Raw genomic sequence first — 57,671 nt, forward strand, 5'->3', positions numbered from 1 at the left:
AAGCGGGAGAGGGGTTGGGGTGAGGGTAGCTTTTGGCCTCGGCCGGTAAAGCCCCTGCCGAGCATGGCTCGGCACTACCGCTTTAGCCCCTCTCCCGCAAGCGGGAGAGGGGTTGGGGTGAGGGTAGCTTTTGGCCTCGGCCGGTAAAGCCCCCTGCCGAGCATGGCTCGGCACTACAGCTCTAGCCCTTGCGCTCCACCACCACCAGATGCCGGTCACCAACCAGTCCCGGCACCTGCAGCGGGCGCACTTCCAGCACCTGCCAGCCGACGGGCAGTTGGGCGATCTCTTCGTGCGGGTACACACCCTTCATCGCCAGCAGCTGGCCACCCGGACGCAGCAGATGACCGCCAACCTCGATGATGCCGGCCAGGGTATCCATGGCACGGGCGGTGAGGTTGTCGTAAGCACCCGGCTCGTCCAGCGCTTCGGCGCGGGATTCGGCGACGCGGGCGTTGCTCAAACCGAGCTGACGCACGGCCTCACGCATGAAGCGGGCCTTCTTGCCATTGCTCTCGACCAGGGTCACCTGCAGCTGTGGATGGGTGATCGCCAACGGAATGCCGGGCAAACCAGGACCGGTGCCCAGATCGGCCAGGCTCCCGCTGCTGACATGCGCAGCCATGGCCAGCGAGTCGAGCAGATGCCGGGTGACCATTTCGCGCGGGTCGCGGATGGCGGTGAGATTGTAGGTGCGATTCCAGCGCACCAGCAGGGTCAGGTAAGCCAGCAGGGGCTTGGCCAAGGCGGCGTCCAGACCCATGGCCTTCAAGCCGTGGTCGAGGTCGCTGGCGACTTCGCGCGGGAGAATGGTGTCGTTCATGGCAGGGATTATCGCAAAGAGCAGAAACGAGTGAAGAGGAGTGAGGAAGGAGAGAGCAACAGCAGAAGCCGCGCCTTCTCGCTCCTTACTCCTCTTCACTCACTCCTGCTCAATGGGGTACCACGCCAGCGCAGCGCGGAAATCCTCCGTCGCCTGCCACTCATATAAATGCCAGCGCGCAGCATCGCCCAAGCCCGGGTCGCACCAGACCAGCTGCAAGGCCCCCGCCGCATCCGGCGCGAAGCGCAGCTTCTCCAGCCCGAATGAAATGCCATGCCCGTGCGCCTTCAGCAGCGCCTCCTTGGCGCACCACACGCGGAAGAACCAGTGCTCGCAGCCGCTGTCGTCCAGCGCATCCAGCCAGGCAATCTCCTGCGGGTGGAAGAAACGACGGATCACCTCGCGCATCTGCTTGCGTGGCCGCTGCCGCTCCAGGTCCACGCCCAGGCGTGCGCCCTCGCCCAGCGCCACCAGCAGGTGACCGCCGCTATGGCTCCAGCCGGTGCCGTAATGCGCCAACTCACCGATCAGCCACGGCCGGCTGCGCTCATCGCGGGTCAGCGGCAAGGCCTCGGGCGTGGTGTCGAAAACACCGGCCAGCACCTCGCGGGCCTGCGGCTCACCACGGGTTCCGGGGGTATGCGGTAACAGCCACACCTCCACCTGACCAAACTGCCAATGGCGACCAGCGGGGCTCATGCTGAACAGGCCCCTGCCCGGACAAACATGTTCTTAACGCCACTGCGCGTTGACTGTCGCCACCGCACCTTTCGGGGTGCTTCACGGCAGGGAGGTTCGCGCATGGGCATCATCATCTGGTTGATTATTGGTGGCGTCGTGGGTTGGCTGGCCAGCATCATCATGCGCCGCGATGCGCAGCAGGGCATCATCCTGAACATCGTGGTGGGCATCGTTGGCGCCATGATCGCCGGCTTCTTCTTCAGCGGCGGCAGCATCAATGGTGCGATCACCGTACGCTCCTTCCTGTTGTCACTGGTCGGCGCGGTGGTATTGCTGGCCATCGTCAATCTGTTCACACGCAAAAGCGTGCGTTAACCGCTCTGGCGCCGATTCGACCGAGGCCCGGCTGGCAACAGCCGGGCCTTGTTGTTTCAGCCCTGTGCCAATTGCACCCAGGCCGGCGCGTGATCACTGGGGCGTTCCCAGGTGCGCGGCTCGCGGTCGATGCCGGAAGCGGCAGCGCGCGGCTTGAGCGCCTCGGAGACCAGGGTCAGGTCGATGCGCAGGCCCAGGTCACGACGGAAACCGGCCGCACGGTAATCCCACCAGCTGAAGATGCCAGCTGCATCGTTGTGCAGGCGGAAGGCGTCGTGCAGGCCCAGATCCAGCAGCTTCTGCAGCGCGCCACGTTCGGCGGTGGAGGTCAGGATGTGGTCCCCGTTCCACACCGCCGGATCGTAGACATCACGGTCATCCGGGGCGATGTTGAAATCGCCCATCACCACCAGCTGCGGATGCTTCTGCAGCTCGGCCGCGACCCAGGCGTGCACCGCCTCCAGCCAGCGCAGCTTGTAGTCGTACTTGTCGGTGCCCACATCCTGGCCGTTGACCACGTACAGATTGATGATGCGCACGCCGTTGACGGTGCCGGCGATCACCCGCTTCTGCTCGTCCTCAAAACCGGGAATGCCGATCTGCACGTCATCGATCGGATGCCGCGACAACAGCGCCACGCCGTTATAGGTCTTCTGCCCGGCGAATACATTGCGGTAGCCGAGTTCCAGCAGCCGTGTGTCGGGGAACTTGTGGTCCTCCAGCTTGGTTTCCTGGATGCCGACCACGTCGGGGGCAAAGTCGGCCAGCCACTGTTCCAGGTGCGGCAGGCGGACATTGAGCGAATTGACGTTCCACGAAGCGATTTTCATGGGGGGATTCTAGCCGGGGCCGGAGCCAATGGCCCCTCCTCTCAGCTGAAGGCGGCAGCAACCAGCCCCCTCCCTTGCGCCAAAGGCGCAGGGGAGGGTTGGGGAGGGGTGCTCTGGCTCTGGCTTGTAGGCAGCAGCACGAACAAGATCAAAAGCCCCCTCCCGCGCAAACGGGAGAGGGAACCACCCATAGGCAAAGTCGCCTGCCCGGAGTAGTCGGAGCCTAGAAAGCGAGCAAAATTCGGCGAACCCGCGCCGATCGGCTCAACCGTGAGCCGAATAGCGCATTTATTCGGCTCATGGACGCAGCCAAGCCCGATGCCGCGCGGGAGTACCCTGAAGGCCGCCAATGCGTCATTCCCGGCTTCATCACCACCTAATTGTCGTTCAACCCATTCGGAGTGCGGCTATGCAGCCGCTCTTTCCACGTGCTCTCAATCTGCACAACGTCTTCAACCTGCATATCCGGCGACAAGCGCTGCAGGATGCTGAAAACAAACCCCTGGGGATCTCGTCCCCGTAACAAGCGGTTGCCACCGTCGCCGCTCGACGCATAGTTCTGCCAGCGGCCAAGCAGATTCTCGCCACCGCTGGCCGACCCCACGTATCCCAATCGCGACGTCCGGTCGAAGATGTAATAGATGCCGCGCCATTGCGCCAACGCCTGCCGCCAGCTGGTCGGCAACAGATTCAACTGACTCCACTCAAAGGTCAGCGTCTGCCAATCCGGCATAGCCTTCACCAGCAAGCTCTCGTCATGGACGGCACGAACGGGCAAACGATTTCGCGAGGCCCAGCGCCACCACGAGCGCTCGATGCCCGTCCAATCAATCACCAGCTTTCCTTTCCAATCGGACAGATGCAGAGTCGGCTGCAGATCGAACCAGAACGAATCGCGCTCGTCCTTGGGACCGCTGATCCCCAATACGCGCAATTCCGCGTTACCAGGCAGAGCCCAGAATCGATCAACGGATACAACCTCATATCTGGCAACTTCATACACACCCACAAACACCGCACGCCCTGCCTCATGCCCGATGAAGGACACCAGATAGCGCGCCTTGGATAGCGCTTTCTCCACCACTTCACTGTGATTGCACTGAAACGCGTTATAGACGGCAGGCCGCTCGGCCGCCAACCATGGCAGCACGGCCCGCAAGTCCTTTTCGGCCGGGCGGTGGCGCATCACCATCACCGTCGTCGGGTCGAGCCCGGACCTGGTGAGCAAGTCATTGAGTTCGATCATTGTCGGCGATGGCCGCAAGTATTGGACTCCATCATTCCAGACCCTGCTTGTCCATAACCTCGCTCTGCCCTGGGATTTGTGCTTCGGTGTTTCGAACCTTTTGATATACCGCCCGCATCAGGTGACTTGCAGCAATGCTTCTGAAGGCTTCGTCATTCATAAGCCGGACAAAAATTTCTTCGTTGCCTTCCATGCGCTCGATGAAGAGATTCTCAAGCTGCTTATTAAAAACGGGCTCGAAGTTCTCAATGCTGTTAGCCAATACCGCCTGACGTAGTTGTTCATTGGCCACTGCGGTTTCACGAACTTGATCGAAGAAGAGCTGATCCGCTGGCATGAACTCTGTGCCGAAACGCTCATTGAGCTTGCCAACCAAGGTCGAAAGCTGCACATCTTCGTCGGCCTGCCCGGTGCCAACGTCAGTTGGACCATAGAGTGCCTCCGGCTCGCCAACCATAAGATCAATTGCGCCTTCACTAATCTTCTGCAGGCGGTAATACTTGAGTTCAACTTCATCGTCAACCTGCACAATCCGGCTATCCGTCGTGCGTGGCAACTTGGTCAGCAGGAAACGGGCGTACGTGTACAACTTCTCATGGTCGGAGTCTTGGTAAGGCACGATTTGAGAAACAAAGCCATACAGATTTCGAAAGCCCACCAACTGGCTCTTGAACAAGTTCTGGTCCTCTTCCCCAAGCTTTTTGAATCGTTCAATCGCCAGATCAAGCAGGCCATTCAATTTCTTGTGCTCGCCGCCCGTGGGGTTCAGGCGATTGCGGAACCAGATTTCACACCAAGCACTAACTTCGGCTTCGGTATAAATTTTCCAGTTGGCAAGCGTGTGAGCCAGAGTGTTGAGCTGTTGTGGATCGGTATCGTCGCCCTTGTCTGTCGCTTCGTAATAGGGCCTGAAGGCGGTGTAAATGTCCGCAGGCTCGTTGACAAAATCGAGTACAAAGGTGTCCGTCTTGCCTCGTGTCGTTCGATTTAAGCGCGAGAGTGTCTGTACCGCCTGGATGCCAGACAAGCGCTTGTCGACGTACATGCTGTGCAACAGCGGCTGGTCAAAGCCCGTCTGATACTTCTCGGCCACCAGCAAGACTTGGTATTCCTCAGTGTTGAACTTCTCCGGCAACTCGGATTCCTTGATGCCGTTGTTCATGCTGACTTCGGTGAATTTTTTATCGGCGAACTCCTTGAGCGTGATTTCTCCGGAGAACGCCACCAGCGATTTCACGTCGGTATAGCCCTTGTCCTTGATGTACTTATCGAACCCCAGCTTGTAGCGCACTGCATGCTCACGCGCGCCAGTCACCACCATCGCTTTGGCTCGGCCGCCAATCTTGTGGCGGGTATGGGTGCGGAAGTGCTCCACGATCACTTCGACCTTCTGTGCGATCTCGTAGTCGTGAAACTCGACGAACCGCGCCAGTGCGCGGGCGGCCTTGCGGCGCGGCACCTCTGGATCAGCCTCCACCTTCTGGATCAGCTTGTAGTAGCGCTTGTAGCAGGTGTAGTGGGCCAGCACGTCGTGAATGAAGCCTTCCTCGATGGCCTGCCGCATGCTGTAGTGGTGGAAAGGCGCTTTGCCATTGGGACCAGGTTCATTGAAAACAGCCAGTGTCTTGAACTTGGGCGTAGCGGTGAAAGCAAAGAAACTCAAGTTGGGTTGTTTGGCGCGCTTGAGCTGTTCGCGCAGCAGCTCCTTCTTCGCCTCTTCGCACAAGGCATCGTCATCCATGTCCAACAAGTGCTCGGCAATCGCGGATTCAATGCCGTCCTTGTTCAGGATCTTGCGCAACTCCATTGCGGTTTCACCGCTTTGCGAGCTGTGCGCCTCGTCCACGATCACCGCGAAGCGCTTGCCCGCTGTCGATATGGCCACCCCTTTGCCGTTGGCCTCCATCGTGCGAATGGCTTGGGTGATGAACGGGAACTTCTGGATGGTGGAAATGATGATCGGCACGCCATCGGCCAGCGCCTTGGCCAACTGCTGCGTGTTTTCGTCGATCTTCTGCACTACGCCCAGCTTGTGCTCAAACTGGAAGATCGTGTCTTGCAGCTGTTGATCCAGCACGCGCCGGTCGGTGATCACCACCACCGAATGAAAGATCTTCTCGTTCTTGGCATCGTGCAGGCTGGAGAGGCGGTGCGCCAGCCACGCAATCGAGTTCGATTTGCCTGAGCCTGCGGAATGCTGGATCAAGTAGTTGTGCCCCGAACCATGCGCCTGAGCGTGGTCGGTCAGTGCGCGCACTGCATCCAGCTGGTGGTAGCGCGGGAAGATCATCGACTCTTTGCGGTGGCGCTTGCTGCCCTTTTCTGTGACGACCGTCTTTTCCTCGACATCTAAATGGATGAAACGAGCGAGTATGTCCATCAGGCTGTCACGGGTCAGCACCTTGTGCCACAGGTAGGTGGTGCGCACATCACCCGCTGCAGGCGGGTTGCCCGCGCCGTGGTCATGCCCTAGATTGAAGGGCAGGAAGAACGTGTCCTTACCCTCAAGCTTGGTGGTCATGAACACCAACTCAGTATCCACGGCGAAATGCACCAAGCACCGCTGCTTGAAGGCAAACAATAATTCCTTGGGGTCGCGCTCAAAGCGATACTGGTACTTCGCGTTCTCCACATTCCATCGCGTGGCGGACATCGGGTTCTTCAGCTCCAGCGTGGCCACGGGCAAGCCATTCACCGCCAACACCACATCGGGGATAGCCCCGCTCTTGGTGTTGACCTGCCGCACGATGGTCAAGCGGTTGTCGTCGTAACGTTCGGTGCTCGCGGGGTCCAGCCCGGTGTTGGGCGCAAAGTAGGCCAGCCGCACCGTCTTGCCCACGCACTTGAAACCCTCGCGCAAGATCGTCAGGGCGCCTTTGGCAGCAAGCTCCTTCACTAGGCTGTCCAGCAGCATCGCGGGCGCTTTGGCGGCGTCTAGCTGGGTCAGGCGCGTCCAGATCTTGGGCTGCGTCTTCTGCACAAAGGCAACGACATCTGCCGGAAACAGCGCGGCTTCCGGGTCGTAGGTGTTGGGATCACCCTTTTCGTAGCGGCCGCTGCTGATCAGTGCGTGCTCGATGTCGTTTTCAAAGTCGATTTCTTTGTGCATCTTTCTCACCCGTTAAATGCATTGGATTCGGCCTGTTAGCGAATCACCTCAATATTGCTGTTGTCCAAATCCGCCAGCGCCATGCTATTGAGATCGGCATAGCGGTAGTGGCGTATCGTGTGATCGCGCTGCAGGTACTTCCCATCTACGTCCAAATACGGCGCCGGGTCGGGATGGTTGCTCAGTACATACTTCGTCGCGTGAATGGCGCTGCGCTTGGTGGTGTACGCATTGATGGTGGCGTGCAGCGACTTGAGCCAATCCACACTGGCTTTCAACTGATCTGGTACGTCGTGCGGAATGCTCTCCGACTTGAACTCAAGGCAGTACACATACAGCTTGCCTTTGCGCAGGTTGAACACCACGAAGTCACAGCGCTTTGACCAGGGCTTGGCGGTATCGTCCAGAAAGTGAAACAGCGGCAATGATGAGCCATTCTTCTTGGTGTCCAGCTTAATCACCAAGGTCTCGCCGGTGGTCTGCAAGCTCACCTTGTACTCAATGGGCTTGGTACCTCTTTGGCCGAACACCTTTTCCTTCAGCACCACCTCACTGCTACCAGCCTGCGGTTCGCCGTAGTGATTGGTATTCAGGTAGGACTTCAGGCAGTTGAAGTAGCCCTGCGCATTCAACGCCATTTGGATCTGCCCCCATTCATGAGGCAATTCCTTCGGCAGATTGCGAAATCTCAAAACCGCGTACGTCAATTTTCCCAGTGACGGCGTTTGTAACCAATGCGGATCGATATTCCATCAATCGATCGATGACGGCATTGATAAGCTCTTTTTGCACATCCATACGCGCAGAAACGTCGTCGAGAAATTTACCAATAACCTTTTGCTCTTCGAGAGGCGGGTAGGCGAGAGACTCATTCAGATAGGATTGACTATCCAGGTTCTGTATTCCAGTTGTCTGCTTGATAGATCGATAGTTAACACGCCCGGCATAAAGATGGGAATGCAAATAAACTAGAAAGCGAGGGTCGGAGTCGTCGCTGACCACCATCCTTGCGATGAAATTGGAGTTCACCGCAGGAAATGGTTGATTAAATTCAACGACGGTCCCAACTAGTTGATGTTCACCACCACCGGATTTTTCTAGAAGCAAATCACCATTGTTTAGCAAGCGGTTGCGACGGTCTTTTTCGGCGATGCTGCGCATCGTCAGCTTCTCCGTGGAGACACGCAAAGACTGTCGATCAAAGTCCGCAACACGGATACAGACCAGATCGTCGTCGCCATCCGGCTCGCCCCCCCAGACACCGTTCTGGCAGGACGAGATAGACCATTTGGCTCTATCAATTGCCCAATGAGCAGGAATCTTCCCAAGCCACGCTACCCCCGAATCCTTCATCGCAACGGATGAATCAAGTCCCTTTGTGACAGCATGGCTGATCAGCGCCGTGCGCTTTTCGGCAAGCTTGCCGAGCAGCGATTTTTTCTTTGCGATCAGGGCATCAATTTGTGCGGTTTTGAAATTGAGGAAACGGGCGATGGCTTGTTGCTCATCTAGTGGCGGATAGGTAATTGGCTCATCGAGATAGACTTGGCTATCCAGATTTTGAATGCCCGTCGTTTGCTTTATTGACCTGAAGTTAACCCGCCCCGAGTAGAGATGTGAATGCAAGTAGACGAGGAATCGGGAGTTCATTCCATCGCTTGCAACCATCCTTGCGATGAAATTGGAGTTCACGGCAGGAAATGGCTGATTGAATTCAACGACAGCCCCAACGAGCTGCTGCTCGCCACCTCCGGATTTCTCTAGAAGCAAATCACCATTGTTTAGCAAGCGGTTACGTCGGTCTTTTTCGGCGATGCTGCGCATTGTCAGCTTCTCCGTGGAGACACGCAAAGACTGTCGATCAAAATCCGCAACACGGATGCAGACCAGATCGTCGTCGCCATCTGGCTCGGCCCCCCAGACACCGTTCTGGCAGGACGAGATAGACCATTTGGCGCGATCAATTCCCCAATGCGAGGGGATCTCAGGAAACCAATCGCACCCAGTAGTTTTGTATGCCGGATAGGCGGGGTATTGCTTCATCACACCACCTCACTCAGCATAGCCACGATGTCTTTTTCGAGTTGGCTGATTTCACCCGCAATTTCTTCCAGCGGGCGAGGCGGCTGATAGACGTAGAAATGCCGGGTCAGCGGGATTTCGTAGCCTACTTTAGTCTTGCTGTGGTCGATCCAGGCATCGGACACGTGCGGCAGGACTTCGGCCTTGAGGTAGTCCTCGCAGTGGTCTTTCACCAGCGCCAACAGCTGGTCGTGGCCGCTTTCGTTGTCGTAGCCCAGTGGCAGCGGCAGTGCAACGTCCTCCGGCAGGGCCACGATTTCGGTATCGCGCAGATCGGCATCAGGTTCCGGGTTGCCCTTAGAGTCCAGACAGATGTTTGCCTTGGGGTCGCGCTCCGAGAGCGCCGCCAAAATCGCTTTCTTCACTGGCGCAGGAACCTTGTTGGGTAGCCTTTTCAGGGCGGCTCCGAGCACGGCTTCGAAAGCGGGACGATTGCGGTACAGCGTTTCACTGTCCATGCCTTGCAGGGCGGCCTTGATGGCTGCCTGTGTTTCTTGGCCTACCGCGACTTCCGCGCGATAGGCTGCATCGTCCTTACGCTTCTTGCTGCTCGCCAGATTGGCGAAAGCGCTCTGCCCATCCAGCTTGGCAATGCGCTCTGCGCTGGCTTGGAAGTTCAATCGCAGCGGGCGCTCAACCGTGATCTTCAAGAAGCCAAATTCGCGGTTCTCGAAGAGTTTGCTGCAAACCCGGCGTTCGGGTTTCCCGTCCACCAGCACTTCACTTTCCGCATCGTGGTCGTGCTCGGCGTACAGGCGCACCAGTTCCCTGATGTGGTCGTCCGAGAGCTCGTTGCGTTTATTGCCCAGGCTCTTGTCCATCTTCTTGAAATGGCGGGTGCCGTCGATCAACTGCACCCGGCTTTGGCGATGAGTGGGCTTCTTATTGGTGACGATCCAGACATAGGTGTAGATGCCCGTGTTGTAGAACATCTGGTCAGGCAGGGCGACGATGGCGTCCAGCATGTCGCGCTCAATGATCCAGCGGCGGATGTTGGACTCGCCCGATCCGGCGTCACCCGTGAACAGGGGCGAGCCATTAAAAACGATGGCGATCTTGGAGCCGTCACCACCGACGTTCTTGCCATCGACCAGCTTGGGCGGCTGGTGCATCTTCGAGATCATGTGCTGCAAGAAGAGCAGCGAGCCATCGTTGATGCGTGGCAGGCCCGCGCCGAAGCGGCCGGAAAAGCCTTGGTCTTCGTACTCCTCCCGCACGAAGTCTTCTTCCGGCTTCCACTCCACCCCAAAGGGCGGGTTGGCCAGCATGTAGTGGAATTTCTTGTCCGGGTGGCCGTCGTGAGGCACAAAGCCATTGGTCTTGTTCTTGGCGTCCTTAATGCCCAAGGTGTCGCCATAGATCAGGTTGTTGATCGGCTCATCCTTGATCAAAAGGTCGGAGCAGCAGATGGCGTAAGACTCTGGATTGTATTCTTGCCCAAACAATTCGATATTGGCTTGAGGGTTCTTTGCCATTGCAGCTTTCTCGGACTCTGAAAGCATGCCACCGGTACCTGCAGTCGGGTCATATACGCTGCGGTAAATGCCCGGCTCGAAGATGCCGTCTTCTCCCGTAAAAACCAATTCGACCATTAAACGGATGACTTCACGCGGGGTGAAATGATCGCCGGCCTCTTCGTTCGCCTGCTCGTTGAACTTGCGCACCAGCTCTTCGAACAGGTAGCCCATCTGTAAATTACTGATGGCTTTGGGTGAGAGGTTTATGTCTGCGGAGCAGAACTCCTGGACGATCAGATACAGTCGATTCGCCTCGTCCAGCTTCGCGATCTCGGTTTCAAATTCGAACTTATCGAAAATGTCGCGGGCGCGTGGCGAGAAACCCTGGATGTAGGCGATCAAGTTGCCTGCTATGTTGGGTGCGTCGCCCAACAGCTTCTCAAACGTGAAGCCGCTGGTGTTGAACAGTTCCTGCTTGCGGTCGGTGGCGGCAATGCGGGACAACGCTTTGTCTAGCGCGGGGCCTTTGATTCCTTTGTCTTCCAGGCGTTTCTTTTCGTCTAGCACCTTTTGCTTGTTTTCTGCCAGAACCAGATCGAAGCGACGCAGGACAATCAGCGGCAGCATCACGCGGCGGTATTGCGGAGGACGGTAAGGACCACGCAGTTTGTTGGCGATATTCCAGATGAAACCAACCATATTCTGATGCTGGGCGCTTGACATTTGCTTTCCAAAAATCTAGTTAATCAGTGCTTGTTCGCTGATATGAGCGAGGGATAGTTCTTCGTGGTCAGTCTTCGCCCGCTAAGAACCAAACCGGTTTAAGCGGCAAACGGCGGCGGGCGCTGTCATCGAGCTGCCCGTAATGGCGGGTCCACAGTTCGACCAGCTGGTTGGCGTCGATCAGGGTGATGCGGCGGTGGCTTTGGCGGGCTTCCAGGTCGGCGTCCTTGGTGAAGCCGGACAGGGCCACGAACAGGCCTACGTCGCCTTCGCCCAGCACGGCCATGAAACTGCGAAGGCCCATCACATCGATCTTGGGTGAGTTGGCGTTGCGCTTGACCTGCACCTTGATGCGCGGCGGGCGGGTGCCCAGCGGATCGTTGTAGGCGATGACGTCCACGCCGCCGTCCTTGCCGGGCGGGGCAATCCACGCCACGTGGTAGCCCATGGCGGTAAGCAGGGCGCCCACCAGCTCCTGGAAGTCGTAGGGCGGCATGTCGGCCAGGTAGGCCTCGATCTCGGCCCAGGCCATTTCCTCGGCCTGCTCCAGGGTGATGCTGGCGGATTTCTCCACCGCCTCGTCATCGCCTTCGTCGATTTCGACTACGGGCTGCGCCTTTTTCCATTTGTGGTACAGGCGCACTGCCTCGCGGTAGAACTGTTCCCCGTCCGGGTACTGCTGCAGGGCTTGGGCGCCTTCGGCGGTGATGCTCCAGATGCCCTTGTCCTTGACCAGCCAGCCGGCTTTTACGGTGTCGACGGTGGCGAAGCGGACGATCTTCTCGAAGCGGCGCCCGCCGGTGGGGTAGTCGCCGGCTTCGTAGGGGGTCAGTTCGACCTGGGAGGCCAGGGTTGCCAGGGCTTCTGCGGCCTTCATGCCGTCGGGCCGGGTTTGCAGGATGCTGAACAACTTGCGTATCAGGTGGCCGGTCCGGGCCTTGGTTACTTCCGCCATGCTTCCCCTGCCTCGGTGGTTTGGTTCTGCCTTTTGGCGCCGCAATAGGGCCGCCAGATTTGGCTGATTTATGTGAAGGGCCATGATAGCCGGGGTGGCTTGTGTATATCAGGCTGAACCGGCTTGGTGGTGGGGGTAACTGCTTTGTTTAAGGCCTTCTGGAGCTTGGGTTGGTCTTGGGTAAAGGGCGCTGGGGGTTTGTGGCAGGGTTTTGCTGGCTGTTGTAATCCAGGGCCTGATTACTTACTTGGCGCTTGGGCTGGGTTTTGCAGGGGGCGGAGCGTGAGCAAGATCAAAAGCGCCCCCCACCCACCCCCCGCCTTCGCGGGGGCAGGCTCTTCGGGCACCCTCCCTCGCAAGCGGGAGAGGGGACGGCGCTGGGGTTCTGCGGTGTTGCTTGCGGCCTGGCATGGCCGGGTGCCGCGGCAGTCTGCTCCCTCCCTTTGGCCAGGGGCCAAGGGGAGGGTTGGGGAGGGGTGCTTTGGCTTTGGCTTTGGCTTGTAGGCCGCAGCACAAGCAAGATCAAGAGCTCCCCCCACCCGCCCCTTTCGGGGCACCCTCCCCCGCAGGCGGGAGAGGGGACGGCGCTTGCGTCCCGCACTTTGACTCACCCCACCCGCCAAACCCCGCAAACCACAACAAAACCTATCGGGTGAATGTCGGGGAATACACTTTTTCAGCCTTCCGATTCGCGCAGACTGCCTCTCAAAGTGAGGGGAAGCCATGCGTAGCAAGCTGTTTGTGCCCGGCGCACGTCCGGAACTGTTCGACAAGGCCTTGGCCAGTGCGGCCGATGCCCTGTCCTTCGATCTGGAGGATTCCGTCCCCGAGGCTGGCAAACAGGCGGCGCGCGCGGCCATCGCCAGCTTCCTCGCCCGTGCCGACGTGCTTGCCAGCAACAAGCTGCTGATCGTGCGCACCAATGCCACCGACAGCCTGCACTTCGCCGCCGATCTGGCCGCGATGGCGGTGCCCGGCGTGTGGCTGCTCAACATCCCCAAGGTGGAATCGGCCGCGCAGGTACGGCAGGTGGTCGTTGCGCTGGAACGCGCCGAAGCCGCCAATGGCGTGACCCGCCCGATCGGCCTGCTGCTGAACATCGAAACCCCGCGTGGCCTGCGTCTGGCCGCCGAACTGGCTGCCGCGCATCCGCGTGTGGCCGGCCTGCAACTGGGCCTGGGCGATCTGTTCGCGCCCAATGGCATCGCCCGCACCCCGGCCAATGTGCATGCAGTGCTGTTCGCGATGAAAATGGCCGCCACCGAAGCGGGCGTGTTCGCCTGTGACGGGGCCTGGCCGGATGTGGCCGATGCCGAGGGCTTCCGCACCGAGGCCATGCTCGCGCAGCAGTTGGGCTATATCGGCAAGAGCTGCATCCATCCGCGTCAGGTGGGCCAGGCCAATACGATTTTCAGCGTGCCCGAGGCCGAGCTGGACGAAGCACGGCGTATTGTTGCCGCCGCGCAGGCGGCCAGCGATCTGGGCCGCGGTGCGTTCCTGTTCGAGGGACGCATGATCGATGTGCCCTACCTGCGCCGGGCCGAAGCCCTGCTCGCCGGCGCGCTGCGCGCCTGATCTTTCCACCTGGCGGTTCGCTGCCACGCCGTTCATTACCGGGATTCCATCCATGCCCACGCCCATGGCCACCGCGCTCGCCGCGCTGTCGCACCGCTTCTCGCTCGGCTTCCGTCTGCTCGTCATCACCACTTTGCTGGCGCTGGCCGGCACGGCGGCCGCCGATGAGAGTTTGAATGCAGTGAAGTCCGGCGCGTTGCCGGCCCTGCCGGAGGCCGCGCCGGTGCAGCAGCTGCTGGATGTCGATGGCCGCTTGCTGGCCCGCTCCGGCGACAAGGCCTGGCTGCTGGACAAGAACGGCAAGGCGTGGACGGCCGCCACCGGTATCAGCAACGAGGTGGTGCAGGACATCGTCCGCAACGGCACCAGCACCTGGATATTGACCGGCCCGGATGCGAGTCACAGCAATCAGTTGCAGCAGCTCACGCTCAAGGGCGAAAGCCTCGGCAAGGGGCAGTCGCTGGCACTGCCATCGCCACTGAGCAATGCGCATGCAGCCGCCCTGGATGGCGCACTATTCGTAGCCGGTGTCGACGATAGCGGCGTCACCCAGCTGTATAAAAAACCGGCCGATGCCGCGCAATGGCAGCCGCAGCCGATCTGGCCGGGCGCCGCCGCGGTTGTCGCCCTGCAGGCGCAGAAAGGCGCGTTGTATGCGGTGGTCGGTAACAACGGTGCGCAGCAACTGCTGCGCTGGAACGCAGAGAAGGGTTGGCATGAGCTGCCCGCCATCGGTGGCGACGTTGTCCCGGGTTCGCTGCGTGCACTCGGCCAGGCGCACTTGTTGATGCAGGTGACCGACGCGGCCGGCAACAGCCACGCGCGTACCTTCCACACCATCACCAGCGCCTGGGCCGATCTGGCCGATACCGATGCCAAGGCCCCCGTGGCCAGCGCCAGCTGGGGCAACGGCCTGGCCTGGGCAAATGCCGATGGCAGCCTGCACACCTTTGAACTGCAGAGCGGCAAGCACCTGCTGGGCTGGCTGGACTGGTCGGTGATCATCATCTACCTGGCCGCGATGCTGGGCATGGGCGCCTACTTCTACTTCCGCGAGAAGCGTGCCAGCACCGCTGACTTCTTCGTCGGTGGCCGCAGCATTCCGTTCTGGGCAGCGGGCGTCAGCCTGTACGCCACCAACACCAGTTCGATCAGCTTCATCGCCATCCCTGCCAAGGCGTTCGAGACCAACTGGCAGTACCTGACCAACAACCTGATCGCGGTGCTGGGCCTGATGTTCGTGGCGGTATGGATCGTGCCGCTGCTGCGCCGGCTGGACCTGATGAGCGTGTTCTCCTATCTGGAAACCCGCTTCCATCCGGCCATCCGCATGCTGGCCAGCGCGCTGTGCATCGTCATGCAGATCGGTGCGCGCATGAGCGTGGTGCTGTTCCTGCCGGCACTGGCCATCGCCACCATCACCGGCATCAGCGTGGTGTGGAGCATCATGATGATGGGCGTGTTCACCATCCTCTATACCGCCATGGGCGGCATGAAGGCGGTGATCTGGACCGACTTCGTGCAGGTGATCGTGAAGATGGGCGGTGCCATCTTCGCCATCCTGTTCATCGTGTGGACGCTGAAGGGCGGCTTCGGTGAATTCGTGACCACCGCGGCGATGGAAGACAAGACCAAGCTGTTCGACTTCAGCTTCGACCTGACCAAGGCCACGGTGTGGGGTTTCATCTTCCTGGTCGTGTTCGACGTGGTGCTCACCTTCCCCAAGGACCAGGTGCTGATGCAGCGCACCCTGGCCACCAAGTCGGACAAGGAAGCCGGCCGTTCGATCTGGGCATTCGCCGCGATCATGATCCCGGGCGGCTTCATCTTCTACGGCATCGGTACCGCCTTGTGGGTGTTCTACAAGAACAACCCGCAGCGCCTTGACCCGCTGCTGCCGATCGATGCGACCTTCCCGCTGTTCATCGCCGCCGAACTGCCGCCGGGCGTCACCGGCCTGATCATCGCCGGCGTGTTCTCCGCCGCCATGGCCACGCTGTCGAGCATCATGAACAGCGTCGCCACGCTGATCTCGGTGGATTTCTACGAGCGGCTGGCCAAGAATCCCACCCCGCGCAAGAGCGTGCTGTTCGCCGAGATCTCCACGGTGATGGTCGGCCTGACCGCGATTGGCCTGGCGCTGATCATGACCCGCTACGACATCCACTCGCTGTTCGACGTTTCCATCGAACTGGCTGGCCTGCTCGGCGGTGGCTTTGCCGGTGCCTATACGCTGGGCATGTTCACCCGCCGCGCCAATTCGCAGGGTGTGGCGATTGGCGTGGCCGCCAGCATCGTGCTGACCTTCGTGGCCTGGTGGTTCAACCTGGTGCACCCGTACTTCTACCTGGCCATCTCGATCTTCCTGTGCATCGTGATCGGCTATGTGGCCAGCCTGTTCTTCCCGGCGCCGCAGCGCTCGCTGAAGGGCCTGACCATCTACAAGCAGGATGCGGTGTGAAGACCCGCCTGCACGCCGCTGCGGCCCTGCTCCGCGGCGGCGTGACGCCAGATCCGGCAAAGACCATGACGTTGGTCGGATCGCGCCGCCGCGCCCGCTGGTGTAGTTTGGCGCGCAGCTGAGAGGTCTAATCGCGTGGAAACCCAGTTTCTCAATACCTTTGTCACCGTGGTCGACCGTGGCTCCATGGCCGCGGCGGCGCGCATGCTGCACATCACACCCGCCGCCGTCGCCCAGCAGATCCGCACGCTGGAACGCGAGCTGGGCGCCCCGTTGATCGCCCGCGCCGGCCGCACCGTCAGCGTCACCGAGGAAGGTGCGCGCATCCTGCAGCGCGCGCGCGACCTGCTGCGTGGCGTGGCCGACCTGCGCAGCGTCGCCAACGAAAGCGGCATGGCCGGCGAACTGCGGCTGGGCGCCTGCCCTACCGCGCTCGGTGGGCTGGTGCCGGACATCCTGGCGCGGATGGTGGCCAAGTTCCCCGAGATCAACGTCTTCATCAAACCCGGTTATTCGGCCGACCTCTATGGCGCGGTGGAATCGGGTGACCTGGATGCGGCGATGGTGCTGCAGGCACCGTTCTCGCTGCCCAAGACCTGCGACTGGCAGCTGCTGCGCGAAGAGCCGCTGGTGGTGCTGGCACCGGCGCGCCTGGCCGGCGCCGACCCGCACCAGCTGCTGCGCGAGGAACCGCTGATCCGCTACGACCGCCACGAATGGGGCGGCCGCCAGGCCGACGAATACCTGCGCAAGGCCGGCATCGTGCCGCGTGAACGGTTCGAGCTGAATGCGCTCAATGCGATCGCGGTGATGGTGGATCGCGGGCTGGGTGTGTCGCTGGTGCCGGATTGGGCCAAGCCGTGGCCGGAAGGCATTTCGGTGGTGCGCATTCCCCTGCCCGAACCCAGCGAGCCACGCCGCATCGGCATGGTCTGGTCGCGTTCCTCGGTGCGCCTGCGCCAGGTCAATGTGCTGTTGGACGAGGCGCGTACGGCGCTGCTGCAGCCTACCGACTGAGCGCAATGCCCGTGTAGTGCCGAGCCATGCTCGGCAGGGGCATTACCCGTAGATCCCCTGTAGTGCCGAGCCATGCTCGGCAGAGGCGTTCCCGGTCCTGTTGGATTTCCTGGCAAGGCCTCTTGCCGAGCATGGCTCGGCACTACAGGAGGGTTTCCCGGCAAAGCCCCTGCCGAGCATGGCTCGGCACTACCGATGCAAAGGCCAATCGCAACAAACCCTAGGCTTTGAACATACACAGGTGCGCTTCTATCGCGCCGGGGCGCCGCCTAGGCTTCGCCCAACGTCGGAGTTGCGTCCGGTGCCCGCCTGGCCGGGGACCGAAAACAGCAAACGGCAGGATCAAAGGGGCGCTAGTCCCCGTCGCATTCTGGCTCTGCCGGCTCCCAGGCCGGTCGCGTCACACATTCAAACCTGGGGGAGAGAACAACATGATCAAGCCACTTTCGGCCGCCATCAGCGCCGTGCTGCTCGCCAGCGCGATGAGCCCGGCCTTTGCACAAGACGCCGGCGATGCCGCCACCAACCTGGACCAGGTGATCGTCACCGGCAGCCGCACCCCGGTCGCCATCGAGAAGGTTCCTGGCGCCGTCACCCTGGTGACCCAGGAGCAGGTGCAGCGCACCCTCAACCTGACCGAAGACGCCACCGCCGTGCTCGCACGCATGGTGCCTGGCTACTCCGAATCCTCGCAGGCGATGAGCAACTCCGGTGAGACCCTGCGCGGCCGCATCGCGCTGCGCCTGTTCGACGGCGTGCCGCAGGGCTCGCCGCTGCGCGAAGGCAACCGCAATGGCACCTTCACCGACATGGGCGTGATCGGCCGCATCGAGGTCATCAACGGCCCGTCCGCCGCCGAAGGCATTGGTGGCGCCGGTGGCGTGATCAACTACCTGTCCAAGAACCCGGAAGTGGATGGCCACCAGACCATCATCAACACCCGCTACGGCACCCAGTTCAAGGACAACAGCGACCAGAGCAAGATCGGTGTCACCCACACCTACCGTGGTGATGCGGCTGACTTCCTGATCAGCGGCGCCTATATCGACCGCGGCATCTCCTATGACGGCGACGGCCGCCGCGTTGGCCTGAACACCTCCGGCTCGCTGTCCGACTCGTACAGCAAGAACCTCTTCGTGAAGGGTGGTTACAACTTCGGCGAAGACCAGATGCAGCGCATCCAGGCCAGCTACAGCAACTTCCACATCGGCGGCAAGCACAACTACATCCCGGTGGAAGGCTGCCGCTTCGATCCAGTGGAGTGCCCGAACCCCACCACCAACACCGCCGAGAAGGGCTCCATCGCTGGCTCGCTGGCCGAGTTCAACGATTTCGAACAGTTCGCGGTGAAGTACACCAATGCCGATTTCTTCGGCGGCGACCTCAGCGTTGATGCCTACTGGGCCGAGCAGGCCATGCGCTACGTGCCGGAGAACGGCGCCGATCGCCAGCTGACCAAGCCGGCTCCGCCAGAAGCCGAGCGCATCTGGGACCAGTCGGAAATCAACAGCGAGAAGAAGGGCCTGCGCTTCGGCTACGCCTATGGCGACCTGTTCAAGGTCGAAGGCCTGCGCCTGCGTGCCGGCCTGGACATGGTCGAAGACACCGCCGAGCAGCGCCTGGCGTTGACCAACCGCCTGTGGGTGCCGCCGATGAAGTACACCAGCCTGGCGCCGTACGCGCAGCTGAGCTGGGACATCGGCCCGGTGACGCTGGATGCCGGCATCCGCCGCGAGGACGGTGAGCTGAAGATCAACAGCTACACCACCGTTGCCTACCGCGACAACACCCCGGTGCAGGGCGGCAAGATGGATTACAAGGCCAACATGCCCAACTTCGGTGCGATCTGGCGCATCAACGACCAGTGGTCGGTGTTCGCCTCGTACTCCGAAGGCTTCGGCATCGCCAACGTCGGCATCCCGCTGCGCAACATCCAGGCCAACAGCCCGTGCAAGGCCGTGTCCTGCATCGCTGACCTGCAGCCGCTGATCACCGAGAACAAGGAAATCGGCGTCAACTGGCGTGGTGCCAAGGGCCAGGTGGGTGCATCGGTATACCGTTCCACCTCGGACTACGGCTCCAGCCTGACCATCGACCCGGTGACCGAAGACTTCATCCTGACCCGCGCACCGGTCGAGATCGAAGGCTTCGAGTTGAACAGCGCCTGGACCTTCAACGAGCACTGGAAGGCCACCTTCCTGTACTCGCGCATCCGTGGCCAGACCCAGTACTACCCGGGCTCGGGCCTGAAGAAGGAAATGGGCATCCTCGACATCTCGCCGGACAAGGTGAATGCCTCGCTGACCTGGACCCCGACCGATACCCTCAACGCCACCCTGGGCGTGAGCAAGACCTTCGACCGCGATCTGCGTGAGACCTTCACCAATCCGGCCAACGGCGACGTCTATGCCAACGAAGAGAACACCTATGGCTACGCGCTGTGGGACCTCAGCGTGAACTACGACACCGGCCGCTTCGGCCAGCTGTCGCTGGGCATCGAGAACCTCTTCGACAAGCAGTACGTGCTGACCTGGTCGCAGCTGCCGGGCTGGCAGAACTACTTCTCCGGCCGCGGCCGGATGGTGTCGCTGTCGCACACCATCAAGTTCTGATAGCTGCAACTTGAAGACGGCGCCACAGGCAACTGTGGCGCCGTTTTTGTGTTTGATGTTTGTTGTTTGTGGGAGCGGCGTAAGCCGCGAAGCTGGAGAAGCATCCGCTCCCGCACATCCTGCAGTTGCAGATTCCTCGTCGCCGGAACGGTCGTTTGCTTCGCGGCTTACGCCGCTCCTACAAAAGCAACGGCTGCAGCAACAAGAAAACCTTTCTTGTTGCGCCGCAAGAAAAAACCACAGCTTGTTTCAAGCAACAAAACCTCACGTCTGAAGCAAGCCCCCCCGCCTTCAATGCCCCCTTGTGCACGCCTAGGCTGCTCTTGTCGGGGAGTTGCGTCGGGAGGGATGCAGCAGCCAACAGAAGTATCGGAATGTCGCGCTGCGCGGCAGTAGTTCATGCACGTCTTATCTAAAACAAAAACGAGATAAACAACATGAAGAAGGCACCGGTAGTGTTGGGGGTTCTGGCTCTGGCCGCTGCGATCAGCAGCAGCGTGCAGGCCCAGCAGATGCAGGCAGCAGACGAAGAAGACAGCCGCAGCGCCGACAAGCGCGCGCAGGACAGAAAAGCCACCGAGCTCGACCGGGTCATCGTCACCGGGGTGCGCGCGCCCAAGGCAGTGGACAAGATTCCCGGTGCGATCTCGATCATCACCCCGGAGGAGATCAAGCAGTCGCTGATCATCACCGAGGACAACACCGCAGTACTGGCACGCACCATTCCCGGCTATGCCGAATCCTCGCAGGCGATGACCAACTCCGGTGAGTCGCTGCGTGGGCGCATTCCGCTGCGCCTGTTCGACAGCATCCCGCAAGGCTCACCACTGCGCGAAGGCACGCGCAACGGCACCTTCACCGACATGGGCGTGATCGGCCGCATCGAAGTGATCAACGGCCCATCCGCCGCCGAAGGCATCGGCGCCACCGGTGGCGTGATCAACTACATCTCCAAGGTGCCTGAACAGATCGGCAGCGAGACCACCATCAATGCGCGCTACCAGACCCAGTTCAACGACGACAGCGTCGGCTGGAAGCTGGGCCTGAGCCATGCGATCAAGCAGGACAATTACGACTTCCTGGCCAGCGTCTCGCAGCTCGAGCGCGGCATGGCCTATGACGCCAAGAACCGCAGCATCGGCATGAATTCCAGTGGTTCGCTGGCCGATTCGCAGTCGCGCAACCTGTACATGAAGGGCGGCTACAACTTCGGCGAGGACGGCGAACAGCGCCTGCAGGCCACGTACAGCAACTTCAACATCGGCGGCAATGGCGACTACATCCAACTGGTCGGCTGCAAGGGCCCGAACGACTGGCCGCCCTGCGACACGCCGGTGCCGAATACCTCGATCAAGGGCCACATCGACGGCCAGCGCGATGCGCTCAACAAGTTCATCCAGTACAGCCTGCAGTACACCCACAGCAATTTCTACGGCGGCACGCTCGACCTGGTCGGATACCAGGCCAAGCAGGGCATGCGCTTCCTGCCGGAGAACGGTGCCGACCGCCAGCTGGTGAAGCCGGCACCGGCCGATGATGCCGACCGCATCTTCGACCAGTCCGAGATCCAGTCGCGCAAGAAGGGCCTGCGTACCTCGTGGACACGCCCCAGCATCTTTGGCGTGGACGGATTGGAGCTGCATACCGGCGTGGACTTCGTGCAGGACGTGGCCGAGCAGCGCCTGGTGATGACCGACCGCGTCTGGGTGCCGCCGATGGATTACAGGAGCGTTGCCCCGTATGCGCAGCTGTCCTGGGATATCGGCCCGGTCACGGTCAGCGGCGGCTTCCGTCGCGAGAACGGTGAGCTCGACATCGACAGCTATACCACCGTCGCCTACCGCAACAATTCCTTCGTCGAAGGCGGCACCTTGGACTACACCGCCAACCTGCCCAACATCGGCGCGATCTGGCGCGTCACCGATGAGTTCTCCCTGTTCAGTGCCTACAGCAAGGGCTTCACCCTGCCTGACATCGGCATCCCGCTGCGCAACGTGAATTACCCGGGCCAGACCGTGGCCGGCATCCTCGACCTGCAGGCGATCATCGTCGACAACATCGACATCGGCTTCAACTGGCGTGGTTCGCGCGGTGCGCTGAGTGGCAGCTGGTACCACTCCACCTCCGACTTCGGTGCATCGCTGGAAGTGGACCCGCTGACCAGCGATTTCATCATGACCCGCGCGCCCACCGACATCAAAGGCATCGAGCTCACTGGCGAATTCCGCTTCACCGACACCTTCAAGATCACCGGCCTGTACACGCACCTGCGCGGCTACACCTCGTTCTGGGGCCCCGACCCGCAGGGCCGCTACGATGCAGGCCCGATGAAGAAGCCGCTGGGTATCTTCGATGCGACGCCGGACAAGATCAACGTCGCGCTGGTGTGGAAGGCATTGCCCAACCTCGACGCCACGCTCGGTGCCAGCATGTTGCGTGACCGCCACCTCACCGGTTCGGCGGTGCGCGAGTACGACGGCGAAGAGTACGACTACGACGAGAAGATCAACGGCTATACGTTGTGGGATCTGGGCGTGAACTATGATTCGGGGCGCTTCGGCACGTTCTCGCTGGGCGTGGACAACCTGTTCAACAAGTACTACATCCTCAGCGGCTCGCAGGGCGATGGCTGGCAGAACTACTGGGCCGGTCGCGGCCGCGTGGTGTCGCTGAGCTATTCGTATACGTTCCGCTGATGAGCGCAGGAGTGCCCGCCATGCATCAATCCATCGCAACACCGCGCAGCCGCCGCTGGCTGCGCCATGGCGCCGCACTCCTGCTGTGCCTGTCCGCGCCGCTGCTGCACGCTGGAGACCGCTGGCAGCGGCTGGATGGTTTCCTGCAGGCCAGCACCGCACCGGGCCAGTTCCCGGGCGCGGTGGCGCTGGTCGAGCACGATGGCCGCATCGTGTTCCAGCAGCACTACGGCCACGCCGACAGCGCTGGCCACCGGCCACTGCAGGCCGACAGCATCTTCCGCATCTACTCGATGACCAAGCCGGTGACCTCGGTCGCCGTACTGATGCTGCTGGAGGACGGCAAGCTGTCGCTGGACGATCCGCTGGCGCGCTACCTGCCCGAGTTCGCCGACCGCACCGTGGTGACCGGCGGCGACCTGCAACATCCGCAGACCGAAGATGCACCGCGTGCGATCACCTTGCGCCATCTGCTCACCCATACCAGCGGCTTCGCGGCGGCGTCGGACACGCACCGGGTGGCGACCAAGCTGCTGACCGCGGCCGATGTCGACAGTGCAACCTCACTGCAGGACGTTGCACGCCGCCTGTCCACACTGCCGCTGGCCGACGCGCCCGGCACCCACTTCCATTACGAGGGCAGCAATACCGAACTGCTGGCGCGCGTGGTCGAGGTGGTCAGCGGGCAACCGTTCGCGCAGTTCCTGCAACAACGCATCTTCAGCCCGCTGGCGATGCACGACACCGGTTTTGAAGTGCCGCTGGCGCAGCGTGGTCGCGTGGTCGAACTGCCAACCAGCAACGACGATGGCAGCCTGCGCGTGGCTGACACGCTCAGCGCGCGCAATCCGGGCGTGCGTCTGAAGGGCTATGACAGCGGCGCCGGCGGTCTGTACTCCACCGCCGCCGATTACCTGAAATTCGCCCATATGCTGCTCGATGATGGCCGCAGTGGGAAGCAGCAACTGCTGTCGCGCAAGACAGTCGATCTGATGATGAGCGACCAGCTCGGTGGCTTCGAGCCGGCCATCAGCAGCTATGGCGCCGGTGAAGGATTCGGCCTGGGTGGCTATGTCATCACCAACCCGGCCTACCGCGGCAAGCTGGGCAGCGTTGGCCAGTTCGGCTGGTCGGGCGCCGCATCGACGTATTTCACCATCGACCGCAAGGAGAAGTTGGTGGCCATCCTGCTGATGCAATACCTGCCCAGCGGTGACAACGCCCTCGCCTCGCCTTCCACCCGTTTCTACAACCTCGTCTACCAGGCTATTCCATGAGTTCCACCGTACTTGTCGCCGGCTCGGCCAATCTCGATTTCGTGGTGCGCGCGGCGCATGTGCCGGCACCGGGCGAGACCGTGCTCGGCCGCGAATTCCGCACCTTTCCCGGCGGCAAGGGAGCAAACCAGGCCGTTGCCTGTGCGCGTGCGGGTGGCACTGCCACGCAGATGCTGCTTGCCCTGGGTGCCGATGACTTCGCCAAGCCAATTGAAGCCTCGTTGAACGACGCTGGCGTGCTGCTGCATGCAGTACGCGATGCGCAGTTGCCGACCGGCACCGCCTTCATCTGCCTGTCCGATGATGCCGAGAACGCGATCACCGTCGCACCCGGCGCCAATATGGCCTTGCTGCCCGCGCACCTGCCGTCGCTGGATGGCGTGCAATGGCTGTTGCTGCAGCTGGAGTCGCCGCTGGCCTCGGTGCAGGCCTACGCAACCGCAGCCCGTGCCGCCGGCGTAAAAGTCGCCTTGAACGCCGCCCCGGCGCAGGTGTTGCCGGCCGAGCTGCTGGCCCTGCTGGACATGCTGATCGTCAACGAAGGCGAGCTGGCCGTGGTGGCCGGCAACCCGCCGGACCTGGCCACCGGGCTGGCACGCATCGACGTCCCCTGCGTGATCGTCACCCTCGGCGCGCGTGGCTGCCTGGCACGCATCGATGGACAGATCGTGGTGCAGCCAGCGTTCTCGATCTCACCACTCGATACCACGGCTGCCGGCGACACCTTCTGCGGCACCCTAATCGCCCGACTGGCCCAGGCCGAGCCGCTGCAGCAGGCCCTGCTGGCCGCCAGCGCGGCCTCGGCCCTGGCCTGCACGCGCCTGGGTGCACAATCCAGTATTCCCGAACACGCCGAAGTACAGGCATTGCTGGCCGACGCCAGCCGCCTGCCCGGCACCGACGCCCATGCCGCACTCGCGGCGTGGTGCGCGCTGTAACCGTTACGCCTCCCCCGCTTTTGTTGGATGACTGCCATGACCTCCCCCTACCCCGCTCCCGATTACGACACCGATTCCCCCGATCACGGGCGTGAGGCGATCCACACCGAGTACAAGTTCTCGCACGTCACCACCGGCCGCTACCTGCCCACCCCGGGCAAGGCACCGGCATGGCCGTTCGCCGACATCGGCAGCTGGATGATCGATGCCAATGCCAGCGCCGCCGACTGGTTGACCGAGTTGAAGGACTGGCGCCAGGAGCACCTGGTGCGCATCGGCTATACCGACGTGAACTACCGCCGACCGGAACTGCAGTGGGCACAGCGCAACTTCGTGCATGCGCAGATGATGGTCGAGGACCGCTATTTCTTCGACGTGGAAACCGCGCAGTACACCGTCGACAAATACCTGGACGACCTGATCGAGCGCTTCGGCGGGCTGGACTCGGTACTGATCTGGTACATCTACCCGAACATCGGCATCGACGACCGCAACCAGTTCGATCTGGCGCACACGCTGCCGGGTGGTCTGGAAGGTTTGACCGCCGCGGTGAAGGCATTCCAGAAGCGCGGCGTGCGCGTGTTCCTGCCGGCCAAGCCGTGGGACCACGGCACCCGTGACCCGGGCGTGACGCATTGGGACGGGCTGGCCGAGATCATCAAGGCCACCGGTGCAGACGGCATCAACGGCGACACCTTCAACGGCGTGCCGCGTGCATTCTTCGATGCATGCGACGCCAAGGGCAACCCGGTGGTGGTGCAGCCCGAGTCCACCATCAGCTCGGAAGAGCAGCTGATCTGGAACGTGCAGAGCTGGGGCAAGAAGGCACCCGATGGCCCGGTGCCGCCGGTGTCCAAGTGGAAGTGGCTGGAACCGCGCCACATGGTCAACTACGAGAACCGCTGGGGCCGCAACCGCAACCACGACCTGCAGTACTGCTTCTTCAACGGCATCGGTTACAACGCCTGGGAAAACATCTGGGGCATCTGGAACCAGTTCACCGCCCGCGATGGTGAAACCCTGCGCCGCATCGCCGCCATCTATCGCCAGTTCCCGGCGCTGATCGTGGCGATGGACTGGGAGCCCTACCAGGTCTGCTACCAGGGCGGCATCTTCGCCAGCAAGTTCCCGGTCGAAGGCCAGTGCCTGCACACGTTCATCAACCGCAACGAGTACGCGGTCAACGGCGAGCAGATCGGTCTGCCGCATGTGGACGGCACTCGTTACTACGATGTCTGGCACGGCGTGGAGCTGTCGCCGGCCGTGCGTGATGGCGTGGCCATCATCGAGCTGCCGATGGAAGCACGCGGCTTTGGTGCGGTGCTGAGCGTGCAGCCGGGCGTTGCCGTTGAAGGCCTGGATGCGTTCCTGATCGAAGCTGCCAAGCGCGCCGAGCAGCCGCTCAACAGCTTCTCCGGCGCATGGAAGGCAATCCCGCAGCAGCTGCGCGAGATTCCCGCCACCGCCGCGCAGGCTGCCGCGCCGCAGGGCATGGTCACCATTCCGGCGGGCGAATTCGTGTTCGCCGTTGGCGGTGTCGAGATCGAGGGCTTCAACTGGGCCGGCCAGGACGTGCAGTTCCCGTGGGAAGACTGCCCCCGCCGCCATCACCGCAAGCTGATGCAGATGCAGGCGTTTCATATCGATCGCCATCCGGTCACCAATGCGCAGTTCAAGGCCTTCATCGACGCCACTGGCTACCACCCGGCCGATGACATCAACTTCCTCGCCCATTGGGTGGATGGCGCACCGCGCGCCGGCTGGGACAACAAGCCGGTGATCTGGGTGTCGCTGGAAGATGCGCGCGCCTATGCCGCGTGGGCCGGCAAGCGCTTGCCGCACGAATGGGAATGGCAGTACGCCGCCCAGGGCAACGATGGCCGAACCTATCCGTGGGGCAACGATTGGGACCAGAGCCGTGTGCCGCAGGTCAACCGTGGCCGCCGCCTGCTGGCCCCGGCCGATGTCGATGCGCATCCGCAGGGCGCCAGCCCGTTCGGCGTCGAGGATCTGGTCGGCAACGTGTGGCAGTGGACCGATGAGTTCAGCGACGAGCACACCCGTGCGGCGATCCTGCGCGGTGGTTCCAGCTACCAGCCGCAGACCTCGCATTGGTATTTCCCGCAGGCCTACCGCCTGGACCAGCACGGCAAGTACCTGCTGATGGCACCGGCCAAGGACCGCAGCGGCATGCTCGGCTTCCGCTGCGTGGTGGACGCGGCATGAGTGCGGCCATCACCAGCGGCCAGCAGCTGATCACGCCGGCGGCGGTAAAGCTCGACGGTGTGTTCGGGCAGATGCTCGCCGCCAACCGCAGCGGCCGCCTGAGCCACTTCATCGTCGATGAAGCCAGCCCCTCGATCAGCATCTTCGGCCAGGCGCACAAGCAGCAGAACCAGGAAGGTGACTGGTACGGTGAACACGCCGGCAAGTGGCTGTCGGCCACCGCGCGTGCGGTGGCACAGGGCGGCCAGCCCAAGCTGGAAGCCAATCTGCGCCGCGTCGCCGATTGGCTGATCAGCCAGCAGGACGAGGACGGCTATCTTGGCAACTACGCCGCTGACCGCCGCTTCACCGTGCCGCAGCCGCCCAAGCCCGAGAGCTGGAACGGCGAACCGGCACTGCGCACCTGGGACATATGGACCCACAGCTACCTGATCCTCGGCTTCCTCGAAACCTGGCGTGCGCTGGGCGATGACAGTTACCTGCAGGCCGCGCGGCGCATCGCCGACCTGTGCTGGCAGGCGCTGGAATCGGGCATCGACATCACCACGCTGGGCAACCACCACGGCATGTCGGCGACGGTGCTGCTGGACCCGGCCGCCGACCTGTACCTGGTTACCGGTGAGCCGCGTTACCTCGCATTGGCCGAGAAGATCCTGCAGCAGGCCAATGCCAACCCGCGCCTGGCCCTGCTCGACAAGGGCATCGCCAACGAAGACGCCGCCTTCATCGCCACCGGCAAGGCCTACCAGCTGTCGTGGAACCTTGTGGGTCTGGCCAAGCTGTACAAGGCCACCGGCAAGGCCGATTACAAGCTGGCCATCGACAACCTGTGGAACAACATCCGCGAGCAGCACCTGACCCTGGGCGGCGGCCCGTGGGGCGGCGTCGCGCATCGCTCGCGCGAGGTGTTCAATGCCCCGCGCACCTTCTTCCCGCAGGCCTATGTGGAAACCTGTTCGGTGCTGGCATGGATGCAGCTCAACCGCGAGCTGCTGGCCATCAGCGGCCACGCGCGTTACGCAGACGAACTGGAACGCACTGCCTACAACGACCTGCTGGCGGCGATGGCGCCGAACGGTGAGGACTGGTGTTACTACACCTTCCCCAACGGCAAGCGCGTGCACACGACGTACTGGCGCTGCTGCAAGTCGTCCGGCGCGATGGCGGTGGAAGAGCTGCCGCAGATTGCCTATGGCGTTGCCGCCGATGGTGGCCTGCGGGTGAACCTGTACGGCCCCGGCGAAGCCACGCTCAACCATGCCGATGCGGGCAAGGTGGTACTGCAGCAGCAGACCCGCTATCCGTTCAATGGCGAGATCAGCCTGCGCGTCAGCCCCGAGCACAGCGCCAGCTTCGGCATCGGCCTGCGTATCCCGGCCTGGGCCGAAGATGCCCGCATCCAGGTCAACGGCATCAACGTGCCGGTACAGCTTGGTGCGGACGGCTACGTGCAGCTGCAGCGCCAGTGGCAGGCCGGCGATCTGGTCAACGTGAAGCTGCCGATGCAGCCGCAGCTGCACCGCGCCGCCAACATCAATGTGCAGGAATCGCGCGCGCCGGACGGCTCGCCGGTGGCGCAGGAAGTACTGCGCTGGGAATACGTCGGCTTGAGTTACGGCCCGCTGGTCTATGCAACCACGCTGATCGATGGCTTCAAGACCGATGAAACGGTGAAGCTGCCGGAAGGTGACCCCTCGCGCTGGCTGCAGGTAGGCCAGGACGAAGGTGAAGGCGCGCCGGTGACGATGCAGCTGGAATGCCGCGCGCCGCTGGTATTCGAGCCCTATTACCGCTGTGGTGGCCGCGAACACGACGTCTGGCGCCTGAGCTGGCTGTCGCTGGCCCCGCAATAAGCCTGTCACCGCTGCCTGTCACCGGAAACTGTGAAGGCAGCGGTGGTTTTGAAGGCGATGACACCGCGATACCTGCTTTTTGTCCTCGCTGAAAATACCCGCACGATATGTTTCTTCCCATCCACCGGGAGGAAACTGCAATCAAGGATTCGAGTGCAGCCCATGTCAGCAAGCAACAACCCATCTCCGTTCGACATCGCCCAGCGCGATGGTGCCCGTGGTCCGCTCAGCGGCGTGCGCGTGCTGGACCTGAGCGCCTATATCGCCGGGCCGTACGGCTGCACCCTGCTGGCCGACCAAGGCGCGGAAGTGATCAAGGTGGAACCGCCGGTTGGTGACAACCTGCGCAAGTACCCGTCCACGCTGGAGGCCGAGAGCCGCGCCTTCCTCGGCGTGAACCGCTCCAAGCGCGGCGTGGTGCTGGACCTGAAGGAAGCCGACCAGCGTGCGGTGCTGATGCGCCTGGTGCGCGAAGCCGACGTGCTGGTGCACAACTTCCGCCCCAGCGTGCCGGCCCGTCTGGGCATCGATTTCGACAGCCTGAACAAGATCAACCCGCGCCTGGTGTACTGCGCAGTCACCGGTTACGGCGAGGATGGTCCGCTCAAGGACAAGGCCGGCTACGACCAGGTGCTGCAGACCATGACCGGCATGTGCGCGATGCAGGGCAAGCCCGGCGGCGCGCCGGAGATCCTGTACGGCTCGGTGGTCGACTACTACGCCGCCGCGCTGGTGGCTGCCGGTGTGTCCTCGGCCTTGTTCGAGCGTGAACGCAGTGGCGAAGGCCAGTACGTGGGTGTGTCGCTGCTGCGCAGCGCGCTGACCATGCAGTCGGCACGGATGATCTGGGCCGAAGGCGAGCCCGAAGGCGTGGGCCGCGACATGCGCTCGGGCGGTGTTACCGGCATCCACCCGACCGCGCAGGGCCATCTCTACATCTCGGCCAATACGCCGCGCTTCTGGCAGGCGTTGTGCGACAAGATCGGCCTGCCGGCAATGGGCAGCGATCCGCGCTACGACACCGTGCGCAAGCGCGCCGAGCATTCCGACGAACTGCTGGCCAAGCTGCATGCAGCACTGGCTGCACGCGGTGCGCTGGAATGGGAAGCGCTGTTCGGCGAAGAAGTGCCGTGCGCGGCCGCGCGCAAGGTCGAGGACATGTTCGAGCACCCGCAGGTGCTGGCCGAAGACATGATCACCACGCTGCAGCACCCCTTGCTGGGCAGCTACCGCGGCATCACCCGTCCCATCGTGTTTGGTCGCACCCCCGGCCCGCAGCCATTCGCCGCGCCGACCTTCGACCAGGACACCGCCGCTGTCATCGCCGCCGTCGATGATGGCGACATCCCCGCCTGATCCGGACCACCTCATGAGCACTGCATCCAAGCTCGCGCAGCTGCGCGAACTGTCCGTCGTCGTCGCCGATACCGGTGATTACGACGCCATCAAGCGCCTGCGTCCGGTCGACTGCACCACCAACCCGACGCTGGTGAAGAAAGCCCTCGACCTGCCGGTCTATGCCGGTCTGATCGAGCGTGAGCTGCAGTGGGGCCGCGCCCAATCCGGTGACAAGCAGGCCATCGCCAATGCCGTGGTTGACCGCCTGACCGTCGGCGTCGGCACCATGCTGGCCGAACTGGTACCGGGCCGCGTGTCCACCGAGGTGGATGCCGACCAGGCCCACAACACCGAGGCCACAGTGGCCAAGGCACGTGAGTTCATCGCCATGTACGAAGCGGCCGGCGTGCCGCGCAGCAAGGTGCTGATCAAGATCGCCGCCACTTGGGCCGGCGTGGAAGCCGCACGCGTACTGCAGGCCGAAGGCATCGACTGCAACCTGACCCTGATCTTCAACCCGACCCAGGCCCTGGCCTGCTCGGAAGCCGGTTCCTTCCTGATCTCGCCGTTCGTCGGCCGCATCCTGGACTGGTACGTGGCCAACGGCCAGACCCCGGCCAGCATCGACGAAGACCCGGGCGTGGTATTCGTGCGCGGTGTGTTCGCCGAGTTCAAGCGCCGCGGTTCCAGCACCGTTGTCATGGGTGCGTCGTTCCGTTCGACCGCGCAGATTGAAGCGCTGGCTGGCTGTGATCGTCTGACGATCTCGCCGGATCTGCTGGAGAAGCTGGATGCTGATTTCGGTGAGCTGCCGCGCAAGCTGGTGGCCGGTGCTGCTGAAGCGGTGAACGTCGCTGCGATTGATGAAGCGAAGTTTGATGCGGATATGACCGCTGATCCGATGGCTACGGAGAAGCTGGCCACCGGTATTGAGGCGTTTGCGAAGGATCTGCAGATCTTGCGTCAGCGGATTGCTGATGAGTTGGGCGGCTGACAGCCAAAGCAATGCCCGATTACTCCCTTCTCCCGCCTGCGGGAGAAGGTGCCCCGAAGGGGCGGATGAGGGGAGCTTCTAAAGCTTTAAAAGCTTTTGCTCCACGTGCTCTAAAAGCGCCCTCACCCCAACCCCTCTCCCGCATGCGGGAGAGGGGCTTTCAGATTGCATGCTTCTTGCAGCTTTCACCACGCTTTTCGACACCCGGCTCCCTCTCCCTCGTGCCGGGGTCACCGCAGCCGGCCCCCTGTGCCTGGTTGCGGCTTTTCTCCCTCAGCGCGAAATCATCTCGATGAAACGCGCTACCCGTGTGTACGGCGGCCGCAGCAGATCACTGCCGGCCCGGCGGGTCTGCCACAACACAGGCAAGCGCTTGCTCATCGCATCGAAGCCGGCCTTGCCGTGGTACGCGCCCATGCCGCTTGCGCCAACACCGCCAAACGGCAGGCCATTGATCGCGAAGTGCAGCAAGGTGTCATTGACGGTGACGCCACCGGCAATGGTCTGGCCGACGATCTTTTCCACCGTCGCCTTGTCATGGCTGAAGGGGTACAGGGCCAAGGGCCGGTCGCGGCCATTGATGGTGGCGATGGCCTCGTCCAGCGAGCGATAGCTGCGGATCGGCAGGATAGGTCCGAAGATCTCGTCCTGCATCACCGTCGCGTCATCGCCCGGTTGCAGGATCAAGGTCGGTGGGAACAAGCGCTCGCGCCGCGACCGCTCCGCATCGATATCGGCCAACGGCAACACCTGCAAGCCGCGCGCACGCGCGTCATCCACATAACCCTGCAGGCGTTGGTACTGACCTTCGTTGATGATGCGGCTGTAATCGGCCGCATCGCTGAAGTCGCCGTAACGCAGCCGCACCTGCGTGCGCAGCGCAGCAATGAGCTCATCAACCCGCGCTTCGTCGATCAGCACATAGTCTGGTGCAATGCAGGTCTGGCCAGCATTGAACCACTTGCCGGTCGCCAGTCTTGCGGCCGCTCCATCCACTGGATAATCCGCTGCCACCAGCGCCGGCGATTTGCCGCCCAGCTCCAGGGTCAACGGCGTAAGATGCTGCGCGGCAGCCGCCATCACCTTGCGGCCAATCGCGGTGGAACCGGTGAACACCAGATGGTCGAACGGCAGGCCGGAGAACGCAGAGGCCACACTGGCATCACCCTGCACCACCGCCACCCGATCAGCGGGAAATACCTCGGCCAACAAAGACTGCAGGAACGCTGAGCTATTCGGTGTGTGCTCGGACGGCTTGAGCATCACATGGTTGCCAGCGGCTATCGCCGTCGCCAATGGCACCAGCGCCAGATTCACCGGGTAGTTCCATGGCGAGATCACCCCGACCACGCCCACCGGCACCGGCCGCACCTGCGCCCGCGCCGGCCAGAAGCGCCAGCCCACGCCGATCCGCTCCGGCTTCATCCAGCTGCGCAGGTGCGAGAGCAGGTGATCGATTTCACCCGTGACGGTCATGCCATCAGCGATCACCGATTCGTGTTTCGAGCGATGGCCGAAATCAGCGGCGATCGCCTCGGTCATCTCTGGAATGCGCGCTTTGAATGCGGCACGCAGACGACGCAGATCATCGCGGCGCTGCGTGTAGTCCGGTTTGTTCTGCTGCCAGGCGCTGCGCAGTTGCGTCAACCGCTGCTGCAGCGTGTTTGAACCATCGGTCTGTGGATCCATGGTGCCTCCCCAAGATCAGCGGCCACTGTAAACCCAGCTGCGAGCCGACGTGAAGCACAGTTGGAGTGATGTGCTGCGCAAAGTCGGGAGCGAGAGCGGTGGAGCTACCCCTCCCCAACCCTCCCCTGCGCGTTGCGCAAGGGAGGGAGCGAAGCAAGTGACCTGTCAGCCCCCCGTGCACGCCGCTTTTGCCCCCTCCCTTGCGCAACGCGCAGGGGAGGGCTGGGGAGGGGTGCTCTTCGTGAGTAGTTGGTCAGTGCGCATCATCCAGAAGCCGCCCCTGCGCTTGCCTGCCCCGCGCAGTGGGTGCTAGAAGAGATCATGCAGGTTCGGCCGGTCACCGCACCGCAGAAGAGCGCTGCGATCCACCACGAGGGCATGCCGCACCATGCTGGGACGCGAACACGACATAGCAGTGAACCCCGACGCCTGCCCTGTACAGGCCAAGCGTGGCCTGCTGCAGGCACTGGACCTGCATTCGCTGTGGCGCGCCTGCGTGGATCTGATCAACCAACACCTGCCCTGCCACTCGTGCACCTTGATGTACGACATCAACGGTACCTACCAACCACAGCGCAGCCTGCATTTTCTCGGTGCCAGTGCGCCCGGCAGCGCACGCCCGTTGCGCAGCCTCGAGGTTGCCGCGCCCTATCTGCAGCGCAACCCGCGCATCGACTGGTACACGCTGTCACAGATCGCGTCCACCGACGCGCAGGCCAGGCTACGGTTGCGCGCGCAGAATCCCGCGCCCGGATGGAACGAATTCATCCACATGGCATTCTGGCGCGGTGAAGGGCTGGATGCGGTGTTGAGCATCCGCATGCAGGCCGGCCAGGAGCAGATCACCGACGCCCACCAGCAGTTCCTCGGCGAACTGCATCAGCTGATGGGCGCGGGCCTGCAGCGCGTGCGTTCGATGCGGCATGAACGTCGCAGCATCTACCAGGCGCTGCTCGACCGACAAAGCCAGGCCGACATCATCCTCGACCATGAGCTGCACCTGATCAGCCTGTCGCCTGCGGCCCAGCTGTTGTGCGCGGGCTGGCTGGACGAAGCCGGCAAGCGCCTGCGCTTCCCCGACAGCGTGGCTTCGGCATTGCGCGGCTGGCTGCGCCAGGCGAGCCAGGTCGGCGACGCTGAGCTTCCACGGGAAGCGTTGGACCTGCCAGCGGCACAGTTGCGGATCAGCCTGCAGAGTCGCTTGCAGGCGGACGGCCTCTATCCGATGTATCTGCTGCGACTGACGCCATTGCAAGCGGTGGCAACGGCGACGCCCGTGGTCACCCGGCCAATGTGGTCCAGGCTCTCGCCCACCGAAACCCGCGTCGCCGAGCTCGTGCTGGATGGCATGCGCAATGACGAGATCGCCAATCACCTGCGCCGCTCGCGCAAGACCATCGAAAGCCAGATCAGCGCGATCTACCGCAAGCTTGACGTTGGCCATCGTGCGCAGCTGGTGCGCCTGCTCAGCGTCACCGGCTGAGCAGGCGCAACAACTCAAGGCACGAACAGGAAGTAGTCATGCGCGGCACGCGCCAGCTGCGCGATGGCCGCGTCGCGCTCCTCGCTGCTGGCGCGCGACTGCACGAACACGGTGACGATGGCATGGCCGCGTCCATCCGGCAGCGTGATCACGCCAACATCGTTGATCACATCCCCCACCGTGCCGGTCTTGTGCGCCACCGGGGTCTCCTTCGGCAACATGCCACGCAGGCGTGCGCTGCCGGTGCGGGTATCGAGCATGATGTCCTGCAGCAGCTTGGTCGAGCCCGGCTGCAGCACGTCGCCGCGCCAGACCTTCTGCAGCAGGGTCGCCATCGCGCGGGCGCTGCTGGTGTCGCGCGGGTCTTCGTTCCAGGCATTGGTATGGCCGCGCCGCAACTCCTCGCTGCGCTCACTACGCGAAAGTTCGGCATAGGCCGCCGGGCCCATCGGCTTGGCCTGCGAGGCGTCATTGCCGCGATAGTTGGCCAGCAGTTCCCAGATGTAGCGGTCCACCCGCATGCCACTGATACCCAGCGCCTGCATGCGTGCGTTCACCGCCGTGGTACCACCGCCAAGCCGGATCAGGATGTCGGTGGCGTTGTTGTCGCTGACCGTGATCATCATGTGCAGCAGATCGCGCACGGTGATGGCCGAACCAGCACTCAGGTGCAGGTCCATCGGCCCGCCCATCTCCGGATAGACATCATCTTCGTCCAGCGTCACCTGCTGTGTCAGCGTGAGCTTGCCCTCGTCCACCAGTTTGAGGATATGCACGGCCACCGGCACTTTCATCGTGCTGGCCATGGGGAAGGCCCGGTCCGCATCGAGGTGGACGCTGCGGCCGCTTTCCAGATGGACGATGGCCGCACCCAGCCGGCCGGGCAGTTGTGCGGCAAGTCGTTGTGCCTCGACCTGCAGACCCTGGCTGGACGCAGGTCTGGTGGCGGCCATTGCCGGCAGCAGCAGGCAGGCCAGCAGCGGCGCCAGGAGCAGCGCACGCGCGCGTGGATGCGATGGCGAGCGACGGAGGTGGTACTGGTACATGTTCAATTCCTCTGCAAAAGAAGCCCTTGAAGCGCTACGGCGACGGCCACTGTTCCTGTTGATCCGGATGATGCGTCATCCAATGGTTCCGCGGCCAAGCGCAATCAGCGTTCCGAGCGTAGCCCGGGTAAGCGCAGCGCACCCGGGAACAGGGTTCTACGGTTGTTTCGGGCGGTCCGTGAACGGCCCCGGGGCGCTGCGCTTACCCGGGCTACGGTTGTCCCAAACCTTCCTGCCTGTCGGTTCATCCCTAGAAGCGCATGCGTGCGCCAAGCGTGAAGTAACGGCCGACCACATCGTAATAAGGCGAGCCGACCGCACCCAAGGGGGACTTCTTGTCGAACAGGTTGCTGATGTCGGCGTAGACCTCGACCTCGCTGTCGCCCGCCAACGCGAAACGCGCCTTGCCACCCACATCCCAATACACATAGGACGGGATGTTGCCGTTGGTCAGCACCAGCTGGTTGTTGTAGACGCCGGCCGAGATGTAACGCGCACGCGCCTGCGCAGCATAGCGATCACCACGCCAGCCGAAGGTCGCGTTTGCACGCCAGCGTGGCACACCGGAGCCGCCGGTGAGGCCCTGCGAGGTCACGTACTCGAAGGTGTTCTTGCCGTCGAAGGTGGTGAGGTTGTCGGTCCAGGTCGCCAGCACGCGGGTGTGGAAGTTGCCCGACATCGCCGGGAACAACTTCGCCGCCGGCAGGTTGTAAAGCAGGTCCAGATCGACACCATTGGTACGGTACTCGGCCAGGTTGACGTAGTTGGAGTTGATCCGCTCGATCTCGCCGTTGCCATCGCGCTGGATGCGCCCACACATGGCCTGGTTGCCGGCGATGCAGCGCAGCACGGTTTCCTGCGCCGACACCTGGGTGATCACGTCCTTGATCTCGATGTCGAAGTAATCCACCGACATGATCAGTCCCGGCACGCTGGCCGGCGCCCAGGTGAAGCCGGCGGTCAAGGTGTCGGCCTTCTCCGGGTCCAGCAGCGGATTGCCGCCGCCAATTACCAGCGCACTGATCGAGGTGCCGGTCAGCGGATCGCTGATGGTCGACCAACCGGTGGTGCTGGTGGTGTACATCTCCGACAGGTTGGCCGAGCGGATATCGCGCGAGCGGGTGAAGCGGCCACGGAAGCCATCGAAGAATTCGTTGGTCATGCCGTACTTCCACGACCAGATCGCACCGGAGCTGTTGTAGTCGCTGAAGCGCGCCGCCGCATTGACCTGCAGGTCACGCAACACCGGCATGTCACGCAGCAGCGGTGCGGCGACTTCGGCGAAGGCTTCGCGGACCTGGAAGCTGCCGGCCATCGGCGAGGAACTCCAGGTACTGAACGACTTGGTCAGGTCCTGTGCGCCCACCTTTTGATCGATCTGTTCCTTGCGCGCTTCCAGCCCCATCGCCACCGAGACTTCGCCGGCCGGCAACGAGAACGGCTCGCCACGCAGGTCCAAGCCGGCGGCATCGAGCTTGGTATTGGTCATGCGCTTGGGCGTACCGGTGACATAGGCAGCTGCCTCGGCCGAGGGTGCGCCATGGCCGATCAGGTTGATCGGCACGCAACCGGAGTTGGGGTTGGTCAGGGTCACCCGGCATACCGGCTTGCCGCTGACCGGATCAATCACCGCATCCACTGCGTCGCGGTAGTTGCTGGTCAGCAGGAAGCCCGGCGCGGCCAGATCGGACTGGTTGTCGCCGTGGCTGTAGTAGCCGCTCCAGCGCCAGTTGTCGCCGACCACGCCATCCAGCGCCACGGTGAACTGCGTGGTTCGACGGTCGTAATCAATATCGGGAAAAGCAAAATCGCTGTTGAAGCGACCAAGCCCGAAGCTGGTTTCGCCTGCGGCCAGCAATGCATCACGCACGGCTGTGGGCAGGAAGGCGTTATCCACACTGATCTTCAGGCCAGTGCCACGGTTGTGGTCGCCGAACCACGGGAAGCGGTTCCAGCTGCGCGAGTGGCGCACGTCCATGGTCAGGCTGGTGTTGTCGGTAAGGTTCCACGACAACCTTCCCAGCACGTTGTAGCGGCGCTGTGGCGTCATCAGTGAACTGATGTCGTCATTGCTCGGGCTCTCGCCACCCTGGATCAGCGACGCGCCGGTATAGCCCGGGAACGGCCGCAGGCTGCCATCCGGATTGAAGGCCTGCCCGGCCAGCACACCGGTGGTGATCAAGCCGCCGATCGCGGCATTGCCGTAACCCACGTTGTCCTTCATCGTGAACGTGCCATCGCCATTGGACAGCTGCGCGGTGCGGCCCAGCCATGGACGCGATGACTTGGGCAGGATGCCGTCGTTGTTCAGCGCCTCGCCGCCGATGACGATGTGGCCGCGGCCCTGTGCGATCTCGAAACCGGTGGCGGCCGAAATGTATTGCTTCTTGTTGTCCGAGCGCGAGGACATGCCGCCCTGCACGTCGATCCTGGTGCCTACCAATTGGCTGTCCAGCTGCACGTTGACCACACCGGCAACCGCGCCCGAGCCCCAGGCGGCGGAGGCACCGCCGGTCACCACGTCCACGCCGCTGATCAGGATCGAAGGAATGCTGGCCAGGTCGTTGTCGCTGGAGAAGCGCCGCCCGTCCAGCAGCACCAGGGTGCGGCTGACGCCGAGGCCACGCAGGTCGACCGGTGCCCGCGCCGCATCCACGCCGGTGGTATGGGTCTGCGGCGACACCGTGCCGCGGAACTGCGGCAGGTCGTTGAGCGCGGCGGCGATATTGGTATGGGTGGAGAGCTGCAGGTCTTCCGGCGTCACCTTGACCGTCGGCGTCGGCGCGTTGAAGCCCGGCCGATCAATGCGCGAGCCGGATGCGGTGACGTTGACGCTGCCGATATCCACCACCTTGTCGGTGGTCTGGTCAGGTTTGGCATCGGTCGATTGGGCGAAGGCACTGGGCAGGCTGCCGGCGATGATCAGGGCGATGCCCGTGGACAACGTGGTTCTGGCGATACGGCGCGGCATACGGTTCCTCGCAGAAGGCTGGAAGTGGAACGGCTGACCTGACAATGCGGACCCTCACCCACATCTTAGGAAGCCACCTTTCCGCCCCGCATCAGGGAAAACCCCGATACCAACCGCTCAAACGACAACGGCCAGCACAGGGCTGGCCGTTGTTTCAAACGTTACCAATGCTTAGTGCGACGAGGCCTTGCTCGCACCAATGCCGGTCTCGGCGCGCACTTCCTGTGCCGGGTAGGCGGCACGCTCGGCCTGTGCGTTCTTGCTCTTGTCGGTGATCGAGAAGAACCAGATGGCGACGAAAGCAATCGTCATCGAGAACAGGGCCGGGCTGGTGTACGGGAACGGCGCACTGCCGGCCGCGTTGCCCAGCGTGTCCACCCACACCGACGGCGACAGCAGGGTCAGGATCAGCGACGAGGCCAGGCCCAACGAACCACCAATCACCGCACCGCGGGTGGTGCAGTCCTTCCACAGCAGCGACAGGATCAGCACCGGGAAGTTCGCCGATGCAGCGATGGCGAAGGCCAGCGACACCATGAAGGCCACGTTCTGCTTCTCGAACACGATACCCAGCAGCACCGCGATCACGCCCAACGCCAAGGTGGTGATGCGCGAGACACGCAGCTCCGAGCCCGGTGCCGGGTTGCCCTTCTTGAACACCGTGGCGTACAGGTCATGCGACACCGCCGATGCACCGGACAGCGTCAGGCCAGCAACCACAGCCAGGATGGTGGCGAAGGCCACGGCCGAGATGAAGCCCATGAACATGTTGCCGCCGACGGCCTTGCCGACCAGTACGGCTGCCATGTTCGGCCCGCCCTGGATGGTGCCGGTGACCGGATCCGCATACTCCGGATTGGTCAGCACCAGGGCGATCGCACCGAAGCCGATGATGAAGATCAGGATGTAGAAGTAGCCGATCCAGGTGGTTGCCCACAGCACTGACTTGCGTGCCTGCTTTGCATCGGGAACGGTGAAGAAGCGCATCAGGATGTGCGGCAGGCCGGCGGTACCGAACATCAGTGCCATGCCGAACGAGATTGCCGAGATCGGATCCTTGACGAAGCCACCAGGCCCCATTATCGCCAGGCCGGTACTGGCCGCTTCCTCCGCACTCTTGCCGCCGTTGGCCGCGATCTGGGTCTTGACCCGCACCGCCTCGGTGAACAACGCCTCGAAGCTGAAGTTGAAGTGCCACATCACCATCACGGCCATGAAGGTCACGCCCGACAGCAATAGGCAGGCCTTGATGATCTGCACCCAGGTGGTTGCAGTCATGCCGCCGAACAGCACGTAGACCATCATCAGCACGCCGACCAGTGCCACTGCGATCCAGTAGTCCAGGCCGAACAGCAGTTTGATCAGCGCACCGGCGCCGACCATCTGTGCGATCAGGTAGAACAGCACCACCACCAGCGTGCCCGATGCCGCGAACATGCGGATGGGCTTGGCCTGGAAGCGGTAACCGGCGACGTCGGCAAAGGTGAAGCGACCGAGGTTGCGCAGGCGCTCCGCCATCAGGAAGGTCAGGATCGGCCAACCGACGAGGAAGCCCAAAGCGTAGATCAGGCCGTCGTAACCGTTGGTCATCACCGCAGCGGTGATGCCTAGGAACGAGGCCGCCGACATGTAGTCACCGGCAATGGCCAGACCGTTCTGGAAACCGGTGATGCCGCCACCGGCGGTGTAGAAATCGGACGCCGACTTGGTGCGGCCAGCGGCCCACTTGGTGATGCCAAGCGTGAACACCACGAAGGTCGCGAACATGATGATCGCGGTCCAGTTGGTCGGCTGGCGCACGGTCTGGCCGATGTCGCCACCGGCAGCCATGGCCGCGCCGCTGGCGATCAGCAGACCCAGCAGTGCACCGGTTCGCAGGAAGGAGTGGGTCATTGTGCTTCCTCCACGATTTCTGCGGTCAACTTGTCGAATTCCTTGTTGGCGCGGCGCACGTAGAAGCCGGTGATGACGATGGTGAACACCATCAAGCCCAAGGCGATCGGAATGCCGACGGTGGTGATCTTGCCGGGGCCGATCGGCGTGGCCAGGAAGGCCTTGTCGAAGGCGATCAGGCCGATATAGCCGTAGTAGCCCAGCAGCATCAGGATGGTCAGGAACCAACCCAGCTTGTTGCGCGAGCTGCGCAGCCGTTGGTATTTCGGGTTGGAGGCGATCCGCTCTACACGGGGATCGACGGAAGCATTCATCGGAATTCTCCAGGCGTTGGGAATACGAACGCCATGGCATGCGGAGATGCCTTGACGGTCACATGAGTGCTCCCCGTGGGGGTAGGGAGATGGGGCGTACTACGTTTTCAGGTGCACCAGCGGCGCTACTGCAGCGCCGCTGGCGGATGGGTCAGAAGCTGTACTTGGTGGTGAACTGCACGCGGCTGATATCGCCCTTCTTGCCGTTCTCGATCTCACGCACGCCGTACATCAACTCGGCACCGACATCGACCTTGGGCATCGGCGTGTAGAAGATGTTGCCGCGAATCGACTGCACGCTCTTGGTCACCAGGTCACCGGTGATGGAGGCGTTGTTGTCGTAGTCGCTGCGGGCGTAGATCAGGTTGGTGCGCAGCTTCGGGCTGAAGGCATGGCGCCAGCCGACATAACCGGCAACCACGCCGGTCGGGTCGATCTCGTCGCGGAGCGCGTCATAACCGCTGTCGGCGGTGATGCCAAGACCGATATAGCGGGAAATGCCTTCGCCACCGGTCAGCTGGTAATGCAGGGTATCGGCATCGCCCATCAGCCACTTGCCGCCAAGGGTGATGCCGCCGGCCACCTTGCTGGCGTCGGCACCGGTGGTCTGGTTGTCGAGCTTGAGCTGGCGCACCAGACCGGCGACGCCGAAGGTGCCCCAATCGCCCTTCCAACCGTAACGCACGGTCAGGTCGGGCAGCGAGCCACGGTCGGAGTTGGCAACCGCCGGCACGTTCCACTTGTTGGTGACCGGGTTGAAGGTGCCGGTAAGCGTGGTGGTTTCCGGATTTTCCAGGGCAACACTCAGGCCACCATTGGTGTAGCGGATCTGCGCCTGGCGCACGAATACCACGCCATCGGTGGGGCCGACGAAGTCAGCCGCTTCCGGAATCGAGGCCGCGTCCATGAAGTTGGACCAGGTCTGGCCGGCCAGCCAGTTGTTCCAGTACATATAGGCGTGGCGCAGGGTGACGCCATAGGTATTGGTCGCGGTCTGGTTGCCCAGCGAATTGCCGAAGAAATCCATCTCGACCATGGCGCCGGCCTTGTCGCCGTTCTCGGCGACATGGTCCACGCCCAGGTTGAAGCGCGAGAACTTGGCGTGGGCGTTGTAGTCCACGTCCGAAGCCTTGCCCGAACCACCGGCGCCATGCACCGGGGTCTGGCCCGGCAGATACAGCGCGCGGCCGGTGGCATCGTCAGCCAGCTGGCCATCACCGGTACGCGTGGCAAGGAAATCGGCCTTGATGAAGCCGCCCACCTTGAAGGTGGTGCCCGCGGTCGCGCCCGGGGTGATGCTGGTGACCTGGATCGGCCGCTTGCCGGCCGGCACCGCCGGCGCGGCAGCGCGCTCGGCCTGTGCGCTGCGCACCTGCACCACTTCGCTCTGGGTCTGGGCGATGGCGCCCTGCTGTTGCTGCTGGGTGGACAGCAGCAGCTGCACCTGCCGTTCAAGATCGGCGACGCGTGCTTCCAGCGCCTTCTCTTTTGCGGTCTCGGCAAAGGCCATGCCCGGCGCAACCAGCGCGACAAACAGCGCGGCAGCGAGTGGCCGGCGGGCCGTTTTCAACATGTTTCGATTCATTGGGACTGCCTCTCTCCAGGCTGGCGAACGGGCCGCACCGGTTGCACGGTCGCAGCCAGCGTGCGCGGGCCAGGTGGCGGGCGGCTATTCGCCATTAGTCGTAAGCAGGCGTCTGTTCGACCATCGTCTAACAAAGGGGGCAGCGCGATGGGGGGTGGATGCGGCACACTTGGGGTGTCCGCCTCTGTCCCTCGACAGAGCGCATTCATTGGTTACAAGTGCAAAGGTGAGGGTTGCCATGACTGATGTATATCCCGTTGATTCCGCGTTCGCCGAGAAGGCACGGATCAACAAGAACACGTACCAGCAGCTGTACCGCGAATCGGTCGAAAACCCCGATGCATTCTGGGCAAAGGCTGCCGAGCGGCTGGATTGGTTCAAGAAGCCGACCAAGATCAAGAACGTCAGCTACCAGCTCGACGATTTCCGCATCAAGTGGTTCGAGGACGGCGAGCTCAATGTCAGCGTCAACTGCCTGGACCGGCAGCTGGCCACGCGCGGTGACAAGACGGCGATCCTGTTCGAGCCCGATGGCCCGGACAGCCCGGCGCAGAAGGTCACTTATCGCGAACTGTACGAACGCGTATGCCGCTTGGGCAACGCGCTGCGCAACCTCGGCATCAAGAAGGGTGACCGCGTCACCATCTACCTGCCGATGATCGTCGACGCCGCGGTGGCGATGCTGGCCTGCGCCCGTGTCGGTGCCATCCACTCGGTGGTGTTCGGTGGCTTTGCCGCCAACTCCATCGCCGACCGTGTCGGCGACTGCGCCAGCAAGCTGATCATCACCGCCGACGAAGGCCTGCGTGGTGGCAAGAAGGTGCCGCTGAAGGCCAACGTCGATGCCGCGCTGAAGCTGCCCGGCACCAATACCGTGGAAACCGTGCTGGTGGTGCGCCACACCGGTGGCGCGGTCGACATGCAGGCGCCGCGTGACCGCTGGTTCCACGACGTGGTGGACACCCAGCCGGCCGAGTGCGAACCCGAGCGCATGAACGCGGAAGATCCGCTGTTCATCCTCTACACCTCCGGCTCCACCGGCAAGCCCAAGGGCGTGCTGCACACCAGCGGTGGTTACCTGCTGTATGCGGCCTATACCCACGAAGCCGTGTTCGACCTGCGCGAGGACGACATCTACTGGTGCACCGCCGACGTCGGCTGGGTCACCGGCCACAGCTACATCGTCTACGGCCCGCTGGCCAACGGCGCCACCTCGGTGATGTTCGAGGGCGTGCCCAACTACCCGAACACCTCGCGCTTCTGGGATGTGATCGACAAGCACCAGGTCACCATCTTCTACACCGCGCCCACCGCCATCCGTGCGCTGATGCGCGAAGGCGAGGAGCCGGTCAAGCGCACCTCGCGCAAGAGCCTGCGCCTGCTCGGCAGCGTGGGTGAGCCGATCAATCCGGAAGCCTGGCGCTGGTATTACGACGTGGTTGGCGATGCACGCTGCCCGATCGTGGACACCTGGTGGCAGACCGAAACCGGCGGCATCCTGATTTCGCCGCTGCCGGGTGCCATCGACCTGAAGCCGGGCTCGGCCACGCTGCCGTTCTTCGGCGTGCAGCCGGCCCTGGTCAGCGCCGATGGTGAGCCGCTGGAAGGCGCCACCGAAGGCAACCTGATCATCCGCGACTCCTGGCCGGGCCAGATGCGCACCGTCTACGGTGACCACCAGCGTTTCATCGACACCTATTTCCGTACCTACCCGGGCAGCTACTTCACCGGCGACGGTTGCCGCCGCGATGAAGACGGCTATTACTGGATCACCGGCCGCGTCGATGACGTGATCAACGTCTCCGGCCACCGCATCGGCACCGCCGAAGTGGAAAGCGCGCTGGTCTCGCACCCGAAGGTGGCCGAGGCGGCCGTGGTCGGCTTCCCGCATGAGATCAAGGGCCAGGGCATCTATGCCTATGTCACCCTGATCGCCGGCGAAGCGCAGACCGACGAGCTGCTCAAGGAGCTGGTGACCTGGGTACGCAAGGAGATCGGCCCGATCGCTGCGCCGGACCACCTGCAGTGGGCACCGGGCCTGCCCAAGACCCGCTCGGGCAAGATCATGCGCCGCATCCTGCGCAAGATCGCCGAGAACGCGCCGGACCAGCTTGGCGACACCTCGACCCTGGCCGATCCGTCGGTGGTGGCGTCGCTGGTGGAAGAGCGCAAGGTCCGCTGAAGGAACAGGAGCCAGGAGTGAGTGATGAGGAGTGAGGAGTGAGTCGCGGCAACAGCAAATGCAGCCGCTGCGTTCACTCCTCCTTCCACACCGATGATCAACTGTCCTGTTGCTGGCAACAGCGGTAGCATCGAAGCAGCAAGCCCTCACTCCTCACTCCTCATCACTCACTACTCGCCCCATGCCTACCCTCCTCATTGCCGACGACCATCCGCTGTTCCGCGAAGCCCTCAAGGGCGCGGTGCAACGCGTCATTCCCGGCGTGCAGCTGATGGAGGCCGACAGCGTCGAAGCACTGTACGCACTGGCCGAACAACACCCCGATGCCGACCTGGTGCTGATGGACCTCAACATGCCGGGCGCGCAAGGCTTCAATGCGCTGGTGCACCTGCGTTCGCTGCATCCGCAGTTGCCCATCGTGGTGGTGTCCGCACGCGAGGAAGCCACGGTGATGCGGCGTGCACTGGACCATGGCGCCTTCGGCTTCATCCCCAAGTCCGCCGATTCGGACACCATCGGCCATGCGCTGGGCACCATCCTCGATGGCGAGCGCTGGGCACCGGCCGAGGCGCACAACGTGCCGCCGACCCCGAATGAAGAACGCGAAGTCGGCCAGCGCCTGCGCGAACTGACCCCGCAGCAGTTCCGTGTCCTGCAGATGCTCGGCGTGGGCCGCCTGAACAAGCAGATCGCCTATGACCTGGGCGTCTCCGAGGCCACCATCAAGGCCCATGTCACCGCCATCCTGCGCAAGCTCGGCGTCACCAACCGTACCCAGGCGGTGCTGATGGCCGGCAAGCTGGCCATCGACGATGACGCCATCGTGTTGCCGCCGGAAGAAGACTGAGCACCGAGTCGAGGCAAGCCCCCGGTTTGTGGGAGCGGCGTAAGCCGCGAAGCGGCCGAACCTGCAGCCAGCGTGCTGGTGGTCTTTCCAGGCAATCCTCAAACAGCCAGATTTCTGAATGGCGTTGTTTCCGGCGACCAACATCCACCGGCTTCGCGGCTCACGCCGCTCCTACAAACAGCCAGACAAGCAAACAGCGCTGCATGAAACACGGCTCTTTGTAGGAGCGGCGTAAGCCGCGAAGCAAATGATCCTTCAGATAGCGTGCTTGAGGCCTCTCCACGCAATCCTCAAACAGCCAGATTTCTGAATGGCGTTGTGTCCGGCGACCAACATCCACCGGCTTCGCGGCTCACGCCGCTCCTACAAATTCGGTGGCCTGCCATCGCTGCAGCTTGCTGCTACAATCCGCGCTCCCTTGGGGAGTAGCCTGCTTCCAGCAATGGAAGCGCCCACATCAACATACTCGGCCAGTGCGCCGTGGTGTGGGCAGCCAGACCCGGTTGGCGAGACCAGCGGCATGCGTGCGCAACTTTGGTTGGGCGCGGCGCATGCCGTTCGTGTCCGCCCGACCCGGTAATCCTGATGTCTCCCATTTCCATTGTTCTGATCGGCTTCGCCATGTCCACCGACGCCTTCGCTGCGGCGGTTGGCAAGGGCGCTGCCATGCGCAAGCCACGCCTGCTCGACGCCCTGCGCGCGGGCTTGATCTTCGGCGTGATCGAAGCCATCACCCCCCTCATCGGCTGGCTGCTGGGCCGCGCTGCGTCGCAATACGTGCAGGCCTTCGATCACTGGATCGCGTTCGGCCTGCTTGGCGTACTGGGCGCGCACATGATCTTTGCCGGCCTGAAGCCCGATGATGAAAGCGAAGACGAGGGTGCCGGCGACGCCAGCGGCGAACAGCACAAGAGTTTCTGGACCCTGGCCGCTACCGGCTTCGCCACCAGCATCGATGCGATGGCGATCGGCGTGGGCCTGGCCTTCCTTGATGTGCACATCGGCGTGGTGGCGCTGGTGATCGGCCTGTGCACGATGACCATGGTGACCATCGGCATCATGCTTGGCCGTGCCTTGGGTTCCTTGGTTGGCAAGCGCGCGGAGATCATCGGCGGCGTGATCCTGATCATCATCGGCTGCGCGATTTTGTACGAGCATCTGACGGCCGCGGCGGCTGTGGTCGGAGCGGCGTAAATCACGAAGCCGGCACGCCATTTGTATAGCGCAGCCATTCTGCGCTGGGGCATTACCGGTAAGGCCGCTGCCGAGCATGGCTCGGCACTACAGATCTAGCCCCTCTCCCGCGTGCGGGAGAGGGGTTGGGGTGAGGGCGGCTTTTCGCTGGTGAAGCCCTGCCGAGCATGGCTCGGCACTACAGTTCTGGCTGCTAGCGCCTGCGCGGGTCGTTCAATGCGGTCAGGAACGCGCGCAGTGAGGCCGGCTTCACTGGCTTGGTCAGCACACGGTAGCCGCGTTCGCGGGCCATGCGCTTCAACTCGTCGCGGCCATCGGCGGTCAGCAAGGCGCCAGGCAAAGGCCTATGCGCGGCCTCGCGCAGGGCGATCAGGGTATCCAGTCCATCAAGACGATCATGCAGGTGGTAATCCACCAGCATCACGTCGGGCTGTTCGCCCAGCTTCTCCAGGGCCATGTCCACCGTGCTGGCGGCGATCACTTCCACCTTCCAGCGGCCCAGCAAGGCACGCATGCCGTCGAGGATCTCCTGGTCGTTGTCCACGCACAGCACGCGCATGCCGGCCAATGAATCATCACCGCCAAAAGCCGTCTGCTGGCGCGGCGCTGGCAGCGGTGCGGCAGGCGTCGGCACGCGCGGCAAGCTGATCGAGAACATGCTGCCGTGGCCAGGCTGGCTGCGCGCATTCAAGCCGTGATCGAGCAGGCGCGAGATGCGCTGGCAGATCGACAAGCCCAGACCCAGGCCCTGCTCGCCCCAATCGAATGGCTGCTGGTAGCGATGGAACTCGTTGAAGATCTGTTGCATATGGTGCTCGGGAATACCGGGGCCGGTATCCCATACCTGCAACTCGACTTCTTCGCCGCGCACACGCAACGCCAGCACGATGCGACCGCTACGCGTATAGCGCAGCGCGTTGGCCATGAAATTCTGCAACACACGGCGCAGCAGGCGCCTATCGCTGCGTACCCAGGCGGTGCGCGCAAACACATGCAGGCGCAGGCCACGCCCTGCCGCGACCGGCGTGTACTGCGCCGCAAGCTCGCGGACCAGGACACTGGCGTCGAATTCACTGATGGTCGGGCGCAGGCCACCGGCATCCAGGCGCGACACGTCCAGCAGACCATCCAGCAATTCTTCGGCAGCACGCAACGAAGCATCGACACGCTCAGCCAGATGCCGCTGCTCCTCGGTCTCGTGCAGGCTGTCGCGCAGCGCCGATGCAAACAACCGCGCGGCGTTCAGGGGCTGCAGCACGTCGTGGCTGATCGCCGCCAGGAAGCGCGTCTTCGATTGCTGCGCGGCCTCCGCTGCCTGTGAACGCTCGGCCACGCGCTGTTCCAGGGTCTCATTGGCTTCCAGCAGCGCCTGCTCGGCGTTCTTGAAGTCGGTGATGTCGTTGTAGCTGGTGACATAGCCGCCGCCGGGCAGCGCTTGGCCGCGCAGCTCGATCACCTTGCCATCGGCGCCGGTGCGCTCGAACACATGGGGTGAACCGGCGCGCATATAGCCGATGCGGCGATTGATCTGCACTTCGATATCACCCGAGCCAAGCTCGCCGCGTTCGGCGTTGTAGCGGATCAGGTCAGCGACGGGACGGCCGACGTAAAGCATGCCGTCGGGATAGCCGAACATCTGCTGGTAGCGGCGGTTCCATGCGGTCAGCCGCATTTCCGGGTCAACCACGCTGACCCCGGCGCTGATGTTTTCCAGCGTGGTGGACAGAATCTCGCGGTTGAAGCGCAGCTCCTGCCCGGCCTCGTCCAGCACCGCCACCACTTCGCCCAGATCCATGCCCGAGCCGCGCAGCAGGCTGGTCAGCAGCAGGCGCGCGGACGCCGCGCCAATGGACGCCGCGAGCAGGCGCTCGGTGAACTGCACCCAGACGCGGTCGGCGGCGGCAGCGGGCTGGAATTCGCGCTCCAGCAACTGCGCCTGTTCACCGAACGAACGCCGCGCACGGTTGTCACCGATGACACGGGTTGCCAGGGCCAGCAGATCACGCACCTTGACGTGCGCCGGCCAATCACCGGCCACCACCGGACGCTTGGCGTAAGGATCCAGGAATGGGGCGGCGCGCAAGCGCTCGGCGACATCAGGCCGCCAGCGCATCGACACCAGCAGCATGGTTACGGTGTTGATCAACAGCGACCAGAACGTGCCATGGGTCAGTGGGTCCCAACCGGTCAGGCCGAACAACTGTTGTGGGCGCAGCCAGCCGATGCCGAACGGCCCCTGCGTGAGCAGGCTCGCATCCAGCCAGCCGCCATGGCTCAGCGCTGGCACCAGCAAGGTGTAGGCCCAGACCACGAAGCCCGCCAACATGCCGGTTTCCACGCCGCGGCGGCTGGCGCCACGCCAGTACAGGCCACCAAGCAGGCCCGGCGCGAACTGCGCCACCGCCGCGAAGGCCATCAAGCCATAGGCGGCCAGCATGGTGTCGTCGTTGCTGCCGCGGTAGTAACCATAGGCAACCAAGGCCAGCAGCACGATCGCCATGCGTCGTATCCACAGCACGCGCGAGGCGACATTGGCGGCCTCGCGGTGATCGCCGCTACGGCGTAGCAGCAGCGGCATCACCAGGTCGTTGCTGATCATCGTCGCCAGCGCGATCGAGGACACGATGACCATGCCGGTGGCCGCGGAGAAGCCGCCGATATAGGCGATCAGGGCCAGCGTGGTATTGCCGGCGAACATCGGCAAGGCCAATACCAGGGTGTCGTCCGAAGCCAGGCCGGTGCCGAACATCGCCGCGCCGGCAGTAGCGATGGGCACGATCATCAACGAAATCAGCACCAGATAGCCGCCGAACATCCAGCGTGCGCGCCTGACGTCGCCGGCATTGCCGCACTCCACCACGGCAACGTGGAACTGCCGTGGCAGACAGATCAGGGCAAGGAAGCTGAGCAGCGTCTGCGAGACGAAGCCGACCGGTGGCATGCCTTCAAACAGGGTGCGTGCCGACTGCACGACCGACTCGCCACGGTCAGTCAGCCACACATAGGCGAACACGCCGATGGCGACCATCGCCAGCAGCTTGATCAGCGATTCCACCGCGATGGCCAGCATCATGCCGTAGTGGTGTTCGGTGGCATCGACCTGGCGGGTGCCGAACAGGATGGCAAACAAGGCCATCAGCAACGCCACATACAGCGCCGGGTCGGTCAGGAAACCCTTGCCGGCGGCATCGCCGGTCAGTACCTGCAGGCTCATCGCCACGGCCTTGTACTGCAGGGCCAGGTACGGCACCACGCCGATCAGCGCGATCAAGGCGACCAATGCCGCCAGTCGGCGTGAGCGGCCAAAGCGCGAGGAGATGAAGTCGGCGATGGACACCACATTCTCGCTGCGGGCGATCAGCGCCAGCCGCTCGATGATGCGCCAGCCGAACATCAGCATCAGCAGCGGGCCCAGATAAATAGGCAGATAGCCGATGCCGTAACGCACCGCCGAGCCGACCGCACCGTAGAAGGTCCAGGACGAGCAATAGACCGCCAGCGCCAGGCTGTAGACCACCGGCCGCAGCCAGGGGCGGTCCGGATACAGCGGGCGACGGTCACCCCACCACGCCACCCCGAACAGCAGCGCGGCATAGCAGAGTGAGACCAGGAGCAGGATCCAGCTGGAGACCAAGGGTGTTTCCCATGCGACTTAGCCGGGCCAGTGTAGCCATTCCGCTGGATTGGGGCTTTGGGGGTTGCGCGAGCTGCGGCTCGGCTCCCTGCCTTGTGCGCAGCACAGGGGAGGGTTGGGGAGGGGGGCTGTTGGCGGTGGCGGTTGGTTGCTCCTCCCGCTGGGGTGCTCTTACTTTCCTAGGCAAAAAGCTTCGAGCTGCGCTCGCCTACCCCTCCCCAACCCTCCCCTGCGCCTGCGGCGCAAGGGAGGGGGCTGATTGCCAGCGCACGAAGAACGCGTCGGCTGCTGCCGTTGCTCCCTCCCTTGGGCGAAGCACAGGGGAGGGTTGGGGAGGGGTGCTGTTGACGGTGGCAGTTGGTTGCTCCTCCCGCTGGGGTGCCCTTACTTTCCGAGGCAAGAAGCTTCGAGCTGCGCTCGCCTACCCCTCCCCAGCCCTCCCCTGCACCTGCGGCGCAAGGGAGGGGGGCTGATTGCGAGCGCGCGGAGATTACCCGGGAGGAGATTTTCCTCGCCAAACGAACAACGCCCCGGCAATGCCGGGGCGTTGTTGATCAACTCTTTGCGCCGAACTTACTGCGCCAATTCAAACCGCACTTCCACGCGGCGGTTCGGCAGCAGGCATTCCAGCAACGCAGCACGCGGCTTGACGCCGTCGCACTGCTGCACCTGCTGGGTGTCACCGCGATACTCGTAGCGGATCTTGTCCGCCGCCACACCACGGCCGATCAGCAACTCACGCACGGTCTTGGCACGGCGCTCGGACAGGGCCTGGTTGTAGTCGAAGCCGTTGCCCTGCATGCGGTCGGCATGGCCAACCAGGGTCACGCCAGCCAGCTCGCGCTTCTCGTTCCCGATGGTAGCCAGGGCGCGATCCACGCTCTCCAGCGAGTAGGTACGGATGTCCTTGTAGCCGTCACGGTCGAACTCGAACAGCACGTTGGCGATCAACGGACCTGCCGCTACGGGCGCAACCACCGGACCAGCCGGATCGACGCCGCACAGGCGCGCTGCGGTTTCGGCTTCGTTGACCAGGTCTTCGGCGATCTGGATGTACGGCTTGGAGTGGCGCCACTGCTGCTGGTTGAACTCGTTGCCGGCGTGCACCAGCTCCACTTCACCGCACGCCACTTTCTGCGCGGCGCAGGCGAAGCCCGGCGTGCCGTGGATGACCTTCAGGCGATCCCACAGATCGGCACGCAGGTACTTGGCGCCGTTGACCAGAGCGGTGTCGGTGGGGATCGGCGAGACGCCGTTCTCCATGTCCACGATCAGCTTCTCCGACTCGGTCAGCGCTTCCTGCGGGAAGGCGCTGCGGTCATTGCGGGTGTATTCGTGGAACGACACGTCCAGCCAGCACTGGGCCTTGGACAGGTGGTAGTCGCGGATCGGGCGACCTCCATCGTTCAATGCCTGGATGCGGCCCTGGGTCGCTTCATACGACTGCAGGTCGGCATGGATGGCTTCATCGCTGATGCGTTTGGCCTGCGGGTTGAGCTGGGTCTGCTGGGCGCCGGCGGTGCCGGCAACAGCGAAGACGGCAACAGCCAGCAAGCTGCGCAGCGGACGGTACTTGGTTTGCATAACGGTCATGGTGTCGTCCTCAGCGGGCCGGGTCGCGGTAGCGGACCGGGTCCCGACGGAAAAGGTCTTCGTCGAACTTGAAGCGCAGGCGCAGGAAGAAGCCCTGCTGCGTGTACTCGTAGCCATTGAGATCACTGTCGCCTTCGAAGCCGGTCCAGTTGTAACCGGCCGACAGCCACAGGTTCTGCCGCAGCAGGCGGCCAACCTCCATGCCGTAGGCGAACTGGTTGGCGCCGTACTGGCCACGGAAGGTGGAACCCAGCACGCCGATGTCCCAGTTCTCGGTGATGTCGTACACGACACGGCCAGAGACCAGCACTGCGTTGAAGCTGCTGTTGACGCGGCTGCCATCGCCATAGGCGAACTGGTCGCGCTGCCACTTGCCGGCAATGCGCCCGGTCAGCCACCACGGCCGCGACGGATGCCAGTCGGCGTGGGTGGAGACGATGTGCGCACGCGTGCGGACATCCTGGCTGGTACCACTGACCACCTCGCCGTTGAGCAGGGTCAGGCCACTTTCGTCACGCTCGAGCTTGTACTCGTAGCGCATCAGGGCATTGACCCGGTTACGGTCGGTGTCGCGATACGCCAGGCCCAGCTGGAAGCGATCCTGCAATACGTCGCCACGTTCTTCGTAGTTGGTGGCCAGCAGGTAGTTGCGGCCCAGCAGGGTCCAGTCACGGCTCAGCTTGCGGGCAACCATGAACTGCAGCAGCGAGGTCTTGAATGCCTCGTTGCTGTCGGTGGTGCCCGGCACGTCCTCGGAGATGCGGTGTTCGGCACGGATCGCGCCACGCCACAACGGGTTGGCACTGTAATCCAGGGCCAGCGCCAGGCCGGTGCTGTCACCGGTATCGCCATCGATCACATTGACGCGTTCGATCGAGCTGCTCAGGCGCAGGCCCTTGGCGATATCCCAGTTGTTGCGGATACCGGAGGCGGCCTGCACATCGCGGCCACTGATCGCATCCCGCAGGCGGTATTCGGAGAACGCCTGGGTGTCGCGGATGTAGCTGCTGTCGATACCGAACACCAGCGCATCGGCCTCACGGTCGGTGGTGGTGATGCCATAGGCGCTGGTCAGGCCGGTCTGCTTCTCGTAGCGGCCGTACAAACGGCTGCGCTCGAAGACCTGGTAGTCCACGCCAGCGGCGACGCGGTTGCGGTCTTCACCGCTGACGCTCTGTTCGTACTCGGCACCGCCGCTGAACTTGTCGTTGAAGCGGTAACCGATACCGATGCGGGCGCTGTCCGATTCCAGCTTGGTGCCTACCGGCAGGTCGCTGGTCATGGTGTCGCCATTGCTGCCGCTGTTGATCACCATCAGGCCGGTGGCCGGGTCCAGCGCCTGCTGGCCGTAGCCCAGCGCACCGCCACCGGAACCGGTGGCGAAGCCACCGGTCAGCCCCGACAACGAGCCATAGCCGGTGCTCGACCACGGCGAAGTGATGCCGATGGTTTCGCGGATGCTGCGCAGGCCGAAGTCCAGGGTCAGGCGCTCGGTGGCGCCGATGCGTACGCCGGCGCCGCCGGCATCACGCTTGCCACCATCCGGGTTACGGTCTTCGCTGCGCAGGGCCTCAACGTACAGCTCCAGGCGCGGGCCGACGGCATACGCCATGCGGCCGCTGTATTCGCCACGCCCGCCATACAGCGGCGAGGCCTGGTTGTTGAACTCCGGATCGGTGCGCGCACCGAACAGGCGTGCGTCGAACCTGGCACCATCGTGGGCGAACTCGACGCGCCAGGCGTCGCCTTCGACCTGGCCGGTGACGTCCTTCAGGCCCTGCGAGGTCACCTGGTTGAGCGAGTTGGTGTTGACCTCGCTCTGGGTGCGGGCGAACTCGGCGACCAACATCGTGTTCTGGCCGAAGCGGTAGCCGGCGTTGACGCTGCCCATCTTGAACTCGGCGTACGGGTTCTGGTCTTCGACCGCAGATGCGCCGACTTCCAGCTTGTCGGTGAGCTTGTACTGGCCATCGGCACCGATCACCCAGAACTTCTCGGTCTGCTGATCGAGTTCATAGGTGATGCGCAGCGAGACCGGATTGAGGTCGCTGTCGAACGAGGGCAGGAACTGGTTCAGCAGGATGCGCCCGGAGAACGGCTCGAAGCTGTAATCCACCAGGCGTGCAAGCGGCTTCACCGAGACGATGCGCGAGGGCTGGTTGCGGTCGCGCACGATCATCTCGACGCGTTCGCTGCCTTCAAGCACCGCATTGTTGCGCAGCGCATACGGGCCGCTGCCCTGGCTGCGGAACTCCTCGATGATCTGCCGCAGCGAGTCCTCGATGGCGAACACATTGGTACGCACGCGCTCACTTTCGAAGTGCCAGCCCAGGCCGGTGGCGGTGCGGTTATAGGTGCTCAGGCTGCGCTGCGGAATCGGGCCGCTGCCGCCAACGCCACTGCTGGTGGCCAGCGTGTCGCCGGTCTGGAAGTCACCGTACAGCAGGTAGCTGCGCTTGTTGTCCACGCGCACATACAGGCGTTCGGCCGAACGCGCGTCGAAGCCACGCAGCGAGGAGTCGCCGTAGACCGGATAGAACTCTTCCGGCTGGATGTCACGCAGCAGGCGGCCACGTACATCCTTGTCCGAGTCATAGGCCGCGGTGAGCAGGTACTCACCCTTGATGCGGCCCTTGACGAAGAACGCGGTGCGCGCCGATGCACTGGCCTTGCCGTTGTTGAACTGCTTCTCCCAGCGACGGATATCGCGGTCGAAGGCATCGTGGTGCTGCACCGGCGAGATCAGGCTGGCGTTGGACTTGTTGCGGAAGTTCAGCACGCCCTCGATCAGGCCGGTGGCGAGCAACTCGCGCATTTCCGGCAGGAAGCCGATCGTGCCTTCGGCGGTTTCACCACCGGCAGTAATCCGCAGCAGCACATCCTGCGGATCATGCGGGGCGACCAGGTCGAACTCGGCAACACCGTTCTCGACTTCCAGCTGCACGCCCGGCATCACCTTGTCGGCATCACTGGCACCCGGGCCGAACTCGTCGGTGCGCGAACCCGGCAAACGGATACGACCGCCGCTGTTCTCGATGGTGACGAAGGACTTGCCGGCCAGCGGCTTGCCGTCGGCACCAAGCAGATGCACGGTGATGTGCACCGGCGTCTGGCCGTCGGCCGGCACGCCGTCACGGTCCACTTCCACCGACACGCGATCGACACCGGCGTTGCGGCTGTAGTCGACTTCACCCGAACGTGCTGCCACCACTTCCGGCGGCGTATCGAGGGTGGTCAGCGAACGCGGATACAGCGTGCTGCTGTCGCCGATCACCGGAGTGAAGCGGGTGCTGCTGCCCACGTTCTGGGCCAGCACCGGCAACGATGCGGTAGCCAGCGCGCAGGCCAGCAGGCTCACGCGCGGCATCTTGCGCAGGGCGGTGCGGCTCATGGCTGCACCTCCTGCTGGGCCGGCGCGGACGGCGGGTTGGGTCGCGGTTGCACGATCGGTCTCTGGTTGGACGAGTCCGTGGCCTGCTGCGGCGCACGGACCGGCTTGCTGTCAAAACGCAGCTGCGACTGCCCGGTTTCGGTTTCCGGTGCGCGCACCTCGCCCTGGGTACGGCGTGCCTTCACCTGCTCCAGCAGCGGGTTGGCGCAGCTGCCCTCGACGAAGTCGGCGCGATGCAGTTCACCGTTCTTCAGGTCCAGGAACAGGCTGTCGGCATCCCCCAGGTTGCGGTTGCTGCTGGTGGTCAAACGAGCGCCCACCGGCAAGGTGGACGGGTCCACCTTCAGGGTGTGGCTCTGCGGCGGCAGGCCGCAGTAGCTGTACTTGCCCTCGGAATCGGAAATCATCCAGGTGCCGTTGGAGAAGTACATGCGTACGCCCGGGATGCCCAGCTCTTCTTCGTCCTGCACGTGGTTGTTGTTGCAGTCCACGAAGATCTTGCCCAGTACGCAGGCTTCCTCGGTGAACACGCCACCGGTGACGCGCACGCGGTACTCGGCACGGTTGGACGGCACCGAGCCCGGGACCGGCGTCATCGAACCCGGATCGATACAGCCGCCGGTGATCGAGCAGCCATGTGCCTGCGCACGGTTGATGCCATCGCCCTGCTGCGCACCGACGCCGACTCGCACGCGGTAGGTCAGCACCAGCTGCTGGCCGACGTCGATCGGGCCCAGGTCGAAGCCCAGGCGCGGGCCCGGCTTGCCGAGCGGATCTTCAACAGCGCGCCCACCCACACGGCCGGTGCCGTTGATGTAGGTGAAGCCACGCGGCAGCGTATCGACGATGTTGACCGTCGCCATCGCGCTGCCGGCGGTCTGCCGCACGGTGATGGTGTACTGCACGGTGTCACCGATTTCCGCGGTCTGGCGGTCACCGGTCTTGGTGATGACCAGACCGGTGGCTTCGGCGGTGTCCAGCGGGATGTGGTTATGGACCACGCCTGCAACCGCGGAACCTGCGAACAGGTTCAGCCAGTACTGGGTCGGCGTACCTACCGCACCGGTCGGTGCATCGGTCTGCGGCTGCACCAGGTGGCTGCTGCCCGCTGCACCCAGCGGCGACAACGAACCGGTCTCCGCCGGAATCAGCGACGACACGAACTTGTAGCCCCCCGGCGGCGTGACCGTCAGCTGGAACTCGCAACGTGCCGGCGCGGCCGGACCAAACATGAACTGGTAGTAGCCGTTGTTGCCCACCGTCATCGATACCGCATTGCCTTCCACGCGGTAACCACCGGCGCCGGCATTGAGGATGGCGGTGTTCGGGTCATAGCCGGTGCACACGCCAACCGGCGCGAGGGTGACGATGGAACCCGGCACCGGATCGCGGGTGACGGCGTCGTAGACGACACCGGACGGATCCACCGGCAGGCTCTGCTGCGGCAGATGCTGACCGGCTTCAAGCACGACCTGCAGCTGGCTGGTGCCGTTCTCGCTGACGCGGCAGGCGCTGACGCCGTCGTTGCCGATGGCAAGCGGGCTGTCACAGGCCACGCCCATGCCACCAGCAGTTTCCTGGTTCACCGGCCACGCCCACAACACGCCCGAGCTCGGATCACGGAACTGGATGTTCCACTTCACGCCCGGGATCACGTCGGCGAAACGATAGCTGCCGTCGACCGCGGTGATGGTGGACTGCGAGATCACACCGGTTACCGAATCCAGCAGCTCCACGATCCACGACTGCAGGCGTTTGTCGCCGCCGTCGAGGAAAGTGTCCTCGCTACCGACATCGAACCACACGGTGCCACCCACCGAGGACGACAGCTGCACCTGGTTGGGCACGCGGCAGACGTTCTGGGTGATGGCGGTATCGCACACCGGCAGCGTGCTGACATCACCTTCAAAGGTGTTGCGCTCGGTGGTGGTCGGGGTGCGGAACTCGTTTTCGCCGCCGCCTTCGATCAATACCGCGTTGTTGACGGTGCCCGCCTTGGCCGCTTCGGCCGAGACATTGGCCTTGACGGTGATGTCCGACAACGAGGTTGCACCGGCATTGACCACTTCCGAACTACGGCACTCAAAGCGGGTATCGCCCACCGCGCCGGAGCAGAGCCAACCGTTGCCGGCCGGAACGTCGGCCAGGCTCAGGCCCATCGGCAGGCGATCCTTGACGATGTATTCGCCAAAGGACGGCTTCTGCCCGCCATTGCGCACGCGGATGGTGTAGGTCGCCACGTTGTTGACGGTGAACTTCACCGTGTTGGACGACTTGCTCACCAGCATGTCCGGCGAATCACCGATCTCGCCGAAGTTGTTGTCGACCGATTGGGTACCCGGCGTCAGCACGATGCCGGTGATGACCGAGGACGTCGGTGTCGGGTTGCTGCCCACACCACCGCCCACCGCACCACCGGTGGTCTTGCCGTTGAGCGTTTCCGGCGGCGGCGTGCCTTCGGTCACCTCATAGGTGCCCGGACGCAGATCCGGGAAGCTGTAGCTGCCGTCCGGATTGGTGGTCACCGTCGATGTGACCGGATTGCCCAGGTCATCGGTGCCGGTCAGGGTAATGGTGATGC

The 57,671-nt window shown here is 63.3% G+C and carries 35 protein-coding genes and 1 riboswitch (1 of these 36 cut by a window edge); of the genes, 16 read left to right on the forward strand and 19 right to left on the reverse strand.

Annotated elements, in window-relative coordinates; genetic code table 11:
• Positions 1–181: 181 nt before the first annotated feature.
• Together rsmG and RT131_RS10375 are read right to left on the reverse strand one after the other, a co-directional pair.
• The gene (rsmG, locus tag RT131_RS10370) at positions 182–823 is read right to left on the reverse strand and encodes a 16S rRNA (guanine(527)-N(7))-methyltransferase RsmG (protein ID WP_313172698.1); all 642 of its coding nucleotides are present in this window, start codon (positions 821–823) and stop codon (positions 182–184) included.
• 99 nt (positions 824–922) lie between these two features.
• Entirely contained in the window at positions 923–1,522 is a 600-nt protein-coding gene (locus tag RT131_RS10375) for a 4'-phosphopantetheinyl transferase superfamily protein (RefSeq protein ID WP_313172701.1), read from the reverse strand.
• Positions 1,523–1,624: 102 nt separating this feature from the next.
• On the opposite strand from RT131_RS10375, the gene RT131_RS10380 reads away from it, so the two are divergent.
• Positions 1,625–1,879 (forward strand): GlsB/YeaQ/YmgE family stress response membrane protein, encoded by a 255-nt coding sequence (locus RT131_RS10380; protein ID WP_282270042.1) that lies wholly within the window; start codon positions 1,625–1,627, stop codon positions 1,877–1,879.
• Between the two features lie 56 nt (positions 1,880–1,935).
• Here the strand turns inward: RT131_RS10380 and xth are convergent, their stop codons facing one another.
• The 7 genes from xth to RT131_RS10415 all read right to left on the reverse strand — a co-directional run bounded on the left by xth (position 1,936) and on the right by RT131_RS10415 (position 12,281).
• The gene (gene xth / locus RT131_RS10385) at positions 1,936–2,709 is read right to left on the reverse strand and encodes an exodeoxyribonuclease III (RefSeq protein WP_313172704.1); all 774 of its coding nucleotides are present in this window, start codon (positions 2,707–2,709) and stop codon (positions 1,936–1,938) included.
• Between the two features lie 376 nt (positions 2,710–3,085).
• A complete protein-coding gene (locus tag RT131_RS10390; protein WP_313172706.1) occupies positions 3,086–3,955 on the reverse strand; it encodes a GIY-YIG nuclease family protein in 870 nt (289 codons plus the stop codon).
• A 31-nt stretch (positions 3,956–3,986) separates the two neighbouring features.
• A complete protein-coding gene (locus tag RT131_RS10395; protein ID WP_313172708.1) occupies positions 3,987–7,064 on the reverse strand; it encodes a type I restriction endonuclease in 3,078 nt (1,025 codons plus the stop codon).
• Positions 7,065–7,099: 35 nt separating this feature from the next.
• Entirely contained in the window at positions 7,100–7,702 is a 603-nt protein-coding gene (locus tag RT131_RS10400; RefSeq protein WP_313172710.1) for a hypothetical protein, read from the reverse strand.
• Between the two features lie 16 nt (positions 7,703–7,718).
• Positions 7,719–9,107 (reverse strand): restriction endonuclease subunit S, encoded by a 1,389-nt coding sequence (locus tag RT131_RS10405; RefSeq protein WP_313172712.1) that lies wholly within the window; start codon positions 9,105–9,107, stop codon positions 7,719–7,721.
• Complete coding sequence (locus tag RT131_RS10410; RefSeq protein WP_313172713.1) at positions 9,107–11,302, reverse strand: class I SAM-dependent DNA methyltransferase; 2,196 nt, start codon at positions 11,300–11,302, stop codon at positions 9,107–9,109. The genes RT131_RS10405 and RT131_RS10410 overlap by 1 nt, the downstream gene beginning before the upstream one ends.
• A 91-nt stretch (positions 11,303–11,393) precedes the next feature.
• The gene (locus RT131_RS10415) at positions 11,394–12,281 is read right to left on the reverse strand and encodes a restriction endonuclease (protein WP_313172716.1); all 888 of its coding nucleotides are present in this window, start codon (positions 12,279–12,281) and stop codon (positions 11,394–11,396) included.
• Positions 12,282–13,004: 723 nt separating this feature from the next.
• On the opposite strand from RT131_RS10415, the gene RT131_RS10420 reads away from it, so the two are divergent.
• The 11 genes from RT131_RS10420 to RT131_RS10470 all read left to right on the forward strand — a co-directional run bounded on the left by RT131_RS10420 (position 13,005) and on the right by RT131_RS10470 (position 31,268).
• Positions 13,005–13,856: a CoA ester lyase gene (locus RT131_RS10420; protein WP_313172718.1), complete on the forward strand. Its 852-nt coding sequence runs from the start codon at positions 13,005–13,007 to the stop codon at positions 13,854–13,856.
• Positions 13,857–13,908: 52 nt separating this feature from the next.
• Complete coding sequence (locus tag RT131_RS10425; RefSeq protein WP_313172720.1) at positions 13,909–16,317, forward strand: sodium:solute symporter; 2,409 nt, start codon at positions 13,909–13,911, stop codon at positions 16,315–16,317.
• Positions 16,318–16,452: 135 nt separating this feature from the next.
• The gene (locus RT131_RS10430; RefSeq protein WP_312915795.1) at positions 16,453–17,334 is read left to right on the forward strand and encodes a LysR family transcriptional regulator; all 882 of its coding nucleotides are present in this window, start codon (positions 16,453–16,455) and stop codon (positions 17,332–17,334) included.
• Between the two features lie 431 nt (positions 17,335–17,765).
• Positions 17,766–19,946, forward strand: coding sequence for a TonB-dependent receptor (locus RT131_RS10435; RefSeq protein WP_313172723.1), 2,181 nt, complete (start codon positions 17,766–17,768; stop codon positions 19,944–19,946).
• Between the two features lie 437 nt (positions 19,947–20,383).
• On the forward strand, positions 20,384–22,642 hold the full coding sequence (locus RT131_RS10440) for a TonB-dependent receptor (RefSeq protein ID WP_313172726.1): 2,259 nt from the start codon (positions 20,384–20,386) through the stop codon (positions 22,640–22,642).
• A gap of 20 nt (positions 22,643–22,662) precedes the next feature.
• Positions 22,663–23,919, forward strand: coding sequence for a serine hydrolase domain-containing protein (locus tag RT131_RS10445; protein ID WP_313172728.1), 1,257 nt, complete (start codon positions 22,663–22,665; stop codon positions 23,917–23,919).
• Positions 23,916–24,857, forward strand: coding sequence for a ribokinase (locus RT131_RS10450; protein WP_313172730.1), 942 nt, complete (start codon positions 23,916–23,918; stop codon positions 24,855–24,857). Before RT131_RS10445 ends, RT131_RS10450 begins: the two co-directional genes overlap by 4 nt.
• Positions 24,858–24,893: 36 nt before the next feature.
• A complete protein-coding gene (locus tag RT131_RS10455; protein WP_313172732.1) occupies positions 24,894–27,083 on the forward strand; it encodes an SUMF1/EgtB/PvdO family nonheme iron enzyme in 2,190 nt (729 codons plus the stop codon).
• Positions 27,080–28,936: a beta-L-arabinofuranosidase domain-containing protein gene (locus RT131_RS10460; RefSeq protein WP_313172734.1), complete on the forward strand. Its 1,857-nt coding sequence runs from the start codon at positions 27,080–27,082 to the stop codon at positions 28,934–28,936. The genes RT131_RS10455 and RT131_RS10460 overlap by 4 nt, the downstream gene beginning before the upstream one ends.
• Before the next feature lie 162 nt (positions 28,937–29,098).
• On the forward strand, positions 29,099–30,292 hold the full coding sequence (locus tag RT131_RS10465; protein ID WP_313172736.1) for a CoA transferase: 1,194 nt from the start codon (positions 29,099–29,101) through the stop codon (positions 30,290–30,292).
• Positions 30,293–30,305: 13 nt separating this feature from the next.
• Positions 30,306–31,268 (forward strand): transaldolase, encoded by a 963-nt coding sequence (locus tag RT131_RS10470; RefSeq protein ID WP_313172738.1) that lies wholly within the window; start codon positions 30,306–30,308, stop codon positions 31,266–31,268.
• A gap of 273 nt (positions 31,269–31,541) precedes the next feature.
• On the opposite strand, the gene RT131_RS10475 is transcribed toward RT131_RS10470, so the two are convergent.
• Positions 31,542–32,957 (reverse strand): coniferyl aldehyde dehydrogenase, encoded by a 1,416-nt coding sequence (locus tag RT131_RS10475; RefSeq protein ID WP_313172740.1) that lies wholly within the window; start codon positions 32,955–32,957, stop codon positions 31,542–31,544.
• A gap of 388 nt (positions 32,958–33,345) precedes the next feature.
• Between RT131_RS10475 and RT131_RS10480 the strand changes: the two genes are divergently transcribed.
• Complete coding sequence (locus RT131_RS10480) at positions 33,346–34,440, forward strand: helix-turn-helix transcriptional regulator (protein ID WP_313172742.1); 1,095 nt, start codon at positions 33,346–33,348, stop codon at positions 34,438–34,440.
• A 14-nt stretch (positions 34,441–34,454) separates the two neighbouring features.
• On the opposite strand, the gene bla is transcribed toward RT131_RS10480, so the two are convergent.
• From bla to RT131_RS10505, 5 genes are all read right to left on the reverse strand, one after another.
• Positions 34,455–35,486 (reverse strand): class A beta-lactamase, encoded by a 1,032-nt coding sequence (gene bla, locus RT131_RS10485; protein WP_313172744.1) that lies wholly within the window; start codon positions 35,484–35,486, stop codon positions 34,455–34,457.
• 250 nt (positions 35,487–35,736) lie between these two features.
• On the reverse strand, positions 35,737–38,457 hold the full coding sequence (locus RT131_RS10490) for a TonB-dependent receptor plug domain-containing protein (RefSeq protein WP_313172746.1): 2,721 nt from the start codon (positions 38,455–38,457) through the stop codon (positions 35,737–35,739).
• A 171-nt stretch (positions 38,458–38,628) separates the two neighbouring features.
• Positions 38,629–40,350 carry a cation acetate symporter gene (locus RT131_RS10495; protein WP_313172747.1) on the reverse strand — a complete coding sequence of 574 codons (1,722 nt, stop codon included), beginning with the start codon at positions 40,348–40,350 and terminating at the stop codon, positions 38,629–38,631.
• Complete coding sequence (locus tag RT131_RS10500) at positions 40,347–40,664, reverse strand: DUF485 domain-containing protein (protein ID WP_313172749.1); 318 nt, start codon at positions 40,662–40,664, stop codon at positions 40,347–40,349. Before RT131_RS10500 ends, RT131_RS10495 begins: the two co-directional genes overlap by 4 nt.
• 151 nt (positions 40,665–40,815) lie before the next feature.
• Complete coding sequence (locus RT131_RS10505) at positions 40,816–42,237, reverse strand: DcaP family trimeric outer membrane transporter (RefSeq protein ID WP_313172751.1); 1,422 nt, start codon at positions 42,235–42,237, stop codon at positions 40,816–40,818.
• A 250-nt stretch (positions 42,238–42,487) separates the two neighbouring features.
• Here RT131_RS10505 and acs point away from each other — a divergent pair, with 250 nt between their 5' ends.
• From acs to RT131_RS10520, 3 genes are all read left to right on the forward strand, one after another.
• Positions 42,488–44,431, forward strand: a complete 1,944-nt coding sequence (acs, locus tag RT131_RS10510) for an acetate--CoA ligase (RefSeq protein WP_313172753.1) — start codon at positions 42,488–42,490, stop codon at positions 44,429–44,431.
• A 181-nt stretch (positions 44,432–44,612) separates the two neighbouring features.
• Complete coding sequence (locus tag RT131_RS10515) at positions 44,613–45,278, forward strand: response regulator transcription factor (protein WP_057629262.1); 666 nt, start codon at positions 44,613–44,615, stop codon at positions 45,276–45,278.
• A gap of 415 nt (positions 45,279–45,693) precedes the next feature.
• A riboswitch (yybP-ykoY riboswitch) is annotated at positions 45,694–45,818 on the forward strand.
• 45 nt (positions 45,819–45,863) lie between these two features.
• On the forward strand, positions 45,864–46,472 hold the full coding sequence (locus RT131_RS10520) for a manganese efflux pump MntP family protein (protein ID WP_313172758.1): 609 nt from the start codon (positions 45,864–45,866) through the stop codon (positions 46,470–46,472).
• A gap of 193 nt (positions 46,473–46,665) precedes the next feature.
• On the opposite strand, the gene RT131_RS10525 is transcribed toward RT131_RS10520, so the two are convergent.
• From RT131_RS10525 to RT131_RS10540, 4 genes are all read right to left on the reverse strand, one after another.
• Positions 46,666–50,106, reverse strand: coding sequence for a PAS domain-containing hybrid sensor histidine kinase/response regulator (locus RT131_RS10525; RefSeq protein ID WP_313172760.1), 3,441 nt, complete (start codon positions 50,104–50,106; stop codon positions 46,666–46,668).
• Positions 50,107–50,679: 573 nt separating this feature from the next.
• Positions 50,680–51,699 carry an OmpA family protein gene (locus RT131_RS10530; protein ID WP_313172762.1) on the reverse strand — a complete coding sequence of 340 codons (1,020 nt, stop codon included), beginning with the start codon at positions 51,697–51,699 and terminating at the stop codon, positions 50,680–50,682.
• 10 nt (positions 51,700–51,709) lie between these two features.
• A complete protein-coding gene (locus RT131_RS10535) occupies positions 51,710–55,090 on the reverse strand; it encodes a hypothetical protein (RefSeq protein WP_313172763.1) in 3,381 nt (1,126 codons plus the stop codon).
• Positions 55,087–57,671, reverse strand: partial view of an SdrD B-like domain-containing protein gene (locus RT131_RS10540; RefSeq protein WP_313172764.1) — the end only. 5,437 nt of this gene lie beyond the right edge of the window; only the last 2,585 of its 8,022 coding nucleotides appear in the window; the start codon falls outside the window, past its right edge — the gene reads right to left on this strand; its stop codon occupies positions 55,087–55,089. Before RT131_RS10540 ends, RT131_RS10535 begins: the two co-directional genes overlap by 4 nt.

The organism is Stenotrophomonas sp. (assembly GCF_032066555.1).
Classification (GTDB): domain Bacteria; phylum Pseudomonadota; class Gammaproteobacteria; order Xanthomonadales; family Xanthomonadaceae; genus Stenotrophomonas.

Coding starts and splice junctions, on each gene's coding strand:
- RT131_RS10445 (WP_313172728.1), top strand. CDS start 22,663: ATGCATCAATCCATCGCAACACCGCGCAGCCGCCGCTGGCTGCGCCAT.
- RT131_RS10475 (WP_313172740.1), bottom strand. CDS start 32,957: ATGGATCCACAGACCGATGGTTCAAACACGCTGCAGCAGCGGTTGACG.
- RT131_RS10515 (WP_057629262.1), top strand. CDS start 44,613: ATGCCTACCCTCCTCATTGCCGACGACCATCCGCTGTTCCGCGAAGCC.
- RT131_RS10395 (WP_313172708.1), bottom strand. CDS start 7,064: ATGCACAAAGAAATCGACTTTGAAAACGACATCGAGCACGCACTGATC.
- RT131_RS10450 (WP_313172730.1), top strand. CDS start 23,916: ATGAGTTCCACCGTACTTGTCGCCGGCTCGGCCAATCTCGATTTCGTG.
- RT131_RS10440 (WP_313172726.1), top strand. CDS start 20,384: ATGAAGAAGGCACCGGTAGTGTTGGGGGTTCTGGCTCTGGCCGCTGCG.
- RT131_RS10505 (WP_313172751.1), bottom strand. CDS start 42,237: ATGTTGAAAACGGCCCGCCGGCCACTCGCTGCCGCGCTGTTTGTCGCG.
- RT131_RS10490 (WP_313172746.1), bottom strand. CDS start 38,457: ATGCCGCGCCGTATCGCCAGAACCACGTTGTCCACGGGCATCGCCCTG.
- RT131_RS10380 (WP_282270042.1), top strand. CDS start 1,625: ATGGGCATCATCATCTGGTTGATTATTGGTGGCGTCGTGGGTTGGCTG.
- RT131_RS10480 (WP_313172742.1), top strand. CDS start 33,346: ATGCTGGGACGCGAACACGACATAGCAGTGAACCCCGACGCCTGCCCT.
- RT131_RS10455 (WP_313172732.1), top strand. CDS start 24,894: ATGACCTCCCCCTACCCCGCTCCCGATTACGACACCGATTCCCCCGAT.
- RT131_RS10410 (WP_313172713.1), bottom strand. CDS start 11,302: ATGGTTGGTTTCATCTGGAATATCGCCAACAAACTGCGTGGTCCTTAC.
- RT131_RS10420 (WP_313172718.1), top strand. CDS start 13,005: ATGCGTAGCAAGCTGTTTGTGCCCGGCGCACGTCCGGAACTGTTCGAC.
- RT131_RS10415 (WP_313172716.1), bottom strand. CDS start 12,281: ATGGCGGAAGTAACCAAGGCCCGGACCGGCCACCTGATACGCAAGTTG.
- bla (WP_313172744.1), bottom strand. CDS start 35,486: ATGTACCAGTACCACCTCCGTCGCTCGCCATCGCATCCACGCGCGCGT.
- RT131_RS10405 (WP_313172712.1), bottom strand. CDS start 9,107: ATGAAGCAATACCCCGCCTATCCGGCATACAAAACTACTGGGTGCGAT.
- RT131_RS10460 (WP_313172734.1), top strand. CDS start 27,080: ATGAGTGCGGCCATCACCAGCGGCCAGCAGCTGATCACGCCGGCGGCG.
- RT131_RS10390 (WP_313172706.1), bottom strand. CDS start 3,955: ATGATCGAACTCAATGACTTGCTCACCAGGTCCGGGCTCGACCCGACG.
- RT131_RS10535 (WP_313172763.1), bottom strand. CDS start 55,090: ATGAGCCGCACCGCCCTGCGCAAGATGCCGCGCGTGAGCCTGCTGGCC.
- RT131_RS10470 (WP_313172738.1), top strand. CDS start 30,306: ATGAGCACTGCATCCAAGCTCGCGCAGCTGCGCGAACTGTCCGTCGTC.
- RT131_RS10465 (WP_313172736.1), top strand. CDS start 29,099: ATGTCAGCAAGCAACAACCCATCTCCGTTCGACATCGCCCAGCGCGAT.
- RT131_RS10425 (WP_313172720.1), top strand. CDS start 13,909: ATGCCCACGCCCATGGCCACCGCGCTCGCCGCGCTGTCGCACCGCTTC.
- RT131_RS10435 (WP_313172723.1), top strand. CDS start 17,766: ATGATCAAGCCACTTTCGGCCGCCATCAGCGCCGTGCTGCTCGCCAGC.
- xth (WP_313172704.1), bottom strand. CDS start 2,709: ATGAAAATCGCTTCGTGGAACGTCAATTCGCTCAATGTCCGCCTGCCG.
- RT131_RS10375 (WP_313172701.1), bottom strand. CDS start 1,522: ATGAGCCCCGCTGGTCGCCATTGGCAGTTTGGTCAGGTGGAGGTGTGG.
- RT131_RS10520 (WP_313172758.1), top strand. CDS start 45,864: ATGTCTCCCATTTCCATTGTTCTGATCGGCTTCGCCATGTCCACCGAC.
- RT131_RS10495 (WP_313172747.1), bottom strand. CDS start 40,350: ATGACCCACTCCTTCCTGCGAACCGGTGCACTGCTGGGTCTGCTGATC.
- rsmG (WP_313172698.1), bottom strand. CDS start 823: ATGAACGACACCATTCTCCCGCGCGAAGTCGCCAGCGACCTCGACCAC.
- RT131_RS10500 (WP_313172749.1), bottom strand. CDS start 40,664: ATGAATGCTTCCGTCGATCCCCGTGTAGAGCGGATCGCCTCCAACCCG.
- RT131_RS10530 (WP_313172762.1), bottom strand. CDS start 51,699: ATGACCGTTATGCAAACCAAGTACCGTCCGCTGCGCAGCTTGCTGGCT.
- acs (WP_313172753.1), top strand. CDS start 42,488: ATGACTGATGTATATCCCGTTGATTCCGCGTTCGCCGAGAAGGCACGG.
- RT131_RS10400 (WP_313172710.1), bottom strand. CDS start 7,702: ATGGCGTTGAATGCGCAGGGCTACTTCAACTGCCTGAAGTCCTACCTG.